This window comes from Streptomyces sp. NPDC046122, from assembly GCF_056429965.1.
In genome coordinates this window covers 697,206-752,545 of sequence record NZ_JBWKLQ010000002.1, presented here as the reverse complement: position 1 = coordinate 752,545, position 55,340 = coordinate 697,206, and the positions used below count along the sequence as shown (strand labels likewise).

51 protein-coding genes, 3 tRNA genes and 1 pseudogene (2 of these 55 cut by a window edge) are annotated in these 55,340 nt (G+C 73.5%); 23 read left to right on the top strand and 32 right to left on the bottom strand.

Features of this window, described 5'->3' with window-relative positions:
- The 7 genes from AC07FK_RS08320 to AC07FK_RS08290 form a co-directional block, all read right to left on the bottom strand.
- On the bottom strand, positions 1–235 hold the 5' portion of the coding sequence (locus AC07FK_RS08320; protein ID WP_479103639.1) for an alkaline phosphatase PhoX. Its footprint begins 920 nt before the window's first position; the window shows 235 of its 1,155 coding nt (coding positions 1–235); its start codon is at positions 233–235; its stop codon lies beyond the left edge, outside the window.
- 86 nt (positions 236–321) lie between these two features.
- Positions 322–1,671 carry a bifunctional 3-oxoadipate enol-lactonase/4-carboxymuconolactone decarboxylase PcaDC gene (gene pcaDC / locus AC07FK_RS08315; protein ID WP_479103638.1) on the bottom strand — a complete coding sequence of 450 codons (1,350 nt, stop codon included), beginning with the start codon at positions 1,669–1,671 and terminating at the stop codon, positions 322–324.
- 1 nt (position 1,672) lies between these two features.
- On the bottom strand, positions 1,673–3,301 hold the full coding sequence (locus tag AC07FK_RS08310) for a lyase family protein (RefSeq protein WP_479103637.1): 1,629 nt from the start codon (positions 3,299–3,301) through the stop codon (positions 1,673–1,675).
- Entirely contained in the window at positions 3,288–3,845 is a 558-nt protein-coding gene (gene pcaG / locus AC07FK_RS08305; RefSeq protein WP_479103635.1) for a protocatechuate 3,4-dioxygenase subunit alpha, read from the bottom strand. Before pcaG ends, AC07FK_RS08310 begins: the two co-directional genes overlap by 14 nt.
- Positions 3,842–4,612: a protocatechuate 3,4-dioxygenase subunit beta gene (gene pcaH / locus AC07FK_RS08300; RefSeq protein ID WP_479103634.1), complete on the bottom strand. Its 771-nt coding sequence runs from the start codon at positions 4,610–4,612 to the stop codon at positions 3,842–3,844. Before pcaH ends, pcaG begins: the two co-directional genes overlap by 4 nt.
- Positions 4,609–5,379, bottom strand: coding sequence for a CoA-transferase subunit beta (locus tag AC07FK_RS08295; protein WP_479103633.1), 771 nt, complete (start codon positions 5,377–5,379; stop codon positions 4,609–4,611). The genes pcaH and AC07FK_RS08295 overlap by 4 nt, the downstream gene beginning before the upstream one ends.
- Positions 5,376–6,197, bottom strand: a complete 822-nt coding sequence (locus tag AC07FK_RS08290) for a CoA transferase subunit A (protein ID WP_479103632.1) — start codon at positions 6,195–6,197, stop codon at positions 5,376–5,378. The genes AC07FK_RS08295 and AC07FK_RS08290 overlap by 4 nt, the downstream gene beginning before the upstream one ends.
- A gap of 127 nt (positions 6,198–6,324) precedes the next feature.
- On the opposite strand from AC07FK_RS08290, the gene AC07FK_RS08285 reads away from it, so the two are divergent.
- Both AC07FK_RS08285 and AC07FK_RS08280 read left to right on the top strand, forming a co-directional pair.
- Positions 6,325–6,762 (top strand): MarR family winged helix-turn-helix transcriptional regulator, encoded by a 438-nt coding sequence (locus AC07FK_RS08285; RefSeq protein ID WP_479103630.1) that lies wholly within the window; start codon positions 6,325–6,327, stop codon positions 6,760–6,762.
- Between the two features lie 203 nt (positions 6,763–6,965).
- Positions 6,966–7,379, top strand: coding sequence for a VOC family protein (locus AC07FK_RS08280; RefSeq protein ID WP_479103628.1), 414 nt, complete (start codon positions 6,966–6,968; stop codon positions 7,377–7,379).
- Between the two features lie 28 nt (positions 7,380–7,407).
- Here AC07FK_RS08280 and AC07FK_RS08275 read toward each other — a convergent pair whose 3' ends face one another.
- From AC07FK_RS08275 to AC07FK_RS08260, 4 genes are all read right to left on the bottom strand, one after another.
- Complete coding sequence (locus tag AC07FK_RS08275; protein ID WP_479103626.1) at positions 7,408–8,337, bottom strand: oxidoreductase; 930 nt, start codon at positions 8,335–8,337, stop codon at positions 7,408–7,410.
- A gap of 97 nt (positions 8,338–8,434) precedes the next feature.
- Positions 8,435–8,764 (bottom strand): nitrite reductase small subunit NirD, encoded by a 330-nt coding sequence (gene nirD, locus AC07FK_RS08270; RefSeq protein ID WP_479103624.1) that lies wholly within the window; start codon positions 8,762–8,764, stop codon positions 8,435–8,437.
- Complete coding sequence (gene nirB / locus AC07FK_RS08265; protein ID WP_479103622.1) at positions 8,761–11,298, bottom strand: nitrite reductase large subunit NirB; 2,538 nt, start codon at positions 11,296–11,298, stop codon at positions 8,761–8,763. Before nirB ends, nirD begins: the two co-directional genes overlap by 4 nt.
- A gap of 1 nt (position 11,299) precedes the next feature.
- Entirely contained in the window at positions 11,300–12,640 is a 1,341-nt protein-coding gene (locus tag AC07FK_RS08260; protein WP_479103621.1) for an NAD(P)/FAD-dependent oxidoreductase, read from the bottom strand.
- A 330-nt stretch (positions 12,641–12,970) separates the two neighbouring features.
- Between AC07FK_RS08260 and AC07FK_RS08255 the strand changes: the two genes are divergently transcribed.
- On the top strand, positions 12,971–13,753 hold the full coding sequence (locus AC07FK_RS08255) for a sulfite exporter TauE/SafE family protein (protein WP_479103619.1): 783 nt from the start codon (positions 12,971–12,973) through the stop codon (positions 13,751–13,753).
- A gap of 13 nt (positions 13,754–13,766) precedes the next feature.
- Here AC07FK_RS08255 and AC07FK_RS08250 read toward each other — a convergent pair whose 3' ends face one another.
- The 3 genes from AC07FK_RS08250 to AC07FK_RS08240 form a co-directional block, all read right to left on the bottom strand.
- Entirely contained in the window at positions 13,767–14,396 is a 630-nt protein-coding gene (locus AC07FK_RS08250; protein WP_479103617.1) for a class F sortase, read from the bottom strand.
- Between the two features lie 116 nt (positions 14,397–14,512).
- Positions 14,513–15,145, bottom strand: coding sequence for a hypothetical protein (locus AC07FK_RS08245; protein ID WP_479103616.1), 633 nt, complete (start codon positions 15,143–15,145; stop codon positions 14,513–14,515).
- A 313-nt stretch (positions 15,146–15,458) separates the two neighbouring features.
- Positions 15,459–16,265: an aminotransferase class IV gene (locus AC07FK_RS08240; RefSeq protein WP_479103614.1), complete on the bottom strand. Its 807-nt coding sequence runs from the start codon at positions 16,263–16,265 to the stop codon at positions 15,459–15,461.
- A 123-nt stretch (positions 16,266–16,388) separates the two neighbouring features.
- Here AC07FK_RS08240 and AC07FK_RS08235 point away from each other — a divergent pair, with 123 nt between their 5' ends.
- Positions 16,389–17,024, top strand: a complete 636-nt coding sequence (locus AC07FK_RS08235) for an NADPH-dependent FMN reductase (RefSeq protein ID WP_479103612.1) — start codon at positions 16,389–16,391, stop codon at positions 17,022–17,024.
- A gap of 128 nt (positions 17,025–17,152) precedes the next feature.
- Positions 17,153–17,476 (top strand): divalent-cation tolerance protein CutA, encoded by a 324-nt coding sequence (gene cutA, locus AC07FK_RS08230; protein ID WP_479103610.1) that lies wholly within the window; start codon positions 17,153–17,155, stop codon positions 17,474–17,476.
- Positions 17,477–17,480: 4 nt separating this feature from the next.
- Here the strand turns inward: cutA and AC07FK_RS08225 are convergent, their stop codons facing one another.
- From AC07FK_RS08225 to AC07FK_RS08215, 3 genes and pseudogenes are all read right to left on the bottom strand, one after another.
- Positions 17,481–19,604: a molybdopterin oxidoreductase family protein gene (locus tag AC07FK_RS08225; RefSeq protein ID WP_479103609.1), complete on the bottom strand. Its 2,124-nt coding sequence runs from the start codon at positions 19,602–19,604 to the stop codon at positions 17,481–17,483.
- Between the two features lie 168 nt (positions 19,605–19,772).
- A pseudogene (locus AC07FK_RS08220) lies at positions 19,773–20,128 on the bottom strand (SDR family oxidoreductase).
- Between the two features lie 107 nt (positions 20,129–20,235).
- Positions 20,236–20,997 (bottom strand): SanA/YdcF family protein, encoded by a 762-nt coding sequence (locus AC07FK_RS08215; protein ID WP_479103608.1) that lies wholly within the window; start codon positions 20,995–20,997, stop codon positions 20,236–20,238.
- Positions 20,998–21,031: 34 nt separating this feature from the next.
- Here AC07FK_RS08215 and AC07FK_RS08210 point away from each other — a divergent pair, with 34 nt between their 5' ends.
- The 3 genes from AC07FK_RS08210 (at position 21,032) to AC07FK_RS08200 (ending at position 24,274) form a co-directional block, all read left to right on the top strand.
- Positions 21,032–21,673, top strand: a complete 642-nt coding sequence (locus tag AC07FK_RS08210) for a GNAT family N-acetyltransferase (protein ID WP_479103607.1) — start codon at positions 21,032–21,034, stop codon at positions 21,671–21,673.
- Positions 21,674–21,967: 294 nt separating this feature from the next.
- Positions 21,968–22,876, top strand: a complete 909-nt coding sequence (locus AC07FK_RS08205; RefSeq protein WP_479103605.1) for a sirohydrochlorin chelatase — start codon at positions 21,968–21,970, stop codon at positions 22,874–22,876.
- 36 nt (positions 22,877–22,912) lie between these two features.
- Positions 22,913–24,274 (top strand): deoxyguanosinetriphosphate triphosphohydrolase, encoded by a 1,362-nt coding sequence (locus tag AC07FK_RS08200; RefSeq protein WP_479103603.1) that lies wholly within the window; start codon positions 22,913–22,915, stop codon positions 24,272–24,274.
- Here AC07FK_RS08200 and AC07FK_RS08195 read toward each other — a convergent pair.
- Positions 24,246–25,265, bottom strand: coding sequence for an ArsR/SmtB family transcription factor (locus tag AC07FK_RS08195; RefSeq protein ID WP_479103602.1), 1,020 nt, complete (start codon positions 25,263–25,265; stop codon positions 24,246–24,248). The two genes, AC07FK_RS08200 and AC07FK_RS08195, sit on opposite strands and share 29 nt — an antisense overlap.
- 375 nt (positions 25,266–25,640) lie before the next feature.
- Between AC07FK_RS08195 and AC07FK_RS08190 the strand changes: the two genes are divergently transcribed.
- The 3 genes from AC07FK_RS08190 (at position 25,641) to AC07FK_RS08180 (ending at position 30,416) form a co-directional block, all read left to right on the top strand.
- The gene (locus tag AC07FK_RS08190; protein WP_479103601.1) at positions 25,641–26,897 is read left to right on the top strand and encodes an NAD(P)/FAD-dependent oxidoreductase; all 1,257 of its coding nucleotides are present in this window, start codon (positions 25,641–25,643) and stop codon (positions 26,895–26,897) included.
- Between the two features lie 78 nt (positions 26,898–26,975).
- Positions 26,976–28,880 carry a DNA primase gene (gene dnaG / locus AC07FK_RS08185; protein ID WP_479103600.1) on the top strand — a complete coding sequence of 635 codons (1,905 nt, stop codon included), beginning with the start codon at positions 26,976–26,978 and terminating at the stop codon, positions 28,878–28,880.
- Positions 28,881–29,147: 267 nt separating this feature from the next.
- Positions 29,148–30,416, top strand: coding sequence for an RNA polymerase sigma factor (locus AC07FK_RS08180; RefSeq protein ID WP_479103599.1), 1,269 nt, complete (start codon positions 29,148–29,150; stop codon positions 30,414–30,416).
- A gap of 58 nt (positions 30,417–30,474) precedes the next feature.
- On the opposite strand, the gene AC07FK_RS08175 is transcribed toward AC07FK_RS08180, so the two are convergent.
- The 5 genes from AC07FK_RS08175 to AC07FK_RS08155 form a co-directional block, all read right to left on the bottom strand.
- Positions 30,475–30,738 (bottom strand): glycine zipper domain-containing protein, encoded by a 264-nt coding sequence (locus tag AC07FK_RS08175; RefSeq protein ID WP_479103597.1) that lies wholly within the window; start codon positions 30,736–30,738, stop codon positions 30,475–30,477.
- A 6-nt stretch (positions 30,739–30,744) separates the two neighbouring features.
- Positions 30,745–32,727 (bottom strand): ABC transporter ATP-binding protein, encoded by a 1,983-nt coding sequence (locus AC07FK_RS08170; RefSeq protein WP_479103595.1) that lies wholly within the window; start codon positions 32,725–32,727, stop codon positions 30,745–30,747.
- Positions 32,724–34,457, bottom strand: a complete 1,734-nt coding sequence (locus AC07FK_RS08165) for an ABC transporter ATP-binding protein (protein WP_479103593.1) — start codon at positions 34,455–34,457, stop codon at positions 32,724–32,726. The genes AC07FK_RS08170 and AC07FK_RS08165 overlap by 4 nt, the downstream gene beginning before the upstream one ends.
- 111 nt (positions 34,458–34,568) lie before the next feature.
- Entirely contained in the window at positions 34,569–36,008 is a 1,440-nt protein-coding gene (locus AC07FK_RS08160; protein WP_479103591.1) for an FGGY family carbohydrate kinase, read from the bottom strand.
- 78 nt (positions 36,009–36,086) lie between these two features.
- Positions 36,087–36,389 carry a YtxH domain-containing protein gene (locus AC07FK_RS08155; protein ID WP_453403930.1) on the bottom strand — a complete coding sequence of 101 codons (303 nt, stop codon included), beginning with the start codon at positions 36,387–36,389 and terminating at the stop codon, positions 36,087–36,089.
- Between the two features lie 213 nt (positions 36,390–36,602).
- On the opposite strand from AC07FK_RS08155, the gene AC07FK_RS08150 reads away from it, so the two are divergent.
- From AC07FK_RS08150 to AC07FK_RS08140, 3 genes are all read left to right on the top strand, one after another.
- Positions 36,603–36,675, top strand: a tRNA-Asn gene (locus AC07FK_RS08150).
- A 5-nt stretch (positions 36,676–36,680) separates the two neighbouring features.
- Positions 36,681–36,753: transfer RNA gene (locus tag AC07FK_RS08145), tRNA-Asn, on the top strand.
- 167 nt (positions 36,754–36,920) lie between these two features.
- A tRNA-Ile gene (locus AC07FK_RS08140) sits at positions 36,921–36,994 on the top strand.
- A 121-nt stretch (positions 36,995–37,115) separates the two neighbouring features.
- On the opposite strand, the gene AC07FK_RS08135 is transcribed toward AC07FK_RS08140, so the two are convergent.
- Complete coding sequence (locus AC07FK_RS08135; protein ID WP_479103589.1) at positions 37,116–37,484, bottom strand: ArsR/SmtB family transcription factor; 369 nt, start codon at positions 37,482–37,484, stop codon at positions 37,116–37,118.
- Between the two features lie 127 nt (positions 37,485–37,611).
- Here AC07FK_RS08135 and AC07FK_RS08130 point away from each other — a divergent pair, with 127 nt between their 5' ends.
- Both AC07FK_RS08130 and AC07FK_RS08125 read left to right on the top strand, forming a co-directional pair.
- The gene (locus tag AC07FK_RS08130; protein ID WP_479103588.1) at positions 37,612–39,048 is read left to right on the top strand and encodes an FAD-dependent oxidoreductase; all 1,437 of its coding nucleotides are present in this window, start codon (positions 37,612–37,614) and stop codon (positions 39,046–39,048) included.
- Positions 39,045–39,173, top strand: a complete 129-nt coding sequence (locus AC07FK_RS08125; protein WP_479103586.1) for a hypothetical protein — start codon at positions 39,045–39,047, stop codon at positions 39,171–39,173. The genes AC07FK_RS08130 and AC07FK_RS08125 overlap by 4 nt, the downstream gene beginning before the upstream one ends.
- A 56-nt stretch (positions 39,174–39,229) precedes the next feature.
- Here AC07FK_RS08125 and AC07FK_RS08120 read toward each other — a convergent pair whose 3' ends face one another.
- The 3 genes from AC07FK_RS08120 to AC07FK_RS08110 form a co-directional block, all read right to left on the bottom strand.
- Complete coding sequence (locus AC07FK_RS08120) at positions 39,230–40,807, bottom strand: sensor histidine kinase (RefSeq protein ID WP_479103584.1); 1,578 nt, start codon at positions 40,805–40,807, stop codon at positions 39,230–39,232.
- 26 nt (positions 40,808–40,833) lie between these two features.
- Complete coding sequence (gene mreB / locus AC07FK_RS08115; protein ID WP_453403925.1) at positions 40,834–41,877, bottom strand: rod shape-determining protein; 1,044 nt, start codon at positions 41,875–41,877, stop codon at positions 40,834–40,836.
- A 183-nt stretch (positions 41,878–42,060) separates the two neighbouring features.
- Positions 42,061–42,636 carry a hypothetical protein gene (locus AC07FK_RS08110; RefSeq protein WP_479103582.1) on the bottom strand — a complete coding sequence of 192 codons (576 nt, stop codon included), beginning with the start codon at positions 42,634–42,636 and terminating at the stop codon, positions 42,061–42,063.
- A 112-nt stretch (positions 42,637–42,748) separates the two neighbouring features.
- Here AC07FK_RS08110 and AC07FK_RS08105 point away from each other — a divergent pair, with 112 nt between their 5' ends.
- Positions 42,749–43,783 carry an SCO2400 family protein gene (locus tag AC07FK_RS08105; RefSeq protein WP_479103580.1) on the top strand — a complete coding sequence of 345 codons (1,035 nt, stop codon included), beginning with the start codon at positions 42,749–42,751 and terminating at the stop codon, positions 43,781–43,783.
- A gap of 21 nt (positions 43,784–43,804) precedes the next feature.
- On the opposite strand, the gene AC07FK_RS08100 is transcribed toward AC07FK_RS08105, so the two are convergent.
- Positions 43,805–44,227, bottom strand: coding sequence for a MarR family winged helix-turn-helix transcriptional regulator (locus AC07FK_RS08100; RefSeq protein WP_479103578.1), 423 nt, complete (start codon positions 44,225–44,227; stop codon positions 43,805–43,807).
- A 100-nt stretch (positions 44,228–44,327) separates the two neighbouring features.
- On the opposite strand from AC07FK_RS08100, the gene AC07FK_RS08095 reads away from it, so the two are divergent.
- Complete coding sequence (locus AC07FK_RS08095; RefSeq protein WP_479103577.1) at positions 44,328–45,347, top strand: NADP-dependent oxidoreductase; 1,020 nt, start codon at positions 44,328–44,330, stop codon at positions 45,345–45,347.
- Positions 45,348–45,414: 67 nt separating this feature from the next.
- Positions 45,415–45,843: an organic hydroperoxide resistance protein gene (locus AC07FK_RS08090; protein WP_479103575.1), complete on the top strand. Its 429-nt coding sequence runs from the start codon at positions 45,415–45,417 to the stop codon at positions 45,841–45,843.
- A 94-nt stretch (positions 45,844–45,937) separates the two neighbouring features.
- Here AC07FK_RS08090 and AC07FK_RS08085 read toward each other — a convergent pair whose 3' ends face one another.
- Positions 45,938–48,511, bottom strand: coding sequence for a M14 family zinc carboxypeptidase (locus AC07FK_RS08085; protein ID WP_479103573.1), 2,574 nt, complete (start codon positions 48,509–48,511; stop codon positions 45,938–45,940).
- A gap of 194 nt (positions 48,512–48,705) precedes the next feature.
- Here AC07FK_RS08085 and AC07FK_RS08080 point away from each other — a divergent pair, with 194 nt between their 5' ends.
- Together AC07FK_RS08080 and AC07FK_RS08075 are read left to right on the top strand one after the other, a co-directional pair.
- A complete protein-coding gene (locus tag AC07FK_RS08080) occupies positions 48,706–49,218 on the top strand; it encodes a GNAT family N-acetyltransferase (RefSeq protein ID WP_479103572.1) in 513 nt (170 codons plus the stop codon).
- Positions 49,219–49,222: 4 nt separating this feature from the next.
- Positions 49,223–50,029 carry an EI24 domain-containing protein gene (locus AC07FK_RS08075; RefSeq protein ID WP_479103570.1) on the top strand — a complete coding sequence of 269 codons (807 nt, stop codon included), beginning with the start codon at positions 49,223–49,225 and terminating at the stop codon, positions 50,027–50,029.
- On the opposite strand, the gene AC07FK_RS08070 is transcribed toward AC07FK_RS08075, so the two are convergent.
- Positions 50,019–50,750 (bottom strand): carbon-nitrogen hydrolase family protein, encoded by a 732-nt coding sequence (locus tag AC07FK_RS08070; protein ID WP_479103568.1) that lies wholly within the window; start codon positions 50,748–50,750, stop codon positions 50,019–50,021. The two genes, AC07FK_RS08075 and AC07FK_RS08070, sit on opposite strands and share 11 nt — an antisense overlap.
- 79 nt (positions 50,751–50,829) lie before the next feature.
- Between AC07FK_RS08070 and AC07FK_RS08065 the strand changes: the two genes are divergently transcribed.
- Complete coding sequence (locus AC07FK_RS08065; protein WP_479103567.1) at positions 50,830–51,438, top strand: LysE family translocator; 609 nt, start codon at positions 50,830–50,832, stop codon at positions 51,436–51,438.
- A 28-nt stretch (positions 51,439–51,466) separates the two neighbouring features.
- Here the strand turns inward: AC07FK_RS08065 and AC07FK_RS08060 are convergent, their stop codons facing one another.
- Both AC07FK_RS08060 and AC07FK_RS08055 read right to left on the bottom strand, forming a co-directional pair.
- Entirely contained in the window at positions 51,467–52,804 is a 1,338-nt protein-coding gene (locus AC07FK_RS08060) for a pyroglutamyl-peptidase I (protein WP_479103941.1), read from the bottom strand.
- Positions 52,805–52,865: 61 nt separating this feature from the next.
- Positions 52,866–53,441 (bottom strand): TetR/AcrR family transcriptional regulator, encoded by a 576-nt coding sequence (locus AC07FK_RS08055; protein ID WP_479103566.1) that lies wholly within the window; start codon positions 53,439–53,441, stop codon positions 52,866–52,868.
- A 191-nt stretch (positions 53,442–53,632) separates the two neighbouring features.
- Between AC07FK_RS08055 and AC07FK_RS08050 the strand changes: the two genes are divergently transcribed.
- Positions 53,633–55,340: the 5' portion of a beta-glucosidase gene (locus AC07FK_RS08050; protein ID WP_479103940.1), read on the top strand. The gene runs 830 nt beyond the window's last position; the window shows 1,708 of its 2,538 coding nt (coding positions 1–1,708); the start codon lies at positions 53,633–53,635; the stop codon falls past the right edge of the window.

Here is a 55,340-nt window from a genome sequence, read left to right as displayed (position 1 = left end):
CGTTGTGCCAGGTGTACGCGGTGGAGCCGACCTTCTGGCCGGAGCGGGCTATGACGCGGCTGCTGAAGCCGGACGGCAGGCGCAGGCCGTTCGCGTCGGCGGGGCCCGGCGCACCGTAGGGGCCGGCGCCGGGCTGAGCGGGGGCGGCGTGGGCCGCGCCGCGCCAGAGGGTGCCGCCGAAGGCGGCGACGGAGGTGCCGATGACAGCGCCGCGCAGGAAGCTACGACGTTCCATGTGTCACTCCAGGGTGGGGGAATGTGACCTCGGAACGTAAGCGTCTCGAATTGACAGTGCATCAACAACCGGTGAGCGGGAGGTGATCAGTCGTCGGACGGGTCGGACTGCTCGGACTGCTCGGACTGCTCGGGCCGGTCTGAGTCGTCGAATGCGTCGAGGGCGCCCAGCCGGTCGGGGTCGTCGAGGGCGTCGAGTGGGTCGGAGTCGTCGAGTGGGTCGGGCTGGTCGGGTGCGGCCTCGTAGGGGGCGTCCTGGTAGTCGGTGCGGTCCAGGTCGTCGAAGACGCTCTGGGCCGCGGCGAACGCCGCGTTCGCCGCCGGCACGCCGCAGTAGACCGCCGACTGGAGCAGGACCGCGCCGATCTCCTCCCGGCTCAGACCATTGGTCAGCGCCGCCCGCACGTGCAGCGCCAACTCCGCCTCGTGGCCGTGTGCGACGAGGGCGGTGAGGGTGACGCAGCTGCGGGTCCGCCGGTCCAGCGTTTCGTCGGTCCAGATCTCGCCCCAGGCGTACCGGGTGATGAAGTCCTGGAAGCGGGCCGTGAACGGCGTCGTACGGCCGATCGCGCGGTCCACGTGGGCCGGGCCGAGGACCGCCCTGCGCACGCGCAGACCGGCCGCGTGGCGGGACGCGTCGGTGTCGACGGGCGGCGGGGCGAAGTGGGCGAGCAGGGCGGCGGTCACCGTCTCGGGCTTCTCCACGCCGGCCAGATGGGCCGCGCCCGCGATTTCGAGCAGGCTCGATCCCGGGATGGCGTCGGCGATCTCGCGGGAGTGCGCGGGCGGCGTCGCCGGGTCGTCGCGCCCGGCGACCACGAGGGTCGGCGCGGCGACCGTGGGGAGCGCGCCGCGCAGGTCGTACGCCGCGAGGGCGTCGCAGCAGGCGGCGTAGCCGGCCGGGTCGGTCGCGCGCAGGTCCTCGATCAGCGCGTGGCCCAGGGGCGTCGAGGCGAACGAGGGGGCGAACCAGGTGCCGGGGCGGCTCGCCGCCATCGCCTCGGTGCCCTCGGCCCGTACGAGTGCGGCGCGGCCCCTCCAGGTCGCCGGCTCGCCGAAGCGGGCCGACGAGCAGACCACCGCGAGGGCGGTGACGCGCTCGGGGAAGTGCGTCGCCAGGTGCAGTCCCACGGCGCCGCCGATCGAGATTCCGGCGTACGCGAAGGACTCCCAGCCCTGCGCGTCGGCGGCGCGCAGGACGAGCGCCGCCAGGTCGGCGACGGTCGCGGTGCCGTCCAGCGGGATCAGTCCGGCGGGGGTGCCGCCGTGGCCCGGGAGGTCCCAGCGCAGGACGCGGTGGACGCGGGCCAGGGCGGCCGCCTGGGGCTCCCAGACGGCCAGCGAGGTGCCCACCGAGGGGCCGAGGATCAGCGGAGTGCCGGATTCCGGGCCGTCGAGGCGGACGTGGGGGAGGGGCTGGCTCCGAGGGGCGCTCATGTCAGTCAAGAGGGGGCTCCGGCTTTCGGTTCAGGGCCCGGTCCACCAGGGCCGCCGCGGAACCGGTGTATCGCGTGGGGTCGGTGAGGTGGGTGAGGTCGAGGTGTTCGGTGAGTTGTGGGAGGACGGCCGTGAGCGCCTCGGCCAGGGAGACGCCTTCGGCGGCGGTGCGGCGGGAGGCAGCGGTGAGCACTTCCCTGGCGCGGGCCCGGCCCAGGACGGGGGTCAGGGCGGCGGCCACCCGTTCGCTGACGATCAGGCCGTCGGTGAGGTCGAGGTTCGCGCGCATGCGGTCGCGGTGGACGCGCAGCCCCTCGGCCAGCTCGGCCGCGTGAGCCGCCGCGCCGCCGGCCAGGCGCAGCAGCTCGCGCAGGGGCTGCCATTCGGCGTGCCAGGCGCCCGCGGGGCGTTCGTCGCCGGCGGTGGCGAGGGAAGTGAGCAGTACGGAGGCCAGGGCCGGCGCCTGGTGGGCGGCGGAGGCGATCAGGGTGGCGTGGACCGGGTTGGCCTTGTGCGGCATGGCGGACGAGCCGCCGCCGGTGCGTTCGGAGAGCTCGGCGATCTCGGTGCGGGTGAGGGTGAGGACGTCCGTGGCGAGTTTGCCGAGGGCGGCGCAGGTGAAGGCCAGGGCGGTGGCCAGGTCGGCGGTGGGGGTGCGCAGGGTGTGCCAGGGGAGGTCGGGGGTGGCCAGGCCGAGCTCGGCGGCGTAGGCGGTGAGGAGGGCTGCGGCGGGGGGCGCGTCTGTGGTTGCGGGGGTGGTGCTGGTGCTGGTGCCGGTGCCCGGCCGGGCGGTGCCGGTTGCGGGGGCTTCGGGGTCGGTGCCGTTCCGGGGCGTCTCCTCGGGTGTCGAACGTTCGGGTACCGGGTGTGGTGCGGGGTGGTTGCGTTCGACGCCCTGCGGGGAGCGCCCCGGTACGTCCCCTCCTGGCACCGTGACGTCTTCGGCGGGGGTGGTGCGCGGTGCGTCCCCTCCTGGGGCGGTGGTGTCTTGGGCGGGGGTGGTGTGTGGTGCGTGCTCTGTGACGTTTTTGGTGGGGGGTGTCGTTGGGAAGGCGGCCAGTGTGCCTGCGGCTCCGCCCAGTTGTGCGGGGAGGGTGACGGCTCGCAGGCGGGTGTGGGCGTCCAGGGTCAGGCTGCGCCAGCCCGCCGCCTTCAGGCCGAACGTGGTGGGCACCGCGTGCTGGGTCAGGGTGCGGCCCGGCATGGGGGTGTCCCGGTGTTCCGCCGCCAGCGTGGCGAGGGCTGCCGCGGTGCGGGCCAGGTCCGCGGTGATGAGGGGCAGCGTGCGCGCGGCGACCAGCATCATCGCCGTGTCGACGATGTCCTGGCTCGTGGCTCCCCGGTGCACGTACGGCGCCGCCTCGGGGCCGGCCGCCGCCGTGAGGGCGGCCACCAGGGGGATCACGGGGTTGCCGCCGGACCTCGCGCGCAGGGCCAGGTCGCGTACGTCGAAGCGCTCGGCCCGCGCCGCCGCCGTGACGGCCTCGCCCGCCCGGACGGGCCCCTGGACGCGCGTCAGGGCGGCCTCGGCGTCCAGCATCGCCTGGAGCAGTGCCACGTCGCCGGTCGTCTCCTCGGCCGCCGTGCCCGCCCGCACGGGGGAGAGGAGGCCGTGGTCAGGCGAAGTCAAGGAAGACCGTCTCTTCCTCGCCCTGGAGGCGGATGTCGAAGCGGTGGGTGCGGTGCGGTTCGGGCCGGGCGATCAGTGTCGCGCGGCGCTCGGGAGTCAGCGAGGCGAGCAGCGCGTCCGGGCCGTCGGCGAGGTACGCGCGGGTGAAGAGGTGGTGCGTCAGGCCGCGCGCGAAGACGCACACGCTGATGTACGGGACGGACGGCGCCCCCGGCGCGAGGGTGCGGAGCGCGTAGTGGCCGTCCGCGTCGGTCGCCACCCGGCCGAACCCGGTGAACCCCACGCCGTCGCGGCCGAGGAAGCCGCCGGTCACGGGATCGCGGCGCATCGACCCCGGGGCGCCGGCCAGGGAGCCGTCGGGGCCGGCCTGCCAGAACTCGACCAGCGCGTCCGGGACCGGCTCCCCGGCGCCGTCGCGGACGTACCCGTGCAGGGTGATGCCGTCGGGGTGCCCCGCGGGGGCCATGTCGCCGCCTCCCGGGAACGGCAGGGCGTACCCGTAGAAGGGACCGACGGTGTGCGAAGGGGTGGGCGGGTGCGTCATCGGGGGCCTTCCTCGAACCAGGTCGCCGAGGGTCCGTCGAGGACGATGTCCCAGCGGTAGCCCAGGGAGTGTCCGGGGCGGGAGAGGGAGTGGTCGTACGCCGCGACCAGCCGGGCGCGGGCCGCGTCGTCCGTCACGGACTGGAGGATCGGGTCGTAGGCGAAGAGCGGGTCGCCGGGGAAGTACATCTGCGTGACCAGGCGCTGGGTGAAGGCCGTGCCGAAGAGGGAGAAGTGGATGTGGGCGGGGCGCCAGGCGTTCTCGTGGTTGCGCCAGGGGTACGCGCCCGGCTTGACGGTGGTGAAGCCGTACGAGCCGTCGTCGCCCGTCAGCACCCGCCCCACGCCCGTGAAGTTCGGGTCGAGCGGCGCGGGGTGCTGGTCGCGCTGGTGGGCGTACCGGCCGGAGGCGTTGGCCTGCCACAGCTCGACGAGCTGGCCGGCGACGGGGCGGCCGGTGCTGTCGAGGACGCGGCCGGAGACGGTGATGCGCTCGCCGAGCGGCTCGCCGGTGTGCTGCCGGGTCAGGTCGTGGTCCAGCTCGGTGACGTCGGTGCGGCCGAAGACGGGCCCGGACAGCTCGACGGTCTCCGGATCGCCGTTGACGGCCACCAGCGGTTGCCCGGGGTGGCGCAGGAGGGTGCTGCGGTACGGCGGGAAGTCGCGCGGCGGGTGGTGTGCGGCGGGGGCGCCGGCGGCCCGCGCGCGTGCGTGACGTGCGCGGATCTCGGCGAGCTCGCCGTCGATGTCGGCCTGGGTGAGGGTCACTGGTCTTCCTCTCCCGCGGACTTCAGGGCGCGCAGGGCGTCCAGTTCGGCGGCGGTCGGGGGTTCGGTGACCCCGACGGTGTCCGCGCACCGCAGCCGCCAGCCGGTGGCCGCCCGTGCCTGCTCGACGGTGACGCCGGGGTGCAGTGCGGTCAGGACGAGCTCGGCGGTCGCCGGGTCCGGCCGCAGGATGCCGAGGTCGGTGATGACGGCGACCGGGCCGGCGCCCGGCATGCCGAGCGCCGCGCGGTCACCGGGGCCCGAGCCGTGGCCGAGCGTCGTGACGAAGTCCAGCTTCGGCACGAAGTTGCGGGTGGAGTGGCGCAGGACCATCAGCACCTTGCCGCAGTTGGACGCGATCTCGGGTGCGCCGCCCGCCCCCGGCAGGCGGCCTTCCGGCCTGTCCGGGCCGCGGTCGACGACCGTCGTGTTGATGTTGGCGAAACGGTCGACCTGGGCGGCCCCGAGGAAACCCACGTCGATGCGGCCGCCCTGGAGCCAGTAGTTGAACATCTCCGGTACGGGCACCACCGCGTCGGCGGTCTCGGCCAGCTCGCCGTCGCCGATGGACAGCGGCAGTCGGGTCGGCTTGGAGCCGATCGTCCCGGACTCGTAGATCAGCACGAGGCCCGGGTTGACGGTGGCGCGCGCGAGGTTGGCGGCGGTGGACGGCAGGCCGATGCCGACGAAGCAGGTGCGCGCCCCGGCCAGCGCGCGGGCCGCGTTCACCTCCATCAGCTCGTCGCGGGTGAAGTCCTCGGTGGTCATCGGGCGACAGCCCCTTCGGTGCGTACGTTCTCGTCGATCCAGCGGACAAAGGCGCTCCGGTCCCGGGCGATCGGGTCCCACGCCTGGTAGAAGGCGTTGTCGCGCACCGTGTAGCCGGTGGCGTACGACGGGTGCGCGCCGCCCGGCACGACGGCGACCGCGTCGATCACCCAGGTCGGCAGGACGACGCCGCCGGGCCGGGGCGTCAGCTCGTCGACGACCTCCTCGACGGTGACGAGCACCCGGCCGGCGGCCAGCGCGGCCTCCTTCTGGACACCGGTCAGGCCCCACAGCTGGACGTTGCCCCGCCGGTCGGCCCGCTGGGCGTGGATGACCGTGACGTCGGGATTGAGCGCGGCGACGGCGGCCAGTTCCTCACCGGTGAACGGGCAGACGACCGAGGAGACCGTGTCCGTACGGGTGGCGAGGTCGGAACCGCGGTAGCCGCGCAGTACGGCGAACGGCAGGCGCGAGGCGCCCGCGACGTACCGGTTCGCCATGCCGGCGTGGCTGTGCTCGTCCAGCTCAAGGGGGCGCGGCCAGCCGTTCTCGACGGCGTCGCGGAAGCGGTGGAGGGAGCCTACGCCCGGGTTGCCGCCCCAGGAGAAGATCAGCTTCCGCACCAGGCCGGCGCCGATGAGCTGGTCGTAGATCACGTCCGGGGTCATCCGGGCGAGGGTCAGGTCGGTGATGCCCTGACGGATGATCTCGTGCGCCGCCGCGTAGGGGATCAGGTGGGTGAAGCCCTCCATGGCGAGGGTGTCCCCCGTGTGGACGAGGTCCGCCACGGCGTCGTGCAGGCTGCGTATCTCGGCCATCGTCACTCACTCCGCGAGTTGCTCAGTGCACTGACTATTTTCGTGTCGAGGCCGTAGACTTCCACCGAGTTCCGCTCACGTCAATGGCTCAGTACACGGAGCAATAACCCGATTGCAGGAGGCCCGCATGGCTGCGGTCGATCTGAGCACGCACCCCGGGCACCTCGCCCGGCGGCTGCAGCAGGCGCACACGCTGCTGTGGACGACGATGGTGTCGGAGGAGACCACCTCCCCGCAGTTCGCCGTGCTCAACGCCCTGGTCGAGAAGCCGGACATCGACCAGCGCACCCTGAGCGAGCAGGTCCACCTCGACCGTTCGACCATCGCGGACCTGGTGGCGCGCCTCGGCCGGCGCGGTCTGCTGGAGCGGGTGCGCGACCCGCGCGACGGCCGGCGCAACGTACTGAAGCTCACGGACGAGGGCGCGTCGGTGCACCGCCGGCTCGTCGCCCGCACCGCGCGCATGAACCGGGTCTTCCTCGCCCCCCTGGACGAGGGGGAGCAGGAGACGCTGCTGCGCCTGATCGGCCGGGTCGCGGACGCGGCGGAAGAGCTGCGGGGCTGAAGCTTTCGGACGCCTCCGGGACGCCCACGCCGGGACGGGCGTGGCGCGGCCGCACGACGGAGTTTTTCTGCGAGTTTCCGTTCGGGCGATGAGTTTCGCGCGGGCCCCGGGTCTGTCCCTGTGCACGGCGAACGGCGGCCACCCGCCCGACCCGGAGAAGCCCGACCCGGAGATGTCCGACCCAGAGAAGAGAGAGACAGCTCATGAACCAGATGATCTTCGTGAACCTGCCGGTCAAGAACCTCGACACCACCAAGACCTTCTTCGGCAAGCTCGGGTTCTCGTTCAACCCCCAGTTCAGCGACGACACGACCGCCTGTCTGGTCATCAGCGACACGATCTTCGCCATGCTGCTCACCGAGCCGCGCTTCAAGGAGTTCACCAAGAAGGAGATCGCGGACACGAGCACGACCACGGAGGTCCTGCTCGCGCTCAGCGCCGAGAGCCGGGAGAAGGTCGACGAGCTGGCCGACACCGCCCTCGCGTCCGGCGGGTCCCCCGCGAGCGACCCCCAGGACCACGGCTTCATGTACGGCCGCTCCTTCCAGGACCCCGACGGTCACACGTGGGAGGTCGTCTGGATGGACCCGGCCGCCGTCGAGGGCGGGCAGGGCTGAACCCATTCAGGAGGCGTACCCGAGGGCCTCAGGACGTGAGGCCCTCGTACGTCACCCCGGTGAGCTGCTCCGACGCCACCCACAGCCGTTCGCTCGCCACGTCGTCGCGGGTCCAGGCCGCGCGCCACGACCTCGCGGGCGCGCCCCGCAGCCCCTGGATCCTCGGCCCGGTGAACGAGTCGGGCCGCACGCCGGGCGCGGTCGCCGCGTACAGCGTGGGCAGGGCGCCGGACTCGGCCGGCTGGGCGATGATCCTGTTCCCCAGCTCCACGATCCGCTCGGCCGTCCTGCGGCCCTCCATCCGCGCCCCGGCGGCCTGCAGGTTCGTACGGGCGTAGCCGGGGTGGGCGGCCGCCGCCACGACACCGGAGCCGGCCGCGGAGAGCCGCCCCGCCAGCTCGTGGGTGAAGAGCAGGTTCGCCGTCTTGGAGCGGCCGTAGGCGATCCAGCGCCGGTACGCGCGCTCGCTGTTCAGGTCGCCGATGTCGATGTTCGCCAGGGCGTGCAGGCCGCTGGAGACGGTCACGACGCGGGACCCGGGAGTGCGCAGCAGGTGCGGCAGCAGCAGTCCGGTGAGCGCGAAGTGCCCGAGGTGGTTCACGCCGAACTGCGTCTCGAAGCCGTCGGCCGTCCGTCCGTACGGGAGCGCCATGACGCCCGCGTTGTTGACGAGCAGATCGAGGCGCTCGTCGGCGTAGGCGTCGGCGAAGGCCCGGACGGACGACAGGTCCGCCAGGTCCAGCGGCGTGAACTCGACCGCCGCGGACGGGATGTCGCGGGTGATGCGCGCCGCGGCCTCCTTGCCGCGCGGCTCGCTGCGGCACGCGAGGAGCACGCGCGCCCCGCGGCGGGCCAGTTCGCGCGCGGTGACGAGCCCGATGCCGCTGTTGGCCCCGGTGACCACGGCCGTACGGCCGCTCTGGTCGGGGATGTCGCTCGCACTCCAGCCGGTCGTCATGGGGCCAGCGTACGGCCGGGGGCCCGAGGACCCGGTCCTCGGGCGCCCGCCCCCCGGCCGCGGGCCGCGGGAGCCGGCGTACCGTGCGAAACGCCGGTCAAGCCGCTGCGACGCGTACCGCGAACGTCTGCACCGTGACCGTGTCGTCGTCCAGGCAGTGCCCCGTCTCCAGATCGAAGCGCTGCTTGAGCAGCGGCGAGGCGACGAAGGGACGGCCGTCCGCGGACCCGATCAGCCCCCGGGACAGCACCTGCGCGCCGGAGAACGGGTCGCGGTTGTCGATGGCGTACGGGCGTCCCCTGCGGTCCGTGAACAGGGCCGCCTGGCGGCCGTCGGGGAGGAGCGCCGCCACGCCGCGCCCCGGTGTGAGGGCGGACACGTCGCAGGCGGTGAACCAGGAGTCGTCGATGCGCAGTTGCAGGGTCATCCGGCACGGGTCCCTTCGAGGGTGAGGACGGTGAGGTCCGGCTTCATCTGGTCGCGCTCGGGAACGAACCGCACCGACGGGTCCGGCGCGTCGGGAGCGTTGACGAACGAGACGAACCGGGAGAGCCGCTCGGGGTCGTTGATGGTCTCGGCCCACTCGTCGCGGTAGCCGGACACATGGGCGGCCATCAGGGCTTCCAGCTGGTCGCAGAGGCCGAGCGAGTCGTGCACGACGACGTCCCTGAGATGGTCCAGGCCGCCCTCCAGCCGCTCCAGCCAGGTGGACGTGCGCTCCAGGCGGTCCGCGGTGCGGATGTAGAACATCAGGAACCGGTCGATGAGCCGCACCAGTTCGGCGTCCGAGAGGTCCTGGGCCAGCAGGTCGGCGTGGCGCGGGGTCGCGCCGCCGTTGCCGCCGACGTACAGGTTCCAGCCGTTCGCGGTGGCGATCACGCCGAAGTCCTTGGACTGCGCCTCGGCGCACTCGCGCGCGCATCCCGAGACCGCCGACTTCAGCTTGTGCGGCGCGCGCAGGCCCCGGTAGCGCAGCTCCAGGTCGATGGCCATCCGGACGCTGTCCTGGACGCCGTAACGGCACCAGGTCTGGCCGACACAGGACTTGACCGTCCGGAGCGCCTTTCCGTAGGCGTGTCCCGACTCGAAGCCGGCGTCCACCAGGCGCGTCCAGATCAGCGGGAGCTGGTCGACCCGGGCGCCGAACAGGTCGATGCGCTGGCCGCCCGTGATCTTCGTGTAGAGGCCGAAGTCGCGGGCCACCTCGCCGATCACGATCAGCTTCTCGGGGGTGACCTCACCGCCCGGGATGCGCGGCACGATCGAGTACGAGCCGTTGCGCTGCATGTTGGCGAGGAAGTGGTCGTTGGTGTCCTGGAGGGCGGCCTGTTCCCCGTCGAGGATGTAGCCGCTGTTCAGGCTGGCGAGGATCGAGCCGACCGTCGGCTTGCAGACCTCGCAGCCGTCGCCGCCCCGGGCCGTCTCGCGGCCGTGCGAGTCGAGAAGCTCGGCGTACGAGGTGATCCGCAGGGTGCGGACGATCTCGTACAGCTCGGAGCGCGTGTGCGGGAAGCAGGCGCACAGGCCCTTGTCACCGGTCTGCGGGAGCAGCTGGCCGATCAGCTTGACGCAGCTGCCGCAGCCCGTGCCCGCCTTGGTGCACTTCTTCACCTCGGGCATCGTGGAGCAGGCGGTGACCTGGCCCTTGGTGACGTTGTGGCAGTTGCAGACGACCGCGTCGTCGGGCAGGGACGACGGGCCGAGGGTGACCTGCCCGCTGCCCGCCGGCGCGATCAGCTGTTCCGGTGCGACGGGCGGTACGGAACCGGTGAGCGGCCGCAGCATCGCGTACGCGTCGGCGTCACCGACCAGGACGCCGCCGAGGAGCGCGCCGTCGGGGCTGACCACGAGCTTCTTGTAGACGCCCGAGCGCGAGTCGGAGTACGTGACGTCCAGGCAGCCCTCCGCGTGGCCGTGGGCGTCGCCGAAGGACGCCACGTCGACGCCGAGGAGCTTCAGCTTGGTGGACATGTCCGCACCCGTGAACGCGCGGCCGGCGGCCGTCGCCCCGGACGCCTCCGCGAGCGTTCCCGTGATCGTCTCGGCGGCCGTCTCGGCCATCTCGTACCCGGGGGCGACGAGGCCGTACACCCGGCCGTCCACCGCCATGGCGCACTCGCCGATCGCGTAGACCGAGGGGTCGGACGTGCGGCACTGCTCGTCGACGGCGATGCCGCCCCGCTCGCCGACCGACAGGCCGCAGTCCCTGGCCAGCTGGTCGCGCGGCCGTACACCCGCCGAGAACACGACCATGTCGGTCTCCAGCGTCGAACCGTCCGAGAGGGACATGCCGTTGACCGCGCCGGAGTCGTCCGTGGTCACGGCCTGGGTGCCGACGCCCGTGTGGACCGTCAGCCCCATGCCCTCGATCGTGCGCAGCAGGGCGGCGCCGCCGCCCTCGTCGACCTGGACGGGCATCAGGCGGGGAGCGAACTCCACCACGTGCGTGGCGAGGCCCAGCCCGCTGAGCGCGCCCGCCGCCTCCAGGCCGAGCAGCCCGCCGCCGACGACCGCCCCCGTGCGCGCCGTCTTCGCGTACGCCTCGATCGCCAGGAGGTCCTCGATGGTGCGGTAGACGAAGCAGCCTTCCGCGTCCTTCCCGGGAACGGGCGGTACGAAGGGGTACGAACCGGTGGCGAGCACCAGCGTGTCGTACGTGAAGGTGCGTCCGGCACGCGAGGTGACCGTCCGCGCCTCGCGGTCGACCGCCGTCGCCGGGTCGTCCAGGTGCAGCTCGATCCCGTGCCGCTCGATGAAGCCGGGCTCGCCCATGGCGAGCTCGTCCGGGGTGCGGCCGGAGAAGTACGAGGTCAGCTGGACGCGGTCGTACGCGGGCCGGGGCTCCTCGCACAGGACGACGATCCGCGCCCGCTCGGTCACGCCGCGCTCGGCGAGGGCCTCGAGGAAGCGCTGGCCGACCATGCCGTGGCCGACGACCACGATCGTGGGTGGTGTGGACATCTCAGGCGCCTCCAAGCAGGTGGAACAACGGGGTGGAGGGGAGCGGCTCGTCGCCCTCCCAGGTGCGGGCGAGTTCGCCGACGGCGCCGAGATCGCCCAGCAGGATGCCGCCGATCAGCCGGTCGCCGCGGACGACGACCTTCCGGTACGCGCCACGGGTGGCGTCGGCGAGGCGGACGACGTCGTCGCCGGGGAGTGGGTTGGTCTCGCCGAAGGCGGCGAGGTCGAGCGGCCCGGCGCCGGTGCCGGCGCCGCCGCTGTGGAGTGTGAGCCGGGTGAGGGCCCGGGTGCCGGTGTAGCGCGGCGGGTTGCCGCCCGCCGTGCCGGCGACCGCCGCGGCGGACCTCGCGGACACCGCCGCGGCGACTCCCACGCGCTCTGCCGCCGGCGTGGCCGGCGCGGCGGCCGGGGCCGGGTCGAGCAGCAGCGCGGCCAGGATGTCGGCCTGTTCGAGGGCGGGGCCCGCGAGACCGTACACGCGGCCGTCGTGCTCGGCGCAGTCGCCGATGGCCCGGATGTGCGGATCGGAGGTGCGCAGCTCGTCGTCGACGACGACGCCGTGCCGCACGTCGAGGCCCGCGGCCCGCGCGAGGCCGACGCGGGGGCGTACGCCGCACGCCAGCACGACCAGGTCGGCGTCGAGGGCGTACCCGTCGGCCAGTTCGACGGCCCGCACCGTGCCGGCGCCCTCGCCGGCCTCGCAGCGCAGGCCGCGCACCCGGCACTCGGTGTGGACCTCGACGCCCAGCGTCTCCAGGTGGCCGCGCAGCAGTTCGCTCGCGGCGGGGTCGAGCTGGCGCTGCATGAGGTGCTCGCCCTGCTGGGCCAGTACCACCTGGGCGCCGCGTTCCGCGAGCGCGCGGGCCGCCGAGACGCCGAGGAGGCCGCCGCCGATGACGACCGCGCGGGTGCCCTCGCGCACGGCGGCCGCCAGGGACAGGCAGTCGTCCAGCGTGCGGAAGGGGTGGACGCCGTCGGGGAGGTCGGCGCCGAGGCCGCGCAGGGGCGGCAGGACGGGGTTGGAGCCGGTCGCGAGGACGAGGGTGCCGTACGGGACGGCGCTGCCGTCGTCGCACAGCACCACCCGCTCGGCACGGTCGATGCGGACGACCCGCACCCCGCGCCGCACCGGCGTCGCCGGCTGGGCGATGACCTCGGGCCCGTAGCGGCCGGCGAGTACCTCGGCGAGCAGGACCCTGTTGTACGGGGCGTGCTCCTCCTCGCCGATGACGGTGACCGTGGGCGCCGTCGGCGCCGCGGCCGGGGCGGTCCGGCGGGTCAGCTGCCGGGCCAGCCGGGCACCCGCCGTCCCGCCGCCGATCACCACGATGTCCTTGCTCATGCCAGCAGCCTGCGGGGGCGGTGTTACCCGGCCGCATCCCGTCTGTTTCCCGCGGGGAACACTGCGCTCAGCGCCACGCGCACGGCACTGTGAGGGGTGGAAGAGGGGTGGCCGGCCGGCGAGGGTGCCGGGCCCGAGGGCCCGTGCGCAGCCGGAAGCCGTCGGAACACCGGGCTCGCTTCCCGGGAAGCCGCCGGAGGACCGGGCCCGCTTCCAGGGGGAGCCGCCGGGGGCACCGGCCCGGGGCGGCCCGCCGCCGAACCTCAGATGTCGCTCAAGGTTGCGGCGATGGATGGACGCCGTGCGCCCGCCCTCCCTAGGGTCGCGATCATGCCCGACATATCGCTGACCACGCTCGTCGTCCTGTGCCTCGCCGCCGCGGCGGCCGGCTGGATCGACGCGGTGGTGGGAGGCGGCGGGCTGCTGCTCCTGCCCGCCCTGCTGCTCGGCCTGCCCCAGGTGCCCGCCGCGCACATCCTCGGCACCAACAAGGCCGTGGCCATCGTCGGCACGTCCGGCGCCGCGGTGACCTACCTGCGCAAGGCGCCGGTGGAGGTCGGGACGGCGGTACGGACAGGGCTCACCGCCCTCGCGGGCTCCATGGCCGGCGCGTTCTTCGCGGCCGGGATCAGCAGCGACGTACTGCGCCCCGTGATCATGGTGGTGCTGCTCGCCGTCGCGGCCTTCGTGCTCCTGCGGCCCTCCTTCGGCCGCACCGCCGACGACGCCGGGAAGCCGGTCACCCGGGCCCGTACCGTCACCGCGATCGTCCTCGTCGGCGGCGGCATCGGCTTCTACGACGGCCTGTTCGGCCCCGGCACGGGCACGTTCCTCGTCCTGGCGCTGACCGCCGTGCTCCACCTCGACCTGGTGACCGCCTCGGCCAACGCCAAGATCGTCAATGTCTGCACCAACGCCGGCGCGCTCGCGATGTTCGCCTATCAGGGAACCGTCCTGTGGCAGCTCGCCGCCCTGATGGCGGTCTTCAACCTCGCCGGCGCGACGGCGGGCGCGCGGACCGCGCTCAGGAAGGGCAGCGAGTTCGTGCGCGGGGTGCTGCTGGTGGTGGTCCTCTCGCTGGTCGCGAAGCTGGCCTTCGACCAGTGGACGTAACGCTGCCCGACGCCTACCGCACGGCGGTCAGGTGCGCGTACGCCACCACGTTCCCCCGGTAGCCGGTCTTCTCGGAGAACGTGCCGCCGCAGGTGATCACCCGCAGCTCCGCCTGCCCCGAATCGGCGTACACCCGCTCCTCCGGGAAGTCCTCGCTGTCGTACACCTCGACGGCGTCGATCGTGAAGACGGCGGTACGCCCGTCCTTGCGCACCACCTCGACCGTGTGCCCCTTCCGCAGGGCGCCGAGGTGGTAGAAGACGGCCGGTCCCCGTGCGTTGTCGACGTGCCCGGCGACGACCGACGTGCCCCTGGCGCCGGGCGGAGTGCCGTTCTCGAACCAGCCGGCCAGGTTGCGGTCCCCGGCGGGCGGTACGTCCAGACTGCCGTCGGGCGCGAGTCCGAGACGCATGACGGGCGCGTCCACCCGCACGGCGGGTATGCGGATCCGCACGGGGTCGGAGGGGCGCAGGGGTTCGGCCGGCGGGACAGCGCTGCGGGGGACGTGCCGGGATCCGGCGGCGAACGCCTCGGCGGACGACGGCCGGGGCGGGTCCTGCCCCGCGAGACCGTTCTGGATCAGCCAGAGGCCGGTGCAGACGCCGATGGCGACGAGGCCGCCCTTCGTACGCCGGTCCGTCATCGGTGATCACCTCCAGTCCAGCCGTGCCACGCCCCGCGTGCCCCCGCCCGGCTCGGGGACCAGGCGGAGGCACGGGGAACCGCGGCGGTACGGACGCGGGCGGCGGAGCCGGCCCGTCAGCGGTCCCGCGCGCCGCTCGCCCGGCGGCGCAGGAGCCACGTACCGCCGACGGCGGCGGTGACGGCCAGTACGGCCGCACCCGCCGCGATCTGGGTGGTGTCGGCGTCCGCCGCCCCGCCGAGGCCGGTCCTGACGTGGCCGGTGGGGTGCGTGGGCCGGTGGGCGGGGTCCTGTCCGCCCTTTTCGTGACCGCCGTCCTGGTGACCGCCCTGGTCGTGGCGGCGCGGATCGTGCTGCCCCGGATCGTGGTGCGTGGGCTCGGGCGCCGGACCGGCGGTCACGGTCAGCCGGCCCTCGGCGGTGTTGCCGTTGTCGCAGGCCACCGCGATGTCGTGGGTGCCCTCCGGGGCGTCCGGGGGAAGTCGGAACTGCCCCGTGACGGACTCCTTGTGGGTCGCGGGCCGCAGGGCGAAGTCGCCGGCCCCGACGGCGTTGGCGTCGCCCGTACCGCCGCTGTCGAAACCGCAGGCGGTGGTGTTCACCGTGACGGTCTCGCCGGGGCCCGCCGTGGCGGGGTGCACCTCCAGCGTGTGCTGCGGAGTGTCGTTCTCGGCGTACGCCGGTACCGCGCCGAGGCCCGCCGCGGCGGCCGCCAGCGCGGTACCGGCCAGCAGAAGTGCAGGGCGCATGGTGATTCCTCCCGGAAGCGTCGGTACGGCACTCCCTCCGAGATAAGTGGCGGTCCGCGCCGCGCGCCTGCTGAGGCCGGGTCAGATCGCCCGTCCCACCGGCGCGACGCGCCCCACCGGCGCGGCGTTCACCCAGGTCAGCGACCGGGCGGCGGCGCACCCCACGGCCCACCCCGCCCTGCGCCCCGAACGGGTGACGGCCGGCACCCGGGGACACCGGACACGCGTTCCCCGGTGCATCTCGGGGGTGGCTGTACGGCGCGTTCCCCGGTACGCGTCGGAGACGTTGTCCGGTGCGTACCGAAGGCGTTCCTCAGACGCGCTCCCAGGGTGTCGCCCGGTACACGGACGCGACCGTCCTCATCAGTTCCTCGTCGACCGCGAACTCCACCGCGTCGATCCGCCGCACCGGGGCCATGCCCTGCGAGTTCGTCACGAACGCCGCCCGGTACGCGCCGAGACCGTCCAGCGACACCGGGCCCCGCACCGACGGCAGACCGGCCTGCGGCAGGCCGGTCTCCAGCAGGGCCATGGTGACGCCGTGCAACGAGGGCGCGTCGGGCCAGACGACCGAAGTTCCGTCGTAGAAAGCGATGTTGGTGACCGCTCCCTCCGTGACCACCCCGCCGTGGGCGGTCAGCAGCGCGTCGTCGAAGCCCGCCTCCCGGGCGAGCCGGCCGTAGTGGGTCTGGGCGAAGCCGCCCAGGTGCTTGAGGTGCGGGAAGGGGCGCGCGTACGGGACGGACATGAGGGCCTGCGGCGTCGGCGGCATGGCGGCGGGCGGGCGGACGGTGACCATCAGGGTGGCGGCCTCCGCGCCGGGCGCCCGGAACACGTACACGCGCACGGCGGCGTCGCGCGTCCCGGCTCCGTCGAGCGCGGACCGCACCCGCTCGCGTACCAGCTCCCCGTCCAGTCCGGCGCCGAACACCTCGCGGGTGGCGGCGTCGAGCCGCGCGAGGTGCAGCGCCAGCCCCCGCACCCCGCCGTCGCGCACCTGCATCGCGGTGAAGTGGGCGTAACCGCCGTACAGGGCGGGGACGAGGAGGTCGTCCGCCGTGGCGGCCCGGCGGCCGTCGATCTCGACGTACGGGGCGGCGACAGAGGGAGGGCTGGTCATGCCACCACCGTAAAGGGGAGCGTGCGGCGGGCGTCGGCCGTCCCGCGCCCCGTCACGGAGCGGGAGAACACCCGCCGGGAGCAGCTTGACCTCAACCTTGGTCGAGGTACGAGCCTTTCCCGCATGGACCTCACCACGCACGAATCCGACCGGGTCGGCAGCCCCGCGGACACATCCGCCGCCGCCCCCCTGCGCGTCGCCGTCGTCGTCGCCAGCAACCGCGAGGGCCGCTTCGCCCCCGTCATCACCGACTGGTTCCTCTCCCGCGCGGCCGGGCACGACGACCTCGACGTCGACGTGATCGACCTGGCCCGGGTCGACCTGCCGACCGCCCTGTCCTCCAACCCGTCCGACGAGGTCAAGGCGGTCCTCGCAGGGACCTCGCCGAGGCTCGCCGCCGCCGACGCGTTCGTCGTCGTCACCCCCGAGTACAACCACTCCTTCCCCGCCGCCCTCAAGAACCTCATCGACTGGCACCAGGACGAGTGGCACGCCAAGCCCGTCGGCTTCGTCTCCTACGGTGGAATGTCCGGCGGTCTGCGGGCCGTCGAGCAACTGCGCCAGGTCTTCGCCGAGATGCACGCCACCACCGTCCGCGAGACCGTCAGCTTCCACGGAGCCTGGTCCCACTTCGACGTGGACGGCCGCCACAAGGACCCGTCCGGGCCCGACACCGCCGCCAAGGCCCTGCTGGCCCAGCTCACCTGGTGGGCGCACGCCCTGCGGGACGCGAGGTCCGCCCGCCCGTACGCCGCCTGACGGCGCGGCGGCGCCCCTGCCGTCCGGCCGCGACCGCACGCGTCACCGTCCGGACCGACACCGCGCCGCCGCCCGCGCCTTCACCGGCTTGAGACCATGGGCGGGCCGCGAACCCGAGGGAGAACGCCATGGCCGAATGGCTGACCGTACAGACCACGACCGACACCCGCGACAAGGCGCTGGCGCTGGCGCGGGGAGCCGTCGAGGCGCGGCTGGCGGCCTGTGCGCAGGTCGGCGGCCCGGTGACGTCCGTCTACCGGTGGAAGGGGCGGACGGAGACCGCCGAGGAGTGGCAGGTGGTGTTCAAGACGGCGGGCGCACGGTACGAGGAGCTGGAGGCGCATCTCCGGGCCGCGCACGACTACGAGACGCCCGAGATCATCGCCACGGCCCTGGTGCGCGGCAGCGCCGACTACCTGCGGTGGGTGGGCGAGGAGACCGCCGCGCCCTGAGGGCTCAGTCTCCCGCGCGTTCGATCCGTACCGCGCACACCTTGAACTCCGGCATGCGCGACGTCGGGTCCAGCGCGGGGTTCGTCAGCGTGTTGGTACGCCCCTCGCCCGGCCAGTGGAACGGCATGAAGACCGTGTCCGAGCGGATCGCCTCGGTGATCCGGGCCGGAGCGACCGCCCGCCCGCGCCGGGACACCACCGTCAGCCGGTCGCCCTCGGCCACGCCGAGGCGCTGCGCGAGCCGGGGATGCAGCTCGACGAACGGCCCGGGTGCGGCGGCGTTGAGCTCGTCGACGCGGCGGGTCTGGGCGCCGGACTGGTACTGCGCGACGACCCGGCCGGTGGTGAGCAGCACCGGGTACTCGGCGTCCGTCTCCTCCGCCGCCGGACGGTGCACGACGGGGACGAAACGGGCGCGCCCGTCCTCCGTGGCGAAGCGGTCGAGGAAGAGCCGGGGCGTACCGGGATGGGGCGCCGCCGGCCGGGGCGCGTCCGCCGCCGTGTCCGGGCACGGCCAGAAGACGCCGTCCTCCTCGGCGATCCGGCGGTACGAGATGCCCGAGTAGTCGGCGGGACCGCCCGCCGAGGCGCGGCGCAGCTCGTCGAAGACCTCCTCGGGGTCGACGGGGAAGCCCTTCTCGTGGCCGAGCAGCGCCGCGAGGGCGTGCAGCACCTCCAGGTCCGTGCGGACGCCGGGGGGCGGGCCGACGGCCTTGCGCCGCAGCAGCACGCGCCCCTCCAGGTTCGTCGTCGTACCCGTCTCCTCGGCCCACTGGGTGACCGGCAGGACGACGTCCGCCAGCGCCGCCGTCTCCGACAGGACGACGTCCGCGACGGCGAGGAAGTCCAGCGAGCGCAGGCGCTCCTCGACGTGGCCGGCGCGCGGCGCGGAGACGACCGGGTTGGAGCCCATCAGCAGGAGCGACTTGATGTCGCCGCCGAGCGCGTCGAGCAGTTCGTACGCGCTGCGGCCCGGGCCGGGGAGGCTGTCCGGGTCGACGCCCCAGACCCCGGCGACGTGCTCGCGCGCGGCCGGGTCGGTGAGCTTGCGGTAGCCGGGCAGCTGGTCGGCCTTCTGGCCGTGCTCGCGGCCGCCCTGCCCGTTGCCCTGGCCGGTGAGGCAGCCGTAACCGGACAGGGGCCTGCCGGCCTTGCCGGTGGCGAGGCAGAGGTTGATCCAGGCGCCGACCGTGTCGGTGCCCTTGGACTGCTGCTCGGGGCCGCGCGCGGTCAGGACCATGCCGGTCCCGGCGTCGCAGAACATCCGTACCGCGTCGCGCAGTTGGGGGACCGGGACGCCCGTGAGGCGCTCGACGAGCTCGGGCCAGTGCGCCATGGCCGCCGCCCGCGCCTCGTCCCAGCCGGTCGTGCGCTCCCGGATGAAGTCCTCGTCGGTACGGCCTCCGGCCACGACGAGGTGCAGCAGCCCCAGCGCGAGCGCCAGGTCGGTGCCGGGGCGCGGGGCGAGGTGCAGGTCGGCCTGCTCGGCGGTGCGGGTGCGGCGCGGGTCGACGACGATGAGTTTGCCGCCGTTCTCCTTCAGCTCGGTGAGATAGCGCAGCGCGGGCGGCATCGTCTCCGCGAGGTTCGAGCCGACGAGGATCACGCAGCCGGTGCGCGGGATGTCCTCCAGCGGGAAGGGCAGGCCGCGGTCGAGGCCGAAGGCCCTCTGGTGCGCCGCGGCGGCGGACGACATGCAGAACCGGCCGTTGTAGTCGATCTGCGAGGTGGACAGCACGACACGGGCGAACTTGCCGAGGGCGTACGCCTTCTCGTTGGTGAGCCCGCCGCCCCCGAAGACGCCGACGGCGTCGGGGCCGTACGCCCGTTGCGTACGGCCGAGCCCCTCGGCGATCTTCCCGAGGGCCTCCTCCCAGGTGGCCGGTTCCAGCCTGCCGGTGGCGGGGCGGCGGACCAGTGGCTCGGTCAGGCGCACCCGGGAGGAGAGCACGGCGGGCGCCGTACGGCCCTTGCCGCACAGCGCGCCCCGGTTGACCGGGAAGTCCGTACGCTCGACGACCTCGACCACGTCGTCGCCCGCGGCGGCACGCAGATTCATGCCGCACTGGAGCGCGCAGTACGGGCAGTGGGTGGGGGTCGACGGCGGGGCCGGGGAGGTGCGGGGCATGCCGTCAGCATGCGACGGCGGTGTTACGGGGACGGGCGCCCGGTGTTACGCCCCCGGTACACCGGTCTCAGCCCCGGGCCGCGCGCCCGGTGAGGTACGGCTGCCGGCGTCCCGCAGCGGGCGGGACGCTCATCCGCCCCGCCCCGCCCCGCCGCACCCTCCGTCCCCCTACTGCCCCGTGAGCTGCCGGACGGTCGGCCCGGCCGTCCAGCCGCCGTCCACCGCCAGCTCCGCGCCCGTCACGTACGCCGCCGCGTCCGACAGCGGGAACGCCACGGCGGACGCGATCTCCTCCGGTGCGCCGACCCGGCCCGTGGGGCCTGCCAGTCGCTCTCGCTGGTCACGTCGTGCCGCACGAACCGCGCCGCGTCCCCGAGCCGCGCGGCCGTCGCGGCGCCCTCCTCCTCCAGCGCGTCGGTGACGACGGCCCTGCCGCCACCGTCGACGACGGCCCGTGCGACGGCCGCCCCGAGGCCGCGCGCCCCACCGGTGACGAGGACGACCTTGTCGCTCAGATTGTTCAGATTTCTCCCACTGTCCGGAGTCCTCGGATCAACGGCGGCGGCGGACACGGCGACCAACCCCTCCCACGAAGTTGTGCCTATTCGGCATATCCATGGCCGTCGGTCTGTCAGCGCCCCGACGCCTCGGCCAGCGCTTCGGTCACACCTGTCTCCTGACGCCCCAGAAAGTGCGGATCGGGTTCGGTCGCGGCGTCGAGCGCCGCCTTGCCGGCCGCGAGGATCTCCCGTACGCCGCCGTAGTACCAGGTCGCGTCGCGCCGGGCGTCGACCCCGACGCCGTACGCGTCGACGCCGGCCGCCCGGCACAGTCCGATCGCCCGGCGGATGTGGAATCCCTGGCTCACCAGCACCGCCCGGTCCACCCCGAAGATCTTCTTGGCGCGCACGCACGAGTCCCAGGTGTCGAACCCCGCGAAATCGCTGACGATGCGCCGGTCGGGCACGCCCTGCTCGACCAGGTAGGCACGCATGGCGTCCGGCTCGTCGTACTCCGTGCGGCTGTTGTCCCCGGTGACCAGAACCACCTTGGCCCTGCCCGTCCGGTACAGCTCGGCCGCCGTGTCGAGGCGGTTCGCCAGGTACGGCGACGGGCCGCCCCGCCACAGGCCCGCCCCGAAGACGACGACCACGTCGCGGGCCGGGGCGTCGGCCGTCGTCCTGACCCGGCTGTCGGCCACGGCGTGCAGCCAGGTCGCGGGCGCGAGCGCCAGTACGGCGACGAGCATGAGCGCCTGGACGGTACGCCTTCGGCCTTGCCGGGTGCGGGGTATGAGGCGCGGGCGCGCCGCCCGTCCGCCCGCCCACCGCCGTGCCGTGTCCCACGCTCCGGCCCCTGCCCGGCCCCACGCGCCGCCCCGAGAAAATCGCATGCGTCTGCCCGCCCCCGACTGGAATGCTCTGGTCATGTCGAGACAATTCTGGCCCCTGTACGGTCTGAGGATCACAACCCCGCGCCTGGAACTGACAGTTCCCGACGGTGACGTCCTCGACGAGCTGGCCGGCGTCGCGGCCGACGGCGTGCACGACGGGTCGGTCATGCCGTTCTCGGTGCCGTGGACGGACGGATCGCCGCAGGACCGCGCGCGGGCGACGTTCCAGCACGTCCTGGGCACCGTCGCGCAGTGGCGGCCGGAGAAGTGGACGCTCAGCCTCGCCGTACGGTGCGAAGGCCGGACCGTCGGCCGCCAGGACCTGATGACGGACGACTTCGCGGTGACCCGGGAGGGCGAGACCGGCTCGTGGCTGGGCCTGGCGCACCAGGGGCGCGGCATCGGCACGGAGATGCGGGCGGCCGTGCTGCACCTGGCCTTCGAGGGCCTCGGCGCACGGCACGTCACGTCCGGGGCGATGACGGACAACGCCGCCTCGCTGCGGGTGTCGGAGAAGCTCGGCCACCGGCCGGACGGCCTGCTGGTGGAGTCGGTGCGGGGCGAGGCCAGGACGGTCCTGCGCCTGCGGCTGACCCGGGAGGACTGGGAGGCGCACCGGACCGTGCCAGTGGAGGTCTCCGGCCTGGAACCGTGCCGGGAACTCTTCGGAGTGTGACGGCGGGGGGCGTGCCCGGTCGCCGGAGGAGTGAGGCCTCACCCGCCGCGGCCGCCGGAAGCGTGCGGCGGCCCCGTGCCGCGCCGGGGAGCCGGCCCGCGACGCGACGGCCGGGAACCCGCGCGGGCAGGTACCCCGCCCGGCCGTACGGACCGGGCCCGCCCGCACGGCCGGAACGGACCCGGGCCCGGGCCGGGGCGCCTGACAACGCGGCCCGCCGTCCCGTGAGGCCGCGGAAAACACCCGTCACCGCCGCGCAACGAGGCGGCAACGTGCGCCCGGCAGTATCGGTCCATGACCGAGTCGGCAGCCCCCCACACGTCACCTGAGCTCGACAGTACGGCGCACCTGCTCACCCGCGTCACCGCCCAGCTCGGCGTGCAGCTGAGCCATGTCTCCCTGAACGGAACCCGCCGTCCGATGACCCCGCGCCCCCACCCGCCCCGGGCCCCCTCCCGGCCCGCCCCGCCCACCCTCGTCGCCGTCGCCCACGGCAGCCGCGACCCCGAGGCCCTGCGCACCGTCACCGCGCTGCTGGAGCGCGTACGGGAGCTGCGGCCGGGTCTCGACGTACGGCTCGGGCACATCGAACTCAACGAGCCGCTGCTCACCGGCGCCCTCGCGGACCTGGACCCGGGCGAGGCCGTGCTCGTACCGCTGCTGCTCGGCCGCGGCTACCACGTCAAGCACGACCTGCCCGAGGCCGCCGCCACCGCCCCCCACCTGCGCACCCGCGTCGCCGCCCCGCTCGGCCCGCACCCCCTGCTCGTCGAGGCGCTGTACGACCGCCTCACCGAGGCCGGCTGGCGGCCCGGCGACTCGGCGCACCGGGGAAGCGGCGTGGTCCTCGCCGCCGCCGGCTCCCGCGACCCGCAGTCGGCCGTCGACACCCGCCGCACCGCGACCCTGCTCAGCGAACGCCTCGGCGGCGTCCCGGTCGTCCCCGCCTACGCGTCCGCCGCCGCACCCACCGTCCCCGAGGCCCTGCGCGCCCTCGCCGCACGCGGCCGCCACCGGACGGCCGTCGCCTCGTACTTCGCCGCGCCCGGCCGCTTCGCCGCGCAGTGCGCCGCCGCCGCGCCCTGGATCGCGTCCGCGCCGCTCGGGGCCCACCCGGCCCTGGCCCGGCTCGTCCTGCACCGTTACGACCAGGCGCTCGCCGCCCCCTCCCCGACGCCCCCGCGTCAACTGGCGTCCGCCTGAGCCCCGGCTGTCACCGCCTGCGTCTACTGTCGGTGCATGGAAGGCACAGCGCACGAAACCCCCCACACCGACGACCGACACGCCGAGACCCCGTCCCACGCCGCACTCGACGCCGCCCATTACGACGGGGCCGCCACCGAGCGCTGGGCCGCCGAGCCCGACAAACGGCCCGGGCGGACCGCCTTCCAGCGCGACCGCGCCCGCGTGCTGCACTCCGCCTCGCTGCGCCGCCTCGCGGGCAAGACCCAGGTGGTCACCCCCGGCTCCAGCAGCCAGGTCTGGGACGCCAGCCCGCGCACCCGCCTCACGCACTCCCTCGAATGCGCGCAGGTCGGCCGGGAACTGGGGGCGGCGCTCGGCTGCGACCCCGACCTCGTCGAAGCGGCCTGCCTCTCCCACGACATGGGCCACCCGCCCTTCGGCCACAACGGCGAGCAGGCGCTCAACGACTTCGCCAAGGACTGCGGCGGCTTCGAGGGCAACGCCCAGTCGCTGCGCCTGCTCACCCGCCTCGAACCGAAGCGGTTCGTACGCGCGGAGCCCGGCGGCGAGATGGTCAGCGTCGGCCTCAACCTCACCCGCGCCGCCCTCGACGCCGCCACGAAGTACCCCTGGCCGCGCGGCGGCCACCCCGTGGACCCCGGCTCGGTGAAGTTCGGCGTCTACGACGACGACCGGCCCGTCTTCGACTGGGTCCGCCGGGGCGCGCCCGCCCACCGGCAGTGCTTCGAGGCCCAGGTCATGGACTGGTCCGACGACGTGGCGTACTCGGTGCACGACTTCGAGGACGGTCTGCACGCCGGCCACCTCGACCCCAACTGCCTGCTCGCCGAGCCCGAACGGCAGGAGATCTTCGCGGTGGCGATCGGCAGGTACGTACCGCACGACACCAGCCCGGACGAGCTGGCGGCGGCCCTCGACCGCCTCCTCGACGAGGAGTGGTGGCCGCACGGCTACGACGGGTCGGCCGTCGCCCAGGCCCGGCTGAAGGACGCGACCAGCCAGCTCATCGGCCGCTTCTGCCTGTCCGCCGAGGGCGCGACCCGCCAGGCGTACGGCACGGGCAGGCTCACCCGGTACGCCGCGGAGCTGGTCGTCCCGCGCGAGGTCCGCCACGAGTGCGCCGTCCTCAAGGCCGTCGCCGACCGCTACGTCATACAGCGCGACGAGCAGGAACGGCTCCGCGCCGACCAGCGCGTCGTCATCGCCGAGCTCGCCGAGGCGCTCACGGCCCGCGCGCCCGACGGCCTGGACCCCCAGTTCCGCGCGCTCTTCGCGCAGGCGGCCGACGACCGGGCCCGCAAGCGCGTGATCGTCGACCAGATCGCGTGCTTCACCGACGCCGCCGCCCGGTCCCTGCACGCCCGGCTCACGGCCGCGAGGGGCCCCCGTTCATGAGGGCGTCGCCCAGCGCGGTCCGCCGGTGCACGACGCGGCTGCCGCGCCGCTCCGAGGCGACCAGACCCGCCTCCCGCAGCACCGTCGCGTGCCGGCTCGCGGTGGACAGCGTCAGCCGCAGCACGCCGCCGAGCTGCGTGGTGGTCATCGGCCGCCCCAGCACGTCCAGGACGGCCGCCCTGGTGTGCCCGATGAGCTGCGCCACCGGAAGCCCGGCCGCCCGGGCGCCGGGCTCCTCGGAGCCGTGCCCCCGGGCGAGGGCCAGCCAGCCGGGATCCGGCGTCACGGGGTGGACCAGGACGGGAGGCAGCTCCTCGTCGGCCAGCGCGACGGGGTGCCGGATGCAGAAGAACGAGGGGATCATCGTCAACGACCTTCCGCCCAGCTCCAGTTGCTTGTCGACCGGGTAGCCGGTCTCCAGCACCCCGTCGTCGCGCCAGGCGAAGTCGTCGTAACTGGCCAGCAGACCCTCGGGACCGTGCGACAGCGCGGCCTCCGCCCGCTGGGGACGGTCGGCGTCCACCGCCGCCGTGATCACGTCCCGGTACGGCTCGACCGCCACCGCGTAGTAACGCCGCAGCGAATCGGCCAGCCGCTCCAGCGTCTCCACGTCCCCCTCGGCGAGCCGCCGGGCGACCGGGGGCACGGGACCGCCGGCGAAGAGCCGCCCGAGTTCCGAGCCCATCCTGGCCGCGGGCGTGGACAGCACGTGGTCGAGGCCGGTCTCCAGATCCGGGATGCCCCGGCCGGGCGTCAGGAAGTCGGGGAGGTACGCCGCGCACGGGTACAGCCGGTGCAGCGAGGCCACCGTCCGGGAGAGCCCCGCGCGGGCGATCGCCGCGCGGACCTCACGCCGCCAGGGGTCGAACACCAGCGCGCCCTGCCGGTTCTGCAGCAGGTGCAGGCTGTTCACGATCTCCCACAGCGGGTCGGGCCGTGCGGCCACCCGCAGCCGGTTCAGATCCTCGGTGGTGAAGTGGATGCGTAACATGCGCCCCCCACGCCGCGTCGTGCCCCGCGACCTGTCCGCCGGTGCGACTCCGGTGCGTACGTACCCGCGAGCGTACGCATCACCCACCGGAACGGTGGGCTCCCTTTGCGTTGTGCACGAAAGCCCCCCGGAGTGTCCACATCGGCGTGACGCTTGTCGCGAGGTGGCCGCGGGCTGTCAACGGGGGAGACGTCCGCGGCCACCTCCAGCTTGCCCCCGCCCGCCCGCCCGCCCGCGTCGCCCGCCCGCGCCGGCCACCTGCGGGCCACCCCCGCGACACGCCAGCGGCACACCCCCCTCTTCCCCCATCACGCTCCGTGCGGGAGGCTCGAAGACGGCGGCGTAGCGTGAGGGCAGGCACAGAGGAGGCACCAAGTGGTCGACGCAGATCTGACGTTCGTCATCGTCGGTGGGGGACTGGCGGGGGCGAAGGCCGCCGAGACGCTCCGCGGCGAGGGGTTCACCGGCCGGGTGATCCTCATCGGGGACGAACGGGAGCACCCCTACGAACGCCCGCCCCTGTCCAAGGGGTTTTTGACCGGCAAGGAGGAGCGCGACGGCGTCTTCGTCCACGAACCGGCCTGGTACGCGCAGGCCGACATCGAACTCCACCTCGGTCAGCCCGTCGTGCACGTGGACCGCGCCACGAAGACGGTCAGGCTCGGCGACGGCACCGCCGTGCGCTACGACAAGCTGCTGCTCGCCACCGGAGCGGAGCCGCGCCGCCTCGACATCCCGGGCACCGGCCTCGTCGGCGTCCACCACCTGCGCCGCCTGGCCCACTCCGAGCGGCTGCGCGGCGTCCTGGCCTCGCTCGGCCGCGACAACGGGCACCTCGTCATCGCCGGCGCGGGCTGGATCGGACTGGAAGTCGCCGCCGCGGCGCGCGGTTACGGCGCCGAGGTGACCGTCGTCGAGCCCGCGCCGACGCCCCTGCACCAGGTCGTCGGACCCGAGTTGGGGCAGCTGTTCACCGACCTGCACCGGGAGCACGGCGTCCGGTTCCACTTCGGCGCGCGGCTCACCGAGATCACCGGCCAGGACGGCATGGTCCTCGCCGCCCGCACCGACGACGGCGAGGAGCACCCCGCCCACGGCGTGCTCGCCGCGATCGGAGCCGCCCCCCGCACCGCCCTCGCCGAGGCCGCGGGCCTGGCCCTCGCCGACGGTGCCGGCGGCATCGCCGTGGACGCCTCGCTGCGCACCTCGGACCCCGACGTCTACGCGGCGGGCGACGTCGCGTCGGCGTACCACCCGCTGCTCGGCACCCCCCTGCGCGTCGAGCACTGGGCCAACGCCCTGAACGGCGGCCCGGCCGCCGCCCGCGCCATGCTCGGCCAGGACGTGTCGTACGACCGCGTCCCGTACTTCTTCTCCGACCAGTACGACCTCGGGCTCGAGTACTCCGGCTGGGCGCCTCCCGGCACGTACGACCAGGTCATCGCCCGCGGCGACGTGGGACGCCGCGAGTTCGTCGCCTTCTGGCTGAAGGACGGGCGGGTCCTGGCCGGCATGAACGTCAATGTGTGGGACGTCACCAAGCCGATCCAGGAGCTGATCCGCACCGGCGTCCCGGTCGACCCCAACGCCCTCGCCGACCCGTCCGTGCCCCTGGACTCCCTGACGGCCTGACCGCGACGGGACCGTGTCCCGGCCGGACGGCCGAGGCGTACCGGCAGGACTGTCCGAGCACCGCCGTACACTTCACGCGTGGCAGGCAGGATCAACGATGACGACGTGAAGGCGGTCCGGGACGCGGTCCCGATCGACGCCGTCGTTTCCGAGTACCTCCAGCTCCGCAGCGCCGGCGGCGGCAATCTGAAGGGCCTGTGCCCCTTCCACGACGAGAAGTCCCCGTCCTTCCAGGTCAGCCCGAGCAAGGGGCTCTTCCACTGCTTCGGCTGCCAGGAGGGCGGCGACACGATCGCCTTCGTGATGAAGATCGACCACCTCTCCTTCTCCGAGACGGTCGAGCGCCTCGCCGCCCTGGCGGGCATCACCCTGCGGTACGAGGAGGGCGGCTACAACCCCACGCACCAGCGCGGCGAGCGCGTCCGCCTGGTCGAGGCGCACAAGGCCGCCGCGCAGTTCTACGTCGAGCAGCTCGACTCCGCCGAGGCCGAGATCGGCCGCGCGTTCCTCGCCGAGCGCGGCTTCGACCGGAGCGCCGCCGAGCACTTCGGCGTCGGTTACAGCCCCGCCGGCTGGGACCACCTCACCCGCTACCTGCGCGGCAAGGGCTTCTCCGACAAGGAGCTGACCCTCTCCGGCCTCTCCCAGGAGGGCCGCCGCGGCCCCATCGACCGCTTCCGCGGCCGCCTGATGTGGCCGATCCGCGACATCACCGGCGAGGTCGTCGGCTTCGGTGCGCGCAAGCTGCGCGAGGACGACAACGGCCCGAAGTACCTGAACACCCCCGAGACGGCGATCTACAAGAAGTCGCAGGTCCTGTACGGCATCGACCTGGCCAAGAAGGAGATCGCCCGGACCTGCAGGGCGGTGGTCGTCGAGGGGTACACCGACGTCATGGCCTGCCACCTGGCCGGCGTCACCACCGCGATCGCCACCTGTGGCACGTCCTTCGGCGGCGACCACATCAAGATCCTCCGCCGCCTCCTCATGGACAACGCCTCCGCCGAGGTCGTCTTCACCTTCGACGGCGACGCGGCCGGCCAGAAGGCGGCGCTGCGCGCCTTCGAGGACGACCAGAAGTTCGCCGCCGAGACGTCCATCGCCATCACGCCCGGCGGCATGGACCCCTGCGACCTGCGGCTGGCCAAGGGCGACGCGGCGGTGGCGTCCCTCGTCGAGACCCGCACGCCGCTCTTCGAGTTCGCGATCCGCCATGTCGTCTCCCGGCACAACCTGGAGACCCCGGCCGGCCGGGCCGCCGCGCTCGACGAGGCCGCCCCGATCGTCGCCAACATCAAGAACATCGCGATCCAGCACGAGTCCGCGGTCCAGCTCGCGGGCATCCTCGGCATCCTCGACACCCAGTTCGTGGTCAAGCGCGTCGCCCAGCTCGCCCGCTGGGCGCGCGACCGGGGCGGCCGCGGCCCCGCCGCCCCGCAGGACCGCCGCCCCACCCCCTCGTACGACGCGGCCCCCGCCGCCCAGAGCGGCCCCGCGCTGAACCTCCGCAGTCCCGCGCACCGCACCGAGCGCGAGCTGCTGAAGCTCGCCCTCCAGCGCCCCGAGCTGGTCTCCCCGGCGTTCGACGCGTACGGGGCCGACGAGTTCACCGCCCCGCCGTACGCCGCCGTGCGCCAGGTCATCGAGGAGGCGGGCGGCGCGGAGCAGGGCGCGCTGAACGCGTCCGACTACCTCGCCCAGGTCCGCGAGGCCGCGCCCAACGACACGGTGCGCGCGCTGGTCACCGAGCTCGCCGTCGAGCCGATCATGCGCAAGACCGTCGACGAGATCTACGCCGGCGAGCAGCTGATCCGGGTCAGGCTGCGGGCGGTCGACCGGCGCATCCTCGACGTCCAGGGCACGCTGGCCCGCCTCGGCGGCCCGCACGCCGACCCGGAGCAGCTCGCCGCAGTGCAGAACGAGCTGTGGGTCCTCCAGCAGTACGCCCAGTCCCTCCGGAGCAACGGCGCGGCCGCACTCTGAACGAGGGCCACCCGCGCCCCGCCGCGCTCGGAACGAGGACCGTCCGTGCCCCCCGCTGCCGGACGCCCGCCCGCGTTCCGGCCGAGCGGGGAGCGGCGGCCCGCCGAAGCGGGCGTCAGCAGGCGGTGACGGACCGGACTCAAAAAGTCACCGCACGCCCCTCGTGGCGGTGATGTGTCGTACCCCACACTGGGTGGCGGTGCCTGAGTCCTCGGAGCGCGGCCGGCCCACGCCGAGCGGGCCTCACACCCCGCGGATCCGCTCGACGTGAACGGGACGGACGGCGGCCCGCTCGCCGCTCCCGTCCCGCTGCCGCACGCCCCCGAACCGGCAGCGATCACCCTGGAGGTCGCCCCCGTGCAGACCCAGACCCAGACGTTGACCGGCGTCGTCGCGCAGGTCCCTCCGCAGAACCGGGGCGATCTCCGTCCCGAAACCGAAGCGGAAGCGCAAACGGGAGCCGACACCCGGGCCGAGGCCGGGGCGGAGCCCGACGACGAGACGGTCGAGGCCGAGGCCGAGGCGGAGCTCGCCGAGCCCGACGTCCTCGTCGAGGACCCGCCCGACGCCCCCGAGACACCCGACGCGTCCGAGCGCCGGCGCAACACGCGGGCGGACGCCTCGGGCCCGTCGTCCGACCTCTTCCGGCAGTACCTGCGCGAGATCGGCCGCATCCCCCTCCTCACCGCCGCCGAGGAGGTCGACCTGGCCCGCAAGGTCGAGGCCGGTCTGTTCGCCGAGGAGAAACTCCGGTGCACCCCCGACCCGGACTCCCGGCTGGCCGTCGACCTGGACCGGCTCGTGGTCATGGGCCGCATGGCCAAACGCCGCCTGATCGAGGCGAATCTGCGGCTCGTCGTGTCCGTCGCCAAGCGGTACGTCGGCCGCGGCCTGACCATGCTCGACCTCGTCCAGGAGGGCAATCTCGGCCTCATCCGCGCCGTGGAGAAGTTCGATTACGCCCGCGGCTACAAGTTCTCGACGTACGCGACCTGGTGGATCCGCCAGGCCATGTCGCGCGCCCTGGCCGACCAGGCCCGCACGATCCGCGTTCCGGTCCACGTCGTCGAGCTGATCAACCGCGTCGTGCGGGTCCAGCGAAGGATGCTCCAGGAGCGGGGTTACGAACCGACCCCCGAGGAGGTCGCCGCCCACCTGGAACTCACCCCCGAGCGCGTCGGCGAGGTACTGCGCCTGGCCCAGGAACCGGTGTCGCTGCACGCCCCCGTGGGCGAGGAGGACGACGTGGCGCTCGGCGACCTCATCGAGGACGGCGACGCCGCCTCCCCCGTGGAGTCCGCGGCCTTCCTGCTCCTGCGTGAGCATCTGGAGGCGGTGCTCTCCACGCTCGGCGAGCGCGAACGCAAGGTCGTCCAGCTCCGCTACGGCCTGGCCGACGGCCGCCCCCGCACCCTGGAGGAGATAGGCCGTCTCTTCGGCGTGACGCGCGAACGCATCCGCCAGATCGAGTCCAAGACCCTCAGCAAGCTGCGGGACCACGCCTTCGCGGACCAGCTCCGCGGCTACCTGGACTGACGACGGCCGCCCGGGTCCACCAGGGACCGGGCGGCCGTCCTTCCGCGTACGGGCTCCCTCAGGAGGCGTCGGCCGCCTCCGCGCCCCGGGCGTTCTTGGCCTTCCTGCGGGCGTCGATCGTGGCTCCGATCCCCACGCCGACGCACATGCCGCACGCGATCCCGGTGCCCAGGTTGTCGAGCAGCAGCGCCCCGAAGGCCACCCCGAACGTCATCCCGAGCGACAGCCCGAGAGCGGTGCCCGAGACGGGCCCCTTCGCTCCGGCCGTCCCCTCGCCCGTCCCGGCGTCCGCCGGTTCGTTCCCCGCCGTGTTCTGCGTCATGGTCGATCAGTCCACTTCAGCCACCGCCTGAGCGAACTGTGCGGCGTACAGGCGCGCGTAAGCGCCCTGTGCCGCCAACAGCTCCTCATGCGTCCCCTGTTCAACGATGGACCCATTCTCCATCACCAAGATCACGTCGGCGTCCCGGATCGTGGACAGCCGGTGCGCGATCACGAAACTCGTACGGCCGTGCGCCAGCCGTGCCATCGCCTTCTGGATCAGCACCTCCGTCCGGGTGTCGACGGAGCTCGTCGCCTCGTCGAGGACCAGGATCACCGGATCCGACAGGAACGCCCGCGCGATCGTGATCAGCTGCTTCTCGCCCGCGCTGACCCCCGCCCCGTCGTCGTCGATCACCGTGTCGTACCCGTCCGGCAGCGTCCGTACGAAACGGTCCGCGTGGGCGGCCCGGGCCGCCTCCTCGATCTCCTCGCGGGTGACCTCCCGCGACGCCGGCGCCCCGTACGCGATGTTGTCGGCGATCGTGCCGCCGAACAGCCAGGTGTCCTGGAGGACCATCCCGATGCCCGCACGCAACTCCTCCCGCGGCACCTTCGCGGCGTCGACGCCGTCCAGCAGGATCCGGCCGCCCGTCACTTCGTAGAACCGCATGAGCAGGTTCACCAGCGTCGTCTTGCCCGCGCCCGTCGGCCCGACGATCGCGACCGTCTGCCCCGGCTCGACCGTGAGCGACAGATCCTCGATGAGCGGCTTGTCCGGCTCGTACCGGAAGGACACCTTCTCCAGGACCGCCCGCCCCCGCATCGCCGACGGCTCGGTCGAACCCGGCGACCCCGGCGAACCGGGTGACGGAAGTGCGGCCCGCTCCGGGCCCGCCACGTCCGGCTCCTGCTCCGGCGCGTCCAGCAGTTCGAAGATCCGCTCCGCCGAGGCGACCCCCGACTGTACGAGGTTCGCCATCGACGCGACCTGCGTCAGCGGCATGGAGAACTGCCGCGAGTACTGGATGAACGCCTGCACGTCACCGATCGACAGCGCGCCCGAAGCCACCCGCAGCCCGCCGACCACGGCTACCAGCACGTAATTGAGGTTGCTCACGAAGAACATCAGTGGCTGCATGACCCCGCTGTTGAACTGGGCCCTGAACCCGGCCTGGTACAGCGCGTCGTTCTGCTCCCGGAACGCCGCCGCCGACTCGTCCTGCCGGCCGAAGACCTTCACCAGCGCGTGACCGGAGTACATCTCCTCGATGTGCGCGTTCAGCTTGCCCGTCGTCTTCCACTGCCGCACGAACTGCGGCTGGGACCGCTTGCCGACCTTCGCCGCCACCACGACCGACAGCGGTACGGTCACCAGGGCGACCAGCGCCAGCAGTGGTGACATCCAGAACATCATCACCAGCACGCCGACGATGGTCAGCAGGGAGTTGATGAGCTGCCCCATCGTCTGCTGCATGGTCTGCGAGATGTTGTCGATGTCGTTCGTCGCCCGGCTGAGCACCTCGCCGCGCTTCTGCCGGTCGAAGTACCTCAGCGGCAGCCGCGACAGCTTCGCCTGCACGTCCTCGCGCAGCCGGAACACGGTCCCGTTGATGATCCGGATCGACAGCCGCGTCGACACCAGCATCAGCAGCCCGGCGCCCGCGTAGACCGCGAGCGCGATCAGCAGTACGTCGCCGACCGCCCCGAAGTCGATGCCCCGGCCGGGTGTGAACGCCACCCCGGAGAGCATGTCGGCGAGTCCGCCGTCGCCCTCCTCCCGCAGGCGCTCGACGACCTGCGCCTTGCTCCCGCCGTCCTGCGTCTGCCGGCCGACGACCCCCGCGAAGACGAGGTCGGTCGCCCGTCCCAGGATCATCGGGCCGACCACCGAGAGCGCGACGCTCAGCACGCACGCCGCGAGCATCCACCACAGCGCGACCCGCTCGGGAGCGAACTGCCGCAGCAGCCGCTTCCCCGAGCCCTTGAAGTCCATCGACCGCTCGGCCGGCGCTCCGCCGGCCATCATGCGTCCACCGGGCCCGCTCATGCCGCCTCAGCCTCCGTCAGCTGGGAGAGCACGATCTCCCGGTACGTCGCGTTGCCTGCCATCAGTTCGTGATGGCGTCCCGTGCCGACCACCCGGCCCTCGTCCAGGACCACGATCCGGTCGGCGTCGCGGATCGTCGACACCCGCTGGGCGACGATCACCACCGTCGCGTCGGCCGTCTCCCGCCCCAGCGCGGCCCGCAGCGCCGCGTCGGTCGAGTAGTCCAGCGCGGAGAACGAGTCGTCGAACAGGTAGATCTCCGGCCGGCGCACCAGCGTGCGCGCGATCGCGAGACGCTGCCGCTGGCCGCCCGAGACGTTCGTACCGCCCTGCGAGACCGGCGCGTTCAGCCCGCCGTCGAGCCCTTCCACGAACTCCCGGGCCTGCGCGACCTCCAAGGCGTGCCACAGCTCCTCGTCCGTGGCGTCCGGCTTCCCGTACCGCAGATTCGTCGCGACCGTCCCGGAGAACAGATAGGGCCTCTGCGGAACCAGCGACACGGTCCTCGCCATCAGCACCGGATCGAGGGTCCGTACGTCGACCCCGTCCACCAGCACCTGGCCGCCCGTCGCGTCGAACAATCGCGGCACGAGCCCGAGCAGCGTCGACTTCCCGCTGCCCGTCGACCCGATGATCGCCGTCGTCTCGCCCGGACGCGCCACCAGGTCGACGTCCCGGAGCACCGGCTCCTCGGCGCCCGGATACCGGAACTCCGCGCCGCGCAGCTCCAGTTCCCCGCGCCGGCGCAGCTCCCGCACCGGCTCCTTCGGAGGCGCGACGCTCGACGCCGTGTCCAGGACCTCCTCGATGCGCTCGGCGCAGACCTCGGCGCGGGGCACCATCATGAACATGAAGGTGGCCATCATCACGGCCATCACGATCTGCATCAGATACGCGAGGAACGCGGTCAGCGCCCCGATCTCCATGCCGCCGCCGTCGATCCGGTGTGCGCCGAACCAGACCACCGCGACGCTGGAGACGTTCACGACCGTCATGACGATGGGGAACATCAGGGCCATCAGCCGGCCCGAGGACAGCGACACGTCCGTCAGCGCGGTGTTCGCCTCCCGGAAGCGGCCCCTCTCGTACTCGTCCCGTACGAACGCCCTGATCACGCGGTTGCCGGTGATCTGCTCGCGCAGCACCTGGTTCACGGTGTCGAGCCGCTCCTGCATCGTGCGGAACAGCGGTCGCATGCGCCGTACGATCAGGCCCACCGAGATCCCGAGGACCGGGACGACCGCCAGCAGCACACCCGACAGCGGCACGTCCTGGCCGAGTGCCATGACGATGCCGCCGACGCACATGATCGGCGCCGACACCATCAGCGTGAACGCCATCAGCACCAGCATCTGCACCTGCTGCACGTCGTTCGTCGTACGCGTGATCAGCGAGGGAGCCCCGAAGTGCCCCACCTCCCGCGCCGAGAAGCTCTGCACGCGGTCGAAGACGGCCGCCCGCACATCCCTTCCGAGCGCCGCCGCGGTCCGCGCGCCGTAGTAGACCGCGCCGATGTTGCAGACGACCTGGACGAGGCTGACGGCGATCATGACGCCGCCGAACTCCAGGATGTAACCGGTGTCCCCGGCCACGACACCGTTGTCAATGATGTCCGCGTTGAGGGTGGGCAGATAGAGCGTGGCGGAGGTCTGCAGCAGTTGCAGCAGGACCAGCAGGGCGATGGGTTTCTTGTACGGGCGGAGGTGGGCCCGCAGGAGTCCTATGAGCACGCGGAGTCTCTCGGTGTCGGCACGATCGGGGTTCGACCCATCCTCCGCCACCGGGCCCCGGCATTTCCAAAGGATTGAATCATCGCCGGGTCAAGTCTCCGGAAGGCCGGCTCACGCCCCGCCGAACGCCCCCGGGTGGATCTGGTCGCGCGTCGCCCCGTACTGCTGACGCACCGCCTGGCCCACCGCCAGCTCGTCGCCGGGCTCCAGCACCTGCGCCGCCGCGCCCAGCCAGGCCGGCGGGGTGTGCGGGGCCAGCGTGCCGTGCGACACGCCGAGCGCCCACGCCGCCTGCCGCGCCGCGCCCAGCGCCGCGTACTCGGCGGGCTGCGGCACGACCACCTGCGTACCGAAGATCGCGGGCGCCGCCGCCTGTACCGCGGGGAGCTCGGCCGCGGCCCCCAGCAGGAACACCCGCCGGACCTGCACACCCCGGGCCCGCAGCACGTCCAGGGCGTCGGCCAGCGAGCACAGCATCCCCTCGAAGGCCGCCCGCGCCAGGTGCTCCGGCTTCATCGACTCGCGCCGCAGCCCGCTCAACGTACCGGCGGTGTGCGGAAGTTGCGGCGTGCGCTCCCCTTCGAGATACGGCAGGAGTACGAGCCCGTACGCGCCGGGCGACGACGTGAGCGCCAGGTCCGAGAGCCCTTCGAGATCGGTCCCCAGCAGATCGGCCGTGCCGCGCAGCGCCCGCACCGCGTTGAGCGTGTGCACGACCGGCAGATGCATCCCGGTGGCGTCCGCGAACGACGTGATGAGCCCGCTCGAATCCGCCAGCCCCTCGTGGTGCACGGCCATGACGGAGCCCGAGGCCCCCAGCGACACGACGGCGTCCCCGACCGCCACGCCCAGCCCGAAGGCGGCGGCCATGGTCTCGCCGGTGCCGGCGGAGATCAGCAGGCCCTCGGGGGTGGTTCCGGCGGCTTCGGCGGGGCCGAGCACCTCGGGCAGCGCGGCCTGGTGCCCGAGCGCCAGCTCGACCAGGTCGGGCCGGTAGGAGCCGGTCACGGCCGACCAGTAACCGGTCCCCGAGGCGGCGCCCCGGTCGGTGGTCCGTCGGGCCGGCCGCCCGAGCAGCTGCCACACCAGCCAGTCGTGCGGCTGCATCAGGGCGGTGGTGCGCTGCGCCGACTCGGGTTCGCTGCGGGCGAGCCAGCGGAGCTTCGCGACCGGCTGCGCGGCCTGCGGCACGCAGCCGACGGCCTCCGCCCAGGCCTGACGCCCGCCGAGCGCGTCGACCAGATCGGCCGCCGCGACCTGGGCCCGCTTGTCGTTGCCGAGCAGCGCCGGACGCACCGGCGAACCCTGGGCGTCGAGCGGGACGAGTCCGTGCTGCTGCGCCGACACGCCGATGGCCTGCACGCCCTCCAGCAGCCCGCCGGCCGCGGCCTCGCCCAGTGACAGCAGCCACACCTGTGGATCGGCCTCGGTGGATTTCGCCTCCACCGGGTGCGGGGCGTACCCCTGCCGCAGCACGGAACCCGTATCCGCGTCACACACGACGATGCGGGTGGAACCTGACGAACTGTCCAAGCCGGCGACTATCCCCATGTACGAGATTCTGCCGCATCAGGCACAGGAAACGCGCCGGACCGGTGCGTGACCGGGTCCGGCGCGCTCGTGGGCCGGCTAGGTGTTGGTCGTACCCCAGTCGTCGGCCTCGGAGGCCTGGCCGCGCTCGCGCAGGGAGCGGACGCGCTCGGTCACCGAGCCGGGGATCCGGTCGCCGACCTTGTCGCTCACGGTGTGGAACGCCTTGTCCGCGAAGTCGCGTCCGTTGTGGGCGGCGGACTCGGCGGCGTTGCGTACGGCGGGGTTCTGGGCGACCTGCCGCGCGGACTTCTTCAGCTGCTCGTAGCGCTCACGTCCGGCGCGGGTCCCGAGCACGTACCCGAGGGCCAGTCCGGCGATGAATGTGAGCCGATAGCGCATGGCTGTCACCCTTCTCTTGCGTCGGCGGTCCCCTGGGGCCGGGGGAGTTTCGGACCGCGGGGCTGTGCTGGCCGCCTACCCCGGGGCGCCCGTGATCAGTCAGGGCGATACCGATTGGCGGAGCACCCCCCTGCTTGCGCTAATGTATGTGTCGCAGCGAGCACACGCCCCCCGGGACGCCATCCGGTGGGTACGTTCGGTGCAACGCAGCAATCCCCTGTAGCTCAATTGGCAGAGCAGCCGGCTGTTAACCGGCAGGTTACTGGTTCGAGTCCAGTCGGGGGAGCGCGATCCCCTGTAGCTCAATTGGCAGAGCATTCGGCTGTTAACCGGAGGGTTACTGGTTCGAGTCCAGTCGGGGGAGCGGTAAGAAAAAGGGCCCCTCAGGGGTCCTTTTTCGTTTCTCCCGCAACCGCGCAGGCGGCAGCGCAGTCCTCATGGGCATGCGTAGCCGACCACCCGAGGCAGGAGATCGTATGAGCGGCTATGCTGCGGCAGACGGCGCGCACAAATGTGCGCGACGCGCCGTTAGGGGCGGTAGCTCAGCCGGTTAGAGCAGCGGACTCATAATCCGTCGGCCGTGGGTTCGAGTCCCACCCGCCCCACTCGATCGCAGGTCAGAAGAAACGTTCTGGCCTGCTTCTTCGTTGAGGGCCCACCTGCGCCGGTCCGGCGCCCGGGCCATGTCCGGCCGCGGGGCAGCCGTGCGTCTCGCGCCGACGGCGATCAGACCGCGGCGGACGCGTTCGTCAGCAACTGGCCCATGGCGGCGAGCACCGAGGGTTCGACGCGGTAGTACACCCACGTGCCGCGCCGCTCCGAGCTGAGCAGGCCGGCCTCCTTCAGCTTCTTCAGATGGTGGGAGACGGTCGGCTGCGAGACGCCCACGTCGGAGATGTCGCAGACGCATGCCTCTCCGCCCTCGTGCGAGGCGACCGCCGAGAACAGCCGAAGCCGTACGGGATCACCGAGCGCCTTGAACATCTTCGCCGCGCGCTCCGCCTCGTCGGCACTGAAGGGGCGTTCCGTCAGCGGCGGGCAGCACGGCGCCACCGACTCGGCCTCCAGCAGCGGCAGCTTCCTCGTGTTCGACATGCATCTATGTTGACACATGTCGAAACAGCGGCAGAGGGGCGGCGTCCCTCGACGTCGATTTCGATGTGTGTCTATGTTGACGTTCATCGAATCAGGTGCCAGGCTGGCAACGCCACCACATCGACAGATGTCGAATCAACAAGGAGTCGCCGTGAACGCCGCGCCCGCCACCACCACCCTGCCCGTCATCGTGATCGGCGCCGGACCCACCGGCCTGGCCGCCGCCGCCCACCTGGCCGAACGCGGCATCGAGGCCCTGGTCCTGGAGGCCGGTCCCGCCGCGGCGGCCGCCGTACGGGAGTGGTCGCACGTCCGGCTGTTCTCCACCTGGGGCGAGCTGACCGACCCGGCCGCCGAGAAGCTCCTCGCCCCGACCGGCTGGAGCAGGCCCGGCGCGACCTGTCCGACCGGCGGCGACTGGGTCGCGCTCTACCTCCAGCCGCTCGCCGACGCCCTCGGGGAGCGCGTCAGCTACGGCGCCACGGTCACCGGCGTCTCCCGGGCCGGCCGCGACCGCGTCGTCGACGCCGACCGCGACGCCCAGCCCTTCGTCGTCCACGTCACCCGCGCCGACGGCCGGGAGGAGCGCCTGTTCGCCCGCGCCGTGATCGACGCCTCCGGGACCTGGGCCACGCCCGGCCCGGCCGGCGGCAGCGGGCTGCCCGCACTCGGGGAGAAGGACGCCGCCGACCGCATCACCTACCGCGTCCCCGATTTCGACGACCCTGCCACGCGCGCCCGTTACGCCGGCAGGCGCACCGCAGTCATCGGCTCCGGCGCGTCCGCCTTCACCGCCCTCGCCTCGCTGGCCGCCCTGGCCCGCGCCGACGACGGCCACGGCACGCGGGCGCTGTGGATCCTGCGCCGCGGGATCTCCGGCTCCACCTTCGGCGGCGGCGCCGCCGACCAGCTCCCCGCACGCGGCGCGCTGGGCCTCGCGGCCAAGGCCGCCGTCGACGACGGGCACGCCGACGCGGTCACCGGCTTCCGCACCGACGCGATCGAGCGCGACGGCGACGACCGCCTGGTCCTGGTCGGCGAGGACGGACGGCGTCTCGACGCCGTGGACGAGCTCGTCGTACTGACGGGCCTGCGTCCCGACCTGTCCTTCCTCTCCGAGATCCGCCTCGGCCTCGACGAGCGGCTCCAGGCGCCGGTCGAGCTGGCGCCGCTGATCGACCCCAACCAGCACTCCTGCGGCACCGTCCACCCCCACGGGCACCGCGAGCTCTCGCACCCCGAACAGGGCGTCCACCTCGTCGGCATGAAGTCGTACGGACGCGCCCCCACCTTCCTGGCCCTCACCGGGTACGAGCAGGTCCGCTCCGTCGTCGCCGCCCTCGCCGGCGACCTCGCCTCCGCCGACCGCGTCGAACTCACCCTGCCCGAGAGCGGGGTCTGCGGCGGCGCGGGACTCTTCGACGAGCCCGCGGCAGGTGCGGAGGCCGGCGCCGGGGGCTGCTGCGCCCCCGTGCCCGCGCTGATCCAGGCCGGCGCCGTCGCGGCGGCCGAACCGGCTCCCGCCGGGCGGCAGGCGGGAGCCGGCGCCTGCCGCGGCTCGTGACGAAGCTCCGCGCCCCCGAGCGCGCGGTCGCGACCGGCGCGGGGGAACGGTCGCGGCCCCTCGCCGCCGTGCCCGCCCTGTGCGCCACCCGGATCACCGGCCGGGGCGTCGTCTCCTGCGCCTGAGCTTTCCGGCGCGTGACAGAGGCCCGGCGCCGGGCACGGCACCGTCGGATCCCGCGTCAGAGCGGGGCCTGCCAGGTGAACGTCGTGCCGTGCCCACCCGCCCGCGTCTCGCCGTCGTCGGTCACCGTCAGCCGTACGGCCGCCCGCCCGTCCTGCGCCCCGGCCCGCGCGTCGATCTCCACCCGCACCCTCGTGACCCCCGCCCGCCGGTGCGCCGCCGCGAGCGCGCCGCGCAGTTCGGCCGTCAGGCGAAGGCCCACGGTCTCCGGGACCAGGGCGTCCACCGCGCCCGTGAAGCGCACCGACGGCTGGAAGCCGAGCAGGGTGGCCGCGCCGGCCGTCTCGCGCAGGACCCGGCCCCGGAAGGTGGCGGGCGCGTCGGCCGGGGGCTGCTGCAGCGCGAAGATGGCGGTCCGTACCTCCTGGATGGTGGAGTCCAGCTCGTCCACCGCCGCGCCGAGCAGCTCGTCCAGGTCCGCCTGCGCGGATGCCCGCCGCCGGGTTGACTCCAGCATCATCTCGGTGGCGAACAGCCGCTGTACGACCAGGTCGTGCAGGTCGCGCGCGATCCGGTCGCGGTCCTCGAACACCGCCAGCCGCTTCCGGTCGTGCCTGCTGTCCGCCATGACGAGGGCCAGCGCCGCCTGCGAGGCGAACTGCGAGGCGAGCAGGCGCTCGGCCGCCGCGTAGGGAGGGCCGCCGCGCCGCCTCGGCAGGGCCAGTGTGCCGATCAGCCTGCCGCCGCTCTGGAGCGGCAGCATCATGCTCGGCCCGAACCGGGTCCGTACCCGCGTCGTCATCCGCTCGTCGGTCGCCGCGTCCTCGACGAACACCGGCTCGCCGCCGAGCAGTTGCTCCAGGACCGGGCTGCCGGGCTCGATGACGGTGCCGATCAGGTCGGCCGGGTCGTCGTGCGTGGAGGCGGCGACGATCTCCATGCCGCCCTCGGGCGTGGGCTGGAGAATCACTCCCGCCGAGGCGTCGGCGAGGATACGGGCCTGCTCGGCCACGGTCGTCAGCGCGTCCTCCGCGCTCACCCCGGCCAGCAGGGCCGTGGTGACGGCGGCGGCGCCCTCGATCCAGCGCTCCCGGACGCGCACCGTCTCGTACAGCCGGGCGTTGCCGATCGCGATGCCCGCCTGAGAGGCGAGCACCCGCAGCAGCGCCAGGTCGTCCGCCGTGAAGCCGGCCGCCCCGGCCTTCCCCCGCTTCCCGGTCAGGTACAGGTTGCCGAACACCTCGGTGTCCACCCGGATCGGGACGCCGACGAAGGACTTCATTGCGGGGTGCCCGGGCGGCAGGCCCGCCGAGCGGGCGTCGGCCGGCAGGTCGGAGACGAGCAGCGGCCGCCGCTCCCGCACGAGGTGTCCGATCAGGCCGGAGGCGCCGTCGGGCAGCCGGCCGGCGCGCTCGCGCGTTTCCTCGTCGACGCCCGAGGTGAACAGCTCGCCGACGACGCCGCGCTCGGGGTCGAGCACACCGAGCGCGCCGTACCGTGCCCCGGCCAGGCCAGTGGCGGTGTCCACGATGTGCTGGAGGGTGGTGCGCAGGTCGAGGTCGGAGCCGACGTTCAGGACGGCCTCCAGCAGCACCGGCAGCCGGGGCGTCACGCCGGCCCCGCCCTCCGGGTTCACGTGCCGCCCCGTACGCACCGCGCCGCTCAGCCCGAGCCGCTGACCGGTTCGAGGCTCATCGGCTGGACCTTGCCCTCCAGCATCGCCCCGAGCCCGAGCACGGAGCAGACGTCCGGCCGCTCCGCGATGTGCACCGGCATGCCCGTCGCGTCGCGCAGCATCTGGTCGAGGCCCGGCAGCAGGGCGCTGCCGCCGACCATCATGATGCCGCGGTCGGCCAGGTCGGCGACCAGATCGGGCGGGCAGTCGCGCAGGACCTTCCCGATGCCGTCGAGCACGGCCGTCAGCGGGGTGTGGATGGCCTGGCGCACGGCGGCGGTGTCGACGTGTACGGAGCGGGCGAGGCCGGTCGCCACGTCGCGGCCGTGGATCTCGGTGGACGCCGGTCCCTCCGCCGTCAGGCCGTTGCCCCGCAGAGCCAGTTGCAGGGGACGTACGGACTGACTCGGCAGCATCAGCTCGTGCTCCTGGCGCAGGTGCTGGATCACCGCGTGGTCGATGGCGTTGCCGCCGATCGGGATCCGCTCGGCGGTGACGATCGAGCCGAGCGAGAGCACCGCGACCTGCGTGGCCGCTGCCCCGCACACCATGATCATCGTGGCCGAGGGCTGCTCCACGGGCAGCCCGCAGCCGACGGCCGCAGCGATGAGCGTGTCGACGAGCTCGACGCGGCGCGCGCCGAGACCGATGAGCGTCTCGACGGCCGCGCGGCGGGCGAGCGGGTCGCTGTCGTGCGGCGTGCAGGCGGCGGCGCGCAGCCGCGGCTTGCGGCGGAGCTGGCGGCGCAGCTTCTCCCCGATGAGGTGGCGCAGCATGCGCTGGGCCATCTCGATGTCGACGACGGTGCCGCCGGAGACGGGGCGTACGACGCGGATGTAGTCGGGCGTACGGCCCGTCATCTGTTCGGCGAAGGCGCCGACGGCGATGAGCGCGCCGGTGCGGGTGTTCACGGCGGCCACACTCGGCTCGTCGACGACGAGCCCCACACCCTTCACGAAAACCCGGGTCCGGGCGGCCCCGAGATCGACGGCGATATGGCAACGGCGCAACTGCTCAAGACTGACGGTCACGGCAGGTTCTCCCGAGAGCGCTGACGGACCGGCGGATGCCGGTCCTGCTTCGCATCGTGCGGCGGCCGGTGGCCGTCCGCGCGCTGGGTGAGCCGGTCGGGCGTACGAGCTGACGGACTGCCAGGAGCCGGACCGGGCCGGGAGGGGGCGGCGGTGGCCGGTGACGGGCGGGGTGCGGCGAGGTCATGCACCGCCGGGAAGGGCCACGCGCTGCAGCAGTCCCCAGGTGAACTCCGTGACGCAGGGTTTGCCGCCGGGCAGCGTCAGTGCGAGCCGCATGCGCGTGGGCGCGGTTCCCTCCATCGGGCGAGCCGGCGGGAAGGCGCGGGCCGCCTCGTCGACGGTGCACGACCAGGGGCGCAGATCGTCCGCGGTCCGCAGGTCGGGACCGGGCGCACCGGGGGCGCGGACCAGCCACTCGTTCCACACGGCGCCGCCCGGCGCGGTCAGCACCTCGAAGCGCAGACCGGGCCAGAGCGGCACCGGCCAGCTCAGGGCGTCGCACTCCAGGTCGCCGATCCTGCGCCGTACGGACGTCTCGGGCGGCCCGAGCACCGAGCGGTAGCGCGCCGCGGAGCCGCGGGCGCGGGGCGAACGCGCCATCGCCTGCCAGCGTCGGTTGGCCTCGCGCATCTGCCCGAGCGTCACGCCGAGCTCGCGGCGGGCGTCCTCCACCAGATCGGGCTGGTGGTCGGCCATCCGGCGCAGCAGCACGAGCTGGAAGTCGAGCGGCCCGAAGCGATGCGTGCCGGTATCCATGCCTCCATCCTGCCTGGCCGCACTGACACACCGCGGAACGGGCGCTTCCACACAGGATCCTCACACCTTCGGCTCCCGATGGTGACCCTGTGACGCATAACCTGCGGGCGCCATGGACTACTGCCACTCCTGCCGCAGGCACCTCAACGGCGCTCTGGCCTGCGCCGGATGCGGAGCCCCCGTCGGTGAACTCGGCCGCACCGCGCCCGCGGACTACGCCGCGCCCGCCGAGCCCGCCGACTACACAGCCCGTCACTACGAGGGAGGCGCCGACGGTTACGGCGGCCACGGCGTTCACGCGGCTCATGGTGTCCATGACGTGCACGGCCACGACCAGCACGGTTATGACGCTCCAGGGACGTACGGTCTTCCCGGTACTCAGGGCGCTGACGGCGGTCACCGGGCGGGCGCCCGGCCCGACGCCTACGACGCGCCCGACGCGCCCGATGCGCCCGATGCGCCCGGTGCGTACGACACCCCCGACAGCGACGACACCCCCGGCGACGACGACGCGCCCGACGGCGACGCCTCCCTCCCCGCCTCCCCCGGCCGCGCCGCCCGCCGTACGGAGCGGGCCCGCGGCGGCCGCAGGGCGCACCGCCGCCGCGGCCGCAAGGTGGCACTCGTGGGCATGGGGCTGGTGCTGGCCGGTGGTGCGCTGAGCCTGGCCGAGCTGGCGACCGAGTCGTCGGGCGAGGGATGGATCTCGCGGGCCGTGCACGGTGAGGGGGACGGCGACGGGGAGGACGGCGACGGGGGCGGCTCCGGAGAGCCGTCGGCGACCGGCGCCGCGGGCGCCGGTGAGGGCGTGGGCGCGGAGGCCGACCCGTCGGCGTCCGGGCGCAGTGCGTCCGCGTCGGCGTCGGCCTCTCCCTCGGACAGCGGTTCGCCGTCCGCCAAGCCCTCGAAGTCGGCCTCCGCGAAGGCCACCGGCACCGCGGGCGCCACCGCCTCGGGCGAGGAGTCGGTCCCCGGCGAACCTCCCCAGGAGCCCGGCGCAGTGCCGTCTTCCGCCCCGGCGCCCGAGGAGCCGGCGCCGCCCCCGCCGCCGGCCTCGTCCGCGGACCCGGGCCCGCCTCCCCAGCCGACACCGGAGCCCACGCCGACCGAGGAGGAGTGCGACCGGTTCCTGTGGTGGTGCTCCTGAGGGGGCGCCGACCCCGGGAGGTCAGTTCCCGAGCATCCGCTTCAGCAGGTCGCGCAGTGCGGTGCGCTCGTCGTCGGACAGCTCACCGAGCGGCTCCCGCGCGAAGTCCAGCGACTCGCGCAGCCTCGCCGCGGTCCGCCGCCCTTCCTCCGTGGCGGCGGCGAGCTTGACGCGCCGGTCCGCGGGGTCGGGCCGCCGCTCGACGAGGCCGCGCGCCTCCAGCCGGTCGACGATCCCCGTGATGTTCGACGGCTCGCACTTCAATTTCCTGGCTATCCGCCGCATGGCCATCGGCTCGATGGACAGCAGACTCAGCACGCGCGCCTGGGCTCCGGTGAGGGCGTGCTCCGCCGCCGCCTCGTCGTACTCCTGGTGGTAGCGGGAGACGACCTCGCCGATGAGCTCGACGACTTCGAGAGTCAGAGGGTCTGTACGCGGGGCCATGGGACCTATCGTACCGCTTTACTTGACAATCTTAAATATCCAGGAGCATGATTGTTTCAGTATCTGAAGCTTTGAAGCTTTTCCAAGGAGGTCGCACCGCATGACCGCACTGCCCACGACCGGCCGCTCCTGGCACCTCGTCGCCCGCCCGCATGGTTGGCCCAAGTCCGAGGACTTCGCGCTGCGTGAAGCCCCGGTGACAGAGCCCGGCGAGGGTCGGATCCTGGTCCGCAACCTCCACTTCTCCGTCGACCCCTACATGCGCGGCCGCATGAACGACGTGAAGTCGTACATACCGCCGTTCAAGCTGGACCAGCCGATGGACGGCGGCGCGGTCGGCGAGGTCATCGCCTCCGCCGACGAGCGCTTCGCCGTCGGCGACCACGTGCTGCACGGGCTGGGCTGGCGCGAGTACGCCGAGGTCCCCGCGAAGCACGCCACCAAGGTCGACGCCGCGCTCGCCCCGCTCTCCGCCTACCTCGGCGTGCTCGGCATGCCGGGCCTCACCGCGTACGCGGGCCTCTTCGAGGTCGCCTCCTTCAAGGAGGGCGACGCGGTCTTCGTCTCCGGCGCGGCCGGCGCCGTCGGCAGCCAGGTCGGCCAGCTGGCGAAGCTGCGGGGCGCCTCGCGCGTCATCGGTTCTGCGGGCTCGGACGAGAAGGTCAAGCACCTCGTCGAGGACCTCGGCTTCGACGCCGCCTTCAACTACAAGAACGGCCCGGTCGCGCAGCAGCTGCGCGAGGCCGCTCCCGACGGCATCGACGTGTACTTCGACAACGTCGGCGGCGACCACCTCGAAGCGGCCATCGGTTCCCTGAACGTCCACGGCCGCGCGACCATCTGCGGCATGATCGCGCAGTACAACGACACGGAGTCCACGCCGGGCCCGCGCAACATGGCGCAGATCATCGGCAAGCGCCTGCGGCTCCAGGGCGTGCTGGTCGGCGACCACGCCGCACTCCAGCCGCAGTTCGTCCAGGACGTCTCGGCCTACATCCGCTCGGGCGAGCTCAAGTACAGCGAGACGGTCGTCGAGGGCATCGAGAAGGGCTACGACGCGTTCGTCGGGCTCCTCCGTGGCGAGAACACCGGCAAGATGATCGTTTCCCTCACCCGATAAGCTCACCCCCAGCCGCCGCGGTCGTGGGCGCGAGTCGCGGCGTACACAGCAGGAGGAATGCTTCAGCATGACCATTCTCGACATAGACGTGAAGTACACCGCTGTCGCCACCGCCGAGAACGGCCGTGACGGCCGCGTCGCGACGGACGACGGCAAGCTGGACGTCGTCGTCAACCCGCCGAAGGAGATGGGCGGCAGCGGCGCCGGCACCAACCCGGAGCAGCTGTTCGCCGCCGGCTACAGCGCCTGCTTCCAGGGTGCGCTGGGTGTCGTCGCGCGCAAGGAGAACGTGGACGTCTCCGGCTCGACCGTGACCGCGAAGGTCGGCATCGGCTCGAACGGGAACGGCGGCTTCGGCCTCGAGGTCGCGCTCTCCGCGCACATCCCGAACGTGGACGAGGCCACCGCCCTGGACCTGTTGGAGAAGGCGCACCAGGTGTGCCCCTACTCCAACGCGACCCGCGGCAACATCAAGGTCGACCTGGCCGTCGTCTGACGTCCGGACGCGACGCGGGGCGACCCGTCGCCTCCAGCCGCTTCGCGTGACACGAAGGGCCGCACCCCGCTCGGGTGCGGCCCTTCGCCGCGCCTCAGCCCGCCGCGTGGAACAGCGCCCGCCCGACCTGCGCGAACACGCCCTTCGGGTGCGCGCGGAACAGCGGCTCCGTGCCGAACAGCACGACTCCCGCGCCCTTCGCCGACGTACCGCTGACCACGGCCGCCCGGCCGGCCGCGGCTGCCGTCCCGCCGCCGCCGTCCCGCGCCGCACGCCAGTGGCCGGACACGAGGGGGTTCCCCCCGCCGTACGACTGGTCGACGCGCACGCCCGGACCCAGGTCGGTGAACCACACCGGGGAGTAGACGAAGGTGTGCGCGGGCGCGCCGCCGGACACCGCGCCGCCCGCGTTGACGACCCGGACGACGCCGTTGGCGTCCTCGTTGCCCTCGACCGGCTTCACCGCCAGCAGACCCGCGTCGGCGTTGAGCGCCGCGCCCGCCGCTCCGCGCCCGACCAGGCCGCCGCCCCCGGCGAGGAACGCGTCGAGCGCGTCGCGCGCGGGCGCGTCGAGCTTCCCGTACTCCAGGCCGCCCGACACGAACAGCACGTCCGCCTTCGACCAGTCGAAGCCCGCGTTGAGCACCGCCGTCGAGACGGGCGTGACGTCGAAGCCCATCTCCCGCAGCGCGAGCAGCTCGCCCGGCGCCACCGCCGCCGCCACCCGCGTGCGGTGCAGCGCGGCCACGCCCTTCGCCCCGGTCGTGTGGAAGGCGACGCCGTGCCGCTCGGCGAGCGCGGCGGCCTTGCGGCGGGCCGATGCGGGCACGAGCGCACTGCCGTCGGCCGTACGCCGCACCTGTACGCCGTCCCGCAGCAGGGAGTTGAGCGCCGCCAGCTCCCCGGGGTCGTCGAGCCGCAGCCGCAGGGCGCCGCGCGGAGCGACGTACCCGGCGGACGAGGCGGCGCGGACCGGGTGCCCGGGAACGCCGAGTTTCCCCGGACCGGCCGTGCGCACCTCCTCCACGCTCGCGCCCCACAGCAGCCCGAGGCTCCAGCCGGAGATGTCGTACATCGTCGAGACGTCCGCGCTGATGTCCCGGCCCGCGGCCAGGATCACGTTGGCCAGACCGCGCTTGGGCTGCCGCATGTCGACGACGTATGAGCCCGCCTCGTACGAGCGCCCGCCGAGCCGGAAGTCGCGGCGCGCCCGCTCGACGCGCACGTCGTTGGCGACGAGGTGGTCGACGAGCCGGGCCGCCGCTGTCGCGGAGCGCTGGCCGCGGCCCGCCGGGACGACGTACGCCCGGGGGAAGTCGGTCGTGTAGACGTCCTCGGGCCCGATGCCGGGCACGCCCGGGACCGTCTCCCCGGACACCGGCACCTGCGCCGCGCCCGCCGCGCCGCGCCGGAACGTCTCGATCTGGTCGGCGATCACCGAGGACCGGTTGCGCGCCGTGTGGTCGAGCGTCGCGCGCATCGCCGCGCCCGCGATGTCCGTGTTGACGGCGGCCCTGCGGCGCAGCTCCGCGACCGGCAGGGTGTCGTACGCCCGGTTGTTGACCTGGAGCGGGAACTCGATGGTGTGCGCCGCGACCGCGCCCTGGAAGGGCATGTACTGCGGCGTGAAGATCGGCGGCCAGTCGTCCCAGCCCTCCTCCTGGTCGCGGAAGGGGATGACGGCGGGCTCGACGCCGTCCTTCGCGGCCGTGTAGCCGAGGCCGTTGACGGCGGCCTCCATGCCGAGCGCGTTGGCGTAGGAGTTCTTGAGGAACAGGTCGTACTCGTAGTTCTCGCCGTGCGGCGGGGTCGTCGGCTCGATCAGCGTGCCGTTGACGTACCCGTGCAGGTCGATCATCACGGCCGGCTGCTTGTCGATGGCGATCCGCCGGATCGCGCGCGCCTCCGGCTGGGTCGCGGTGATGAAGTCCCGGTTGAGGTCGAAGCCGTTGGCGTTGGCGCGGGTGCCGGCGATCCGCCCGTCGGGGTTGGCCGTGACGTTCAGGTGGATACGGGTCTTCGCCAGCAGATCGGCTGTCCTGCGGTCCTTGGCCTTCGCCAGCTCCTCGACGAGCCTCAGGGCGGCGTCCGTGCCCTCCCACTCGTTGCCGTGGATGTTGTTGTTGATGAACACCGGTGCCTTGTAGGCGGACTTGACGCGCCGGTCCCGGGCGGCGGCCGACGGCGCGTTCTCGATCAGCTCCCGCATCCGCTCCTGCTCGCGGGCCTGGCGGTCGCTCTCCGGCGCGGTGACCGTCACCAGGTACAGCTCGTGCCCGCCGGCGGACCTCCCGGCGACCTCGACGCTCACCCGGTCGCCCAGCTTCTGCAGCGCGTTGAGCTTCGGCGCGATGGAGTGGTACGGCGTGAGACCCAGCTTGATGGACTTGTCGGCCGGGTCCGGCGCGGGCGGCGTCAGGTGCGTACGGCGCGGATACCCGCCGCCGTGCCGCAGCCCGGAGGGCGCCCGGCCGGAGTCGAGCGCCCGCGCGGCGGCCCCGGCCGGGGTGCGTGCCGCCTGCCCCTGACCGGCGGCCCGCTCCCGGTGCACGCCGTCGCCGTCGCCCGGCGGGCCGGGCCGGGCCGTGGCGGCGACGGGGGAGAGCAGGAGTGCGCTCGCCATGGCGGCGGTGGTGACGAGGAGCGGCCTCGGTATGCCTGTGCCCATACGTTCCTCCGGGTGCGGCGGAAGCGATCAGAGATGATCGTCACGCAGGGTCTACCCGGTGAATCCCGCCCGGACAAGGGGGCGTTGGGCCATCTCCCGCCCACGACTCGCGTGCTGCGGCTCTCGGCGGCGGCCGGTCCGCCCGTGCGGAAAAGGGGAAGCCCCGAACCGGCCACCCCCTGTACGGTCCCCCTGTGCCGCCACCGTCCTCCCCCCTGCGCCTGACGCGTCTGCGCGACGATCACGCCCCTGCCGTCCTCGCCTTCGAGCGGGAGAACCGCGCCTACTTCGCCCGGTCCGTGCCCGACCGGGGCGACGACTACTTCCGCCACTTCGCGGCCCGCCACGCCGCGCTCCTCGCCGAGCAGGACGCCGGAGTGTGCCACTTCCACCTGCTCCTGGACGACGACGGCGCGGTCCTGGGACGCGTCAACCTGGTCGACGTCGAGAACGGCAGCGCCGACCTCGGCTACCGCGTCGCCGAACGCGCCGCCGGCCGCGGCCTCGCCGTCGCCGCCGTACGGGAGATCCGCGTCCGTGCCGCGACCGCGTACGGACTCACCGCCCTCACCGCCGCCACCACGCTCGGCAACGCCGCCTCGCACGCCGTACTGGCCCGCACCGGCTTCGTCCCGGTCGGCGACACCGACCTCGACGGGCAGCCGGGCACGCGGTATCGGCTCCGCCTGGACCAGTGGATAGGCTGAACCCATGCGTGATCTCGGGGTGGGTTTCGGTTATCTCATGAAAGGCCAGCGCTGGGTTGCCCGGCACGGCAAGTCCTACGGCTTCGGACTCCTGCCCGGCCTGGTGACCTTCGTGCTGTACGCCGGCGCCCTCGTCGGGCTCGGGGTCGGAGCCGACGACCTCACGGCCTGGGCGACGCCCTTCGCCGACGACTGGGGCTCGCCCTGGCTCGGCCTCTTCCGGGGCGCCCTGACGGCCCTGCTCTTCGCGCTGGCGCTGTTCCTCGCGGTGATCACCTTCACCGCCGTCACGCTGCTCGTGGGCCAGCCCTTCTACGAGGAGCTGTCCGAGCGCGTCGACCGCTCGGTGTCCCCCGACGGGACCGCCCCCGAGTCCGGCCTCCCGCTGATCCGCGAACTGTGGATCTCCGCCCGCGACAGCCTGCGCGTCCTCGTCCGGGTGCTGCTGTACGGCATCCTGCTCTTCGCCTGCGGTTTCATCCCCGTGGTCGGCCAGACCGTCGTCCCCGTCCTCGGCTTCTGCGTCTCCGGCTTCTTCCTCGCCCAGGAGCTGACGTCGGTGGCGCTCCAGCGCCGGGGCATCGAACTGAAGCAGCGGCTCACGCTGCTGCGCGGCCGGCGCCTCCTCACGCTCGGCTTCGGGATCCCGATCACCCTCGCCTTCCTCGTGCCGCTGGTCGCCGTCTTCCTGATGCCGGGCGCCGTGGCCGGTGCGACGCTGATGGCGCGTGACCTGCTGGAGGAGCCGTCGGCCGACGCGGACGAGGTGGTGGCCGGCGACGTGGCGGCGCCGCCGCCCGCTACGGCGTAGGCACCTCGGCCAGCACCAGGCCCGCCTCGTCGCGCGCCGCCTCGGCGGCCGCCGTACCGTCGGGCCCCCACACCGCGCTCAGGCCGCAGGCTTCGTACGCACCCGCCGGGCCCACGTGGTTGGCGAGGACGACGTACAGCCCGTGGTCCCTGGCGAGCGCCGGATACACCGCCAGGCGCTCGCGTTCGCCGTCGCCCTTCCCGTACAGCGAACTCGCCAGGTAGAGCGTGCACGCGTCGGCGGCGCCCCGCTCGGCGAGCTCGGGGAAGTGGTTGTCGAAGCAGGTCGCCAGCGCGAACCGCACACCGTCCAGCTCGAACCGGCCGTCGCCCGCGCCGGGCGCGAAGACCTCGCGCTCGTTCTCGTACAGATGCTGCTTGTCGTAACGGGCGAGCGGCGCGCCGTCCGGGCCGACGACGAAGGACGTGATCGCGGGGCGGTCGCCGCCGTCCGCCGACGGCGCCGCGCAGTTGACGACGGCTGCCGTGCCGGTCTCGCGGCAGGCCGCCGCGACCGGTTCCAGACGCGGGTCCCCGGCCGTCACGAGCAGCGAGGGGTCCCGGGCGAGCAGGTCCAGCTCGTACCCGGTCAGCGCCAGTTCGGCGAAGACGGTGACACGGGCGCCGTGCGCGGCGGCCTCCCGTACGTACGCGGCCATCCGGCGCGCGTTGGCTCCGACGGAGCCGGGCTCGGACGTGAACTGCGCCGCTGCGACGATCATGCGGCCCATTCTGCACGCCCGAAAGCCCGTGCGGTGAAAGGCGCTTGATCACTGGTGGTGGGGAGGCGAGCATCTCCCCATGACAGAAATCGCTGCCGTAGCCGTCATCACCCTTCTCGCGGTCATCAGTCCGGGCGCCGATTTCGCCATGGTCGTCCGCAACAGCTGCCTCCACGGGCGTACGACCGGGCTGTTCGCCGCCGCCGGAGTCGCCGCGGGCGTCCTGGTGCACGTGACGTACACGATGCTCGGCGTCGGCCTGCTGATCGCCTCCTCGACCGAGCTGTTCACCGCGATCAAGCTGGCGGGTGCCGCGTACCTCGTCTACATCGGCGTGCGGACCTTCACCGCCCGCGCCGACCTCACCGTCGATCTGGAGTCGAAGCCGGAGCTCGGCCCGCTCGGCGCGCTGCGCTCCGGCTTCCTGACCAACGTCCTCAACCCCAAGACCACGCTGTTCGTCGTCTCCACCTTCACCCAGGTCGTCGGCCCCGAGACCCCGGTGTGGCAGCAGGCGGGCTACGGGCTGTTCATGTCGGCCGCGCACCTCGGGTGGTTCGGCGCGATCGCGCTGTTCTTCTCCGACTCCCGGCTGCGCACCGCCATGCTGCGCCGCCAGAAGGCCCTCAACCGCGCGATCGGCTCGGTGCTGGTGGGCCTCGGCGTCACGCTGGGATTCGCCCGCTGAGGCCCCGCCGCCGACCGCCGGCCCCTCGTCAGCCCCGGCCCGCCGCCACCGTGACGATCGCCCGCACCTGCGCGACGATGTCCAGCCGGTTGCGGACGAACTCCGGGTCCGTCACCTCGGTCGTGTTGCCCGCGCCGAACTGGAGCACCGGCGTGTGCACATGGCCGCCCGGCAGCTCGCGCAGTCCCAGCCGGTCGCGCAGCAGCGTCACGCGGTAGGCGATCTCGTTGGAGAGGTAGTCGCCGCCGCCGCCGGCGCGTGCGGCCGAGCCCGGAGTCGGGCCGCCCGGCCGGACCACGGGGGCGGTGGCGCCGGCCGGTATCTCGGTGACCGACGTGTTGTCGTACACCGGGAAGCGGCCGGTGTCCGCTGCCACGATCTCGCGGTACGGGAGCGTCGTGGCGGTCCACTGCGGCTGCGAGCCGGGGTCGCTCACCGGAACGGTCCCCGTGCTCGACACGTTCTCGTTGTCCCCGAAGCCCCCGCGCCAGGCCCCGTTCCAGCGCTCGACGTCGATCCGCCCCACCCTGCCCTGGCTCACGGTGGTGAAGAGGTCGAGGTGCGGCAGATGGGGGCGCAGGGCGCGCTCCACCGTGCCGTCCGCGAAGTCCTGCCAACGGACCGGGAAGACGGCCGTCTCGATCCGTGCGGGACCGTCGGCGGTCTGCACGACCGTGCCGTCCAGCGCGAGCGCCGTCGCGCCCGACGGATTGCTGATCCGCACGTCCCGGTCCAGCGTGAACGGGTCGAAGCCGGTGACGAGCACCCGCTTGAGGCCCTTGGCGCTGTGGCCATGCCCGGCCGCCCCCGCCCGCGACGGGAAGCGGATCGTGTCCTGGCCGCGCGACGACCGTTCCAACCGGTCCAGCAGCTTCGCCCGTGCCGCGTCCGGCAGTCCGAACGGCGCCTGCCACTGGCGCAGTTCGCGCGTCATGCCCAGCCGCGCCCAGTACAGCGGCCGGTCGTCGTCCCGGCTCAGGTCCGCCGGTCGCCCGCCACCGCCCTTCCCAGGAAGCGCTTCGCGCCCTTCATGCTCCGCGGGTCCCCGCCCCTGCGCCCGGTCCACGGCCCGCCCCCACAGCAGCGCGCCGTGCCGTACGACGGTCCGCTCGGCGGCGGCGTACGACCGCGCCCCGCCCAGCGCCTGCCCGAACTCCGCCGCCACGGCGTCGAATCCGCTGCGCCGCAGGATCTCCTGGGGCGCCGCCCGCTCAAGCCGCTGCTCCTCGACGCTCGGCGCCGCGGCGGCCGGTGCGGCCGCGGGCTCGGCCGCCGCGGCGGGCAGCGCACCGAGCAGCGGGGCGAGGGTGAGGAGCGCGGCGCCCACCGCGGTGTGCCGGGCGCGCGTCGGACGTACGGGGCGTATCGGGGACACGGTGATCCTTCCGTCGGGTGGCGGAAGTATCCCGGTACGCGTGGGGCTCGCGCTACGGGGCGGGTGGCCGGCGCAGCAGGGACAGGAAGTCGCGGAAGGCGGCCGGCATGTCCACCGAGCCGGGGTCGAGCAGCCACTGGTACTGGAGCCCGTCCATCACCGCCACCAGCAGCGGCGCGGCCTGCTCCGGAGTGAGCCCGCCGGGCAGCGCGTCGCCGTACTCGGCGCGCAGGGCCGCCGCCGCCCCCTCGCGCACCTGGGCGTACCGGCGGGTGAAGAACTCCCGCGCGGGGTGCTCCTCGGTGACGCTCTCGCCGAGCAGCGCGGAGAAGGTCTGCACGATTCCGGGGCGCATCGCGTTGTACTCCACGAGCGAGTCGAGCAGATCCAGCCGCCAGGCCACGGCGCTGCGCCCGGAGCCGCCGGTGTCCCACTGGTCGCGCTCCTCCAGGACGGCGACGAGCAGGGCCTCCTTGGTGGGGAAGTAGTGGAGCAGCCCCTGCTGGGTCAGGCCGACGCGTTCGGCGACGGCGCTCAGCGACGCCCCGCGGTAACCGCGCTCGGCGATCACTTCGAGGGCGGCGCGGAGAATCTCCGCCCGCCGCTCCTCGCTCCTGGCCCTGGCCATCGTCCCGGTTCCTTCCCTCATGTGTGCTGGCAGGACGGTACGCCATCGCTCAAGAATCACGAATACATAACGAACCCTACCGTTCTACAGGTAAACCCGTGACGATGGAGGGACGAGAGAGCCGGACAGGACTCCAACGAGGAGGTACCGACGTGGCAGTCGACACCAGCACCCACGACACCCCCGACCGCATGCGCGAAGAGGCCGTCGAGGCGGCTCTCGGCAAACTCGGTCTCGAAGCCAAGGCCGCGCTGCTCGGCGGCCGGGACATGTGGTCGCTGCCCGCGCTCCCCGAGATCGGCCTGAAGTCCCTGGTCATGTCCGACGGTCCGGTCGGCGTGCGCGGCGTCCGCTGGACGGCCGACGACCCCTCGGTCGCGCTCCCGTCACCGACCGCGCTCGCCGCCACCTGGGACCCGGAGCTGGCCCGCCGCGTGGGCCGCCTCCTCGCCCAGGAGGCCCGGCGCAAGGACGTGCACGTCCTGCTCGCCCCCACGGTGAACCTGCACCGCTCGCCGCTCGGCGGCCGGCACTTCGAGTGCTACTCCGAAGACCCGTACCTCACCGGCGAGATCGGCTCGGGCTACGTGAACGGCGTCCAGGACGGCGGCGTCGGCACGACCGTCAAGCACTTCGTCGCCAACGACGCCGAGACCGACCGCTTCACCGTCGACAACGTCATCGCACCGCGCCCCCTGCGCGAGCTGTACCTGGCGCCCTTCGAAGCCATCGTCAAGAACGCCCACCCGTGGGGCGTCATGGCCGCGTACAACCAGGTCAACGGTGTGAGCATGACCGAGCACCGCTACCTCCAGAACGAGGTGCTGCGCGGCGAGTGGGGCTTCGACGGCTTCATCGTCTCCGACTGGATGGCGGCCCGCTCCACCACCGGCGACATCCAAGGCGGCCTCGACGTGGCCATGCCGGGCCCCGTCACCGTGTACGGCGACGCGCTCGCCGGGGCGGTCCGCGCGGGCGTGGTCGACGAAGCCGTGGTCGACGACGCCGTGCGCAACGTCCTGCGGCTCGCGGCCCGGGTCGGCGCCCTGGACGGCGCGCCGCCGGCCGTCACCCAACTGCCGGAGCCGGTGGACGGCCAGGCCCTGGCCCGCGAGGTGGCCCGCCGCGCGTTCGTCCTTGTACGCAACGAGGTGCGCAGCGAGGCACGCGACGAGGCGCGGGCCGGCGTACGCGACGAGACGGCGGGCGGAGTGCGCGACGAGGCGGGCGGCGGGGCTCGCGACGGCGTACGGACGGACCGCCGCGTCCTGCCCCTCGACCCCTCCGAGCTCCGCACCCTCGCCCTCGTCGGCGCGGCGGCCCGCGACGCGCGCGTCCTGGGCGGAGGCTCCGCCACCGTCTTCCCCGAGCGGGTCGTCGCCCCTCTCGACGGCCTCGCCGCCGCGCTGCCGGACGCCGCGCCGACGTACGCCGTCGGAGCCGACCCCAGCGAGGAACTCGGACCCGCCGCAGCGGGCTTCGCCCTGCACGCCGTCTGCCGCGACGCCGCCGGTGACGTCATCGGCACGCGCTCGCTCCCCGGCGGCCAGGTCCAGTGGATCGGCGGCGACCTGCCCGACGGCGTCACGCACGAGGCGCTCCACAGCGTCGAGGTCAGGGGCGCCTTCGCCCCGCGCGAGAGCGGCGAGCACACCTTCGGCACCCGGGGCCCCGGCGCGTTCACGCTGACCGTCGCCGGGGAGGTCCTCTACGACGGCGTGCAGCCGGTGTCCGACGCCTCCGACCCCTTCGAGGCGTTCTTCGGCGCCCCCGCCGAGCGCGGACGGGTCCGTCTCACGGCCGGCGAGCCCGTGGAGGTCTCGCTCACCCACGTCCTCGACCGGCGGGACGGCGTACCGCTCCCGGCGGTCATGTTCTCGTTGCTGCACGGGGCCCCGC

Excerpts from the sequence above, each read along its gene's own strand:
- AC07FK_RS08170 (WP_479103595.1), bottom strand. The coding sequence starts at position 32,727 with ATGAGCGGGCCCGGTGGACGCATGATGGCCGGCGGAGCGCCGGCCGAG.
- AC07FK_RS08235 (WP_479103612.1), top strand. The coding sequence starts at position 16,389 with ATGGACCTCACCACGCACGAATCCGACCGGGTCGGCAGCCCCGCGGAC.
- AC07FK_RS08290 (WP_479103632.1), bottom strand. The coding sequence starts at position 6,197 with ATGGCCGAGATACGCAGCCTGCACGACGCCGTGGCGGACCTCGTCCAC.
- AC07FK_RS08210 (WP_479103607.1), top strand. The coding sequence starts at position 21,032 with ATGTCGAGACAATTCTGGCCCCTGTACGGTCTGAGGATCACAACCCCG.
- AC07FK_RS08280 (WP_479103628.1), top strand. The coding sequence starts at position 6,966 with ATGAACCAGATGATCTTCGTGAACCTGCCGGTCAAGAACCTCGACACC.
- AC07FK_RS08250 (WP_479103617.1), bottom strand. The coding sequence starts at position 14,396 with ATGACGGACCGGCGTACGAAGGGCGGCCTCGTCGCCATCGGCGTCTGC.
- AC07FK_RS08175 (WP_479103597.1), bottom strand. The coding sequence starts at position 30,738 with ATGACGCAGAACACGGCGGGGAACGAACCGGCGGACGCCGGGACGGGC.
- AC07FK_RS08095 (WP_479103577.1), top strand. The coding sequence starts at position 44,328 with ATGACCGCACTGCCCACGACCGGCCGCTCCTGGCACCTCGTCGCCCGC.
- pcaG (WP_479103635.1), bottom strand. The coding sequence starts at position 3,845 with ATGACGCACCCGCCCACCCCTTCGCACACCGTCGGTCCCTTCTACGGG.
- AC07FK_RS08110 (WP_479103582.1), bottom strand. The coding sequence starts at position 42,636 with ATGGATACCGGCACGCATCGCTTCGGGCCGCTCGACTTCCAGCTCGTG.
- AC07FK_RS08275 (WP_479103626.1), bottom strand. The coding sequence starts at position 8,337 with ATGACGACCGGCTGGAGTGCGAGCGACATCCCCGACCAGAGCGGCCGT.
- AC07FK_RS08200 (WP_479103603.1), top strand. The coding sequence starts at position 22,913 with ATGGAAGGCACAGCGCACGAAACCCCCCACACCGACGACCGACACGCC.
- AC07FK_RS08295 (WP_479103633.1), bottom strand. The coding sequence starts at position 5,379 with ATGACCACCGAGGACTTCACCCGCGACGAGCTGATGGAGGTGAACGCG.
- AC07FK_RS08135 (WP_479103589.1), bottom strand. The coding sequence starts at position 37,484 with ATGTCGAACACGAGGAAGCTGCCGCTGCTGGAGGCCGAGTCGGTGGCG.
- AC07FK_RS08055 (WP_479103566.1), bottom strand. The coding sequence starts at position 53,441 with ATGGCCAGGGCCAGGAGCGAGGAGCGGCGGGCGGAGATTCTCCGCGCC.
- AC07FK_RS08285 (WP_479103630.1), top strand. The coding sequence starts at position 6,325 with ATGGCTGCGGTCGATCTGAGCACGCACCCCGGGCACCTCGCCCGGCGG.
- AC07FK_RS08245 (WP_479103616.1), bottom strand. The coding sequence starts at position 15,145 with ATGCGCCCTGCACTTCTGCTGGCCGGTACCGCGCTGGCGGCCGCCGCG.
- AC07FK_RS08205 (WP_479103605.1), top strand. The coding sequence starts at position 21,968 with ATGACCGAGTCGGCAGCCCCCCACACGTCACCTGAGCTCGACAGTACG.
- AC07FK_RS08065 (WP_479103567.1), top strand. The coding sequence starts at position 50,830 with ATGACAGAAATCGCTGCCGTAGCCGTCATCACCCTTCTCGCGGTCATC.
- AC07FK_RS08105 (WP_479103580.1), top strand. The coding sequence starts at position 42,749 with ATGGACTACTGCCACTCCTGCCGCAGGCACCTCAACGGCGCTCTGGCC.
- AC07FK_RS08240 (WP_479103614.1), bottom strand. The coding sequence starts at position 16,265 with ATGACCAGCCCTCCCTCTGTCGCCGCCCCGTACGTCGAGATCGACGGC.
- nirB (WP_479103622.1), bottom strand. The coding sequence starts at position 11,298 with ATGTCCACACCACCCACGATCGTGGTCGTCGGCCACGGCATGGTCGGC.
- cutA (WP_479103610.1), top strand. The coding sequence starts at position 17,153 with ATGGCCGAATGGCTGACCGTACAGACCACGACCGACACCCGCGACAAG.
- AC07FK_RS08260 (WP_479103621.1), bottom strand. The coding sequence starts at position 12,640 with ATGAGCAAGGACATCGTGGTGATCGGCGGCGGGACGGCGGGTGCCCGG.
- AC07FK_RS08195 (WP_479103602.1), bottom strand. The coding sequence starts at position 25,265 with ATGTTACGCATCCACTTCACCACCGAGGATCTGAACCGGCTGCGGGTG.
- AC07FK_RS08085 (WP_479103573.1), bottom strand. The coding sequence starts at position 48,511 with ATGGGCACAGGCATACCGAGGCCGCTCCTCGTCACCACCGCCGCCATG.
- AC07FK_RS08075 (WP_479103570.1), top strand. The coding sequence starts at position 49,223 with ATGCGTGATCTCGGGGTGGGTTTCGGTTATCTCATGAAAGGCCAGCGC.
- AC07FK_RS08070 (WP_479103568.1), bottom strand. The coding sequence starts at position 50,750 with ATGATCGTCGCAGCGGCGCAGTTCACGTCCGAGCCCGGCTCCGTCGGA.
- AC07FK_RS08100 (WP_479103578.1), bottom strand. The coding sequence starts at position 44,227 with ATGGCCCCGCGTACAGACCCTCTGACTCTCGAAGTCGTCGAGCTCATC.
- AC07FK_RS08090 (WP_479103575.1), top strand. The coding sequence starts at position 45,415 with ATGACCATTCTCGACATAGACGTGAAGTACACCGCTGTCGCCACCGCC.
- AC07FK_RS08255 (WP_479103619.1), top strand. The coding sequence starts at position 12,971 with ATGCCCGACATATCGCTGACCACGCTCGTCGTCCTGTGCCTCGCCGCC.
- AC07FK_RS08160 (WP_479103591.1), bottom strand. The coding sequence starts at position 36,008 with ATGGGGATAGTCGCCGGCTTGGACAGTTCGTCAGGTTCCACCCGCATC.
- nirD (WP_479103624.1), bottom strand. The coding sequence starts at position 8,764 with ATGACCCTGCAACTGCGCATCGACGACTCCTGGTTCACCGCCTGCGAC.
- AC07FK_RS08155 (WP_453403930.1), bottom strand. The coding sequence starts at position 36,389 with ATGCGCTATCGGCTCACATTCATCGCCGGACTGGCCCTCGGGTACGTG.
- AC07FK_RS08225 (WP_479103609.1), bottom strand. The coding sequence starts at position 19,604 with ATGCCCCGCACCTCCCCGGCCCCGCCGTCGACCCCCACCCACTGCCCG.
- AC07FK_RS08215 (WP_479103608.1), bottom strand. The coding sequence starts at position 20,997 with ATGCGATTTTCTCGGGGCGGCGCGTGGGGCCGGGCAGGGGCCGGAGCG.
- pcaDC (WP_479103638.1), bottom strand. The coding sequence starts at position 1,671 with ATGAGCGCCCCTCGGAGCCAGCCCCTCCCCCACGTCCGCCTCGACGGC.
- AC07FK_RS08130 (WP_479103588.1), top strand. The coding sequence starts at position 37,612 with ATGTCGAATCAACAAGGAGTCGCCGTGAACGCCGCGCCCGCCACCACC.